Source organism: Prochlorococcus sp. MIT 1318, from assembly GCF_047304505.1.
In the GTDB taxonomy this organism is placed as follows: Bacteria; Cyanobacteriota; Cyanobacteriia; order PCC-6307; family Cyanobiaceae; genus Prochlorococcus; species Prochlorococcus marinus_D.
Genome location: NZ_CP138958.1, coordinates 2,223,350 through 2,279,903, shown reverse-complemented (window position 1 = coordinate 2,279,903; position 56,554 = coordinate 2,223,350). Strand labels below are relative to the sequence as shown.

Here is a 56,554-nt window from a genome sequence, read left to right as displayed (position 1 = left end):
GGGCAACTATCCAGCGGCCACTGGCGTGCAGATTGGGCTCATGCCAAGGTCCATTGATCCGGGCTTGGAAGGTATGCCCTTGTTGCCGCTGGTTGACCTTGAGGTCGAGGTTGTAGGAGTGATTGAGACGAGCACCTCCCTTGAGAGAAGCGGTCCAAGGGCCGTAACGCCACTGGCTGAGAGGTAACTGAAGACGATCTTGACGACAGTTGATCTTGGCTTCACGAGATGAGAGTGACTTTTTGAGGGGACCACCCGCTAATTGGAATCGAACCAATGACAGGGCTCCCTTGCAGCCCATACGTCCCTGATTAAGACTCACTTGGAGATCACCGCCAAGCTGACCTTGCATTTGCATCGACAGTGTTCCCGGCCAAAGCCCCTGCAATGGTTCAAGGCTGATTTGGTCCAAACGAGCATGGGCCTGAAGCTCTAAACGATCCCAGCGCCCACGGCCCTTTAGGAAGAATCTTCCACGATCTGGCAATGCAAATTGGACAGATCCATTGGCCCATCCCTCCGCCAACTGAAGGTCTGCCCGTGTGGTGGCGGTGAACTCCAAGTTTGCCGGTTCGATGCGGACCCTGGCGGGCTGAGTCAACCGCAGCTGAAGATCAACCTTTGGGGGAGGCTCGCCTTTGGATGGACCAGGGACCCAGTAGAAACCCTTGTGATTACGACGCAGCGTTAACCGAGATCCTTCAAGGGTAAGTACGGCAACGGGTCGCAAACGCAACAGGCTGGCCATTGGAGCAAGGCTGATGGTTAGACCAGAGAGCGATGCTGTGGAATCGTCATGACTTCCAGACAGCACTTCAGTGCGACCAATGGCCATACCCCAGGGCCGCAGGCCCTGATAGGCACCAATTTTTAAAGGATGGCCTAGAGGTTTTGAAAGCTGTTGCTCCAGTTGCGGACGCAGACGTTCAAGAAGGGCAGCAACAACTCGATCGGCGCCAACCCAAACAACCAAGCTGCTGGTTAGCAGTAGAACAGCAGGGCGTTTCCATCGCCCTTTAGCCAAAGATTGACTCTTTTCTCCCATCGATTTGAGTCAACCTTCCTGGGAGCGTGCGAAATATAAGTAGTTCTCTTGAGCTTCACCAGTCCATGTCCATTCCAGAGCTGATTGAAACCGCAACCGGATGGCTTGCCTGGTCAGGCCTAGCCCTAAGCCTAATGACCCTGATTGCTTTCTTGGTTCGTTGGGGACAACGCTTCCGGCTGGTGGGAGTGACCAGCTTCAACCTTCTTCTTCTGGCAAGCTGTTGGGCTTTTGGCGTGAGCTATACCCCCCCCCTCAAGGTGGAAGGAGCTCTGGTGGTACCCGTGGTGTTTGACAACAGCACGGACCTTGTTGTCGCCCAGGTCCCCGATGACTTTCCTGATGAAGCGGTTGAAGCCACATTGCAGCAACTAGCGGGCAACATCCATCGCGGTGGATATAACGGCAGTGAAGTGCATGTTCGGCTGCGCAGGCTGGAATCGGTTGGAGAGGGTGTCAGTCAACCCGTCATCCTCGGCGAAGTCATACGCGACTTGCGTCAGAACATCACGCTGCCATTAGCCGAAAAAAGTGATGCAGGTTGATCAACCTTTGGGAGATTTACCTCAAAGCTTTCGTGACGAACAAGCCCTGCTCGTGGCCGCAGGGATCACAACATGGAGCGCATTGAAACGCCTCGAGGACCAGCAACTCAACCGACTTGCTAAGGGAGGGCTTGCGACGACCCGCAACCTGAAACGATTGCGAGGCATGGCCGCACTTATTTGTGATCTAGATCTAGAACTGGCGGATGCTGCCTTGCTGATCCACTCCGGGCTAGCCACTGCAGCCGCTTTGGCCGCTGCGACTCCACAGGATGTCGTGCATCAGACGGGACGGTTACAACGCCAACTCAATAACCATCGACAATCGAGCGTGGACCTTGCTATGGCGAATCGCTGGATCCAGCTTGCTCGTACTAGGCAACTGCAGAACTGACCTAGCGAAGCCCCACAATCCCGGCAAGAGTGCCTCAAATGATCACAGCGTGAATCTTTGGGACCAATGCGCTATTTGCCAGCGCTGATCGTCGTAGCCCTTGCCAGTGCTTCGGATGTCAAGGCGCAGTCCAGCCTTCTTGAAAGCGTCAAAAACAACCCAGACGAAGCGCGCGAATTGTGCAGTCAATTTAAGGCTCTCAATACCAAAGGGGTTTCGGCTTATTCATCTCAAGCGATCTCAGAAGTCGCCCGCCAACGCAATCTCAGCTCAAATAACGCTGAGATTCTGGCCACCTATGTGATTGGAATGAACTGTCCGGATGTGCGTTGAAGGTCGAACGAGCTCTGGATCCGTGAACTGGCACGATGCCTGGCTAACACTCTCTGACGGGGTCAAGCTCGTTGCCAGGTTATGGGTCCCGAAAGGTGAGGGACCCTGGCCTGCTCTAGTGATGCGTCAGCCCTACGGACGTGCGCTCGCCTCAACTGTGACTTACATCCATCCTGGTTGGTGGGCAAGTCACGGCTATCTGGTCGTGGTCCAGGACGTACGTGGTCAAGGGGATTCTGAAGGCCACTTCAATGGCTTCCTGCAAGAAGCTTCTGATACCAGTCAGACGCATGCATGGGTTCGGGAGTTACCAGAATGCAATGGCCGCCTTGGAACCTATGGGTTTTCCTATCAGGGCCTAACACAGCTGCTTGCCGAACCCGGGACGCCACCACCGGACTGTCTGGCACCAGCGATGGCAGGAGTTGATGAGCGCAACCATTGGAGTTGTGAGGGAGGTGCTCACTGGTGGCATCTTGGCTTGGCCTGGGGGCTGCAACTTGCAGCACTACAGGCTCGTCGCTGTGGCAACTGGGAAGCATGGAGAGAGCTTCGCCGCAGTTTGGAAGACGACAGCTACCTGTATGAGGGGCCGGCACTTCTGAAACGCCACGATCCCGATGGAATGAGCTTGAGATGGCTACATCAAGCGAGCCAAAACGATCAAGACTGGGTTGTACACAAGCCCTTGGATTCCTGGCTTCGTCAACCGATGCTGCTTCTGGGTGGCTGGTGGGACCCCCATTTGAATGGCCTGCTTGATCTCTATCAACGATCAAGCCAAGTAGGTGGTAGTCCAGAACTTCACATCGGTCCAGCGACTCACCTGCAGTGGTGGCCTGATGCACAGCAACTTCAGCTGGAGTTCTTTGATCGCCATCTGCAATCTTCGAAAGCCTTAACGAATTCAAGACCCCATGGGCGGATCTGGAATATCACGTCTTGTTCTTGGCAGACATTTGCAAGCCCCACCCAGACCACAACATCAGCCTATGCCGGCTGGAGTCTTGTCAGTGGAGGGATGGCCTGCTTGGACCCCACAGAAGGCACCCTGCATCAGAACAAGAAAGGTGGCGGCGTGGTTTATGTGGTCCATGACCCTTGGCGACCGGTTCAAGCAGTGGGAGGACATCTCAGCCCAAAACCAGGAGTTGCTGAGCGCAGCGCCGTGGACCAGCGCGCCGATGTGGCTTCCTTCACAAGTCCTGCTTTGCAGGAACCTCTCCAACTCAATGGGATCCCATTACTGCAGCTGACCGTGCAGTCAGATCAACCGGGATTTGACCTTTGCGTTGCCCTCTCCATTGTTAATCGCAGCCACAGCGAGGTGAAGCAGCTCTCAACAGGTTTTCTTCGTGTGCAAGGAGAGCAGGCCCTTCGCATGCTGCCGCGCAAGGTGAAACTTCAACCAATACTTGCAGACCTGCAGCGAGGAGAACATCTGCGCCTATCTCTCGCAGGTGCAGCCTGGCCGGCCATTGGTGTCAACCCAGGCCACGATCGTCATCCCTGTGGCCCTCCAGGACCCCATTGCCAAGTGGTGACCATGACACTGCAGCTCAATGGATCCAAGTTGAGGCTTTTGCCATGGAACTCCGGCAAAATAGATTTCGATTTGCCCCAAGAGTTTTGAAGCTGTCTGTTTGCCTGCTGAGCCTATCCCTTGGATTGCCCATGGGCCTGAGTTCACTAACCCTTCCGACTGTGGCAGCGCAGGAGACCATTCAAAAGACCACCTTGAGCCCTGCTGAGGCGACAAAAACAGCGCAAATCCTGCTCAAGGCATTAGTGGTGCAAGACGCCAAAACCATCTATGGCCAACTTTCAGAACCCCTGCGCAGCAGCACCACCACTGAACGGATCCAACAACGTTTGAAAAGGCGCCCTCAAGTCAAGTCAAGTCGTATTGTCGACGTCTCACCAGGCATAGACGACACCACTGTCGACGCCATGGTTGAGACCATCGATGGCGACGTCCCGTTGATCATGGTTCTCGATCAGAAAGGGAAATTGATCGCATGGAAATGGAGTGGTGAAGCATTGCCGATCGAGCAATCAGCCATTGATTTCGTTAACGATTTGGTCTCTGCTCGCTGGATCGCTGCGCGTTCCTTTCTTGAGCTGAGCTTTCAACAGGAGTTGAAACCACAAGACTTGCAACGCAAGTGGACAAAACTCAATCGCGTCACCGGAGGTTTCCAAAAGGTGAAAGATGCGATTGTTGCCAGCCAAGGCGGGGAACAGCAGCTGGTTCTAGTGACCATTGAGTTTGGCGATTTAACAGACAACCTTTTTGTCATTTTCAACAGTCAAGGGGAGATCATCAACGTGGATTTCTCAGCGGATCTGGTCTGATTGATCAGCGTTCGCTGATTCAACTGCTCACTCTGGTTCTCACTCTGCCCTTGCGGTCCATGAATCGACCTAAGCTCCCGGCCATTGATGTCCTTGCCCCATGACCACCAGTGTTGCCCTCGACTGGGTGGTTCAAGACGGCCAAAGACTTGCTGAATGTCGCCACGATCATCCTTTCTCGCTGCTGGGTCCTCAATCCCATGAGGGGCAATGGATCGTGCGCATCTGGATGCCGGAGGCAAGCCAAGTAGAGCTGCTTTGTGATGGCAGAACGACTGCCATGACAACGCCCAATCACTCCTGGATCTTCGAAGCAGCTCTCAACCAAGATCCCGGCCGCACATACCAGGTGCGGGTTAAACGCGCAGGAATCGTGCATGAGCAGCACGACCCCTGGGCCTTCCACGATGAATGGATGGGGGAGATGGACCGTCACCTCTTTGCGGAGGGCAACCATCACCACATTTGGCAACGCATGGGCGCCCATCTGATGGAGCGTGAGGGTGTTGAGGGAGTGATGTTCTGTCTCTGGGCACCCCATGCATGCAGTGTGGCTGTTCTCGGAGAATTAAACGGATGGGATGGCCGTCATCATCCGATGCAGCGTCGCCAGGGAGGCCTTTGGGAGCTCTTTATTCCTGGGTTTAAAGAAGGGACCCTTTATAAATACGAAATCCGAACCCAGGACGGCCATTGCTATCAGAAAGCTGATCCCTATGGTTTCCAGCACGAGGTGCGCCCAGCGACAAGCTCCGTAGTCGCGAGGCTTGATCGCTATCAATGGCAGGACGAGCAATGGGTGCGGCAACGGGATAGTCGTAATGCTCTCGATCAGCCAATTTCTGTCTATGAAATGCATTTAGGCAGCTGGATTCATGCAGCAACAGATGAACCGTATATCGAGTTGGATGGCACGCACCGGGCGCCGGTACTCGCTGCTGACATGAAGCCTGGAGCTCGTCTTCTGACCTATCCCGAACTAGCCGACCAGTTAATCCCCTACGTGAAAGATCGGGGATTCACCCACATCGAACTGATGCCAATCTCAGAGCATCCATTTGATGGCTCATGGGGATACCAGGTCACAGGGTGGTATGCACCCACCAGCCGATTTGGAAGTCCGGATGAATTCCGTGCATTTGTTGATCGCTGCCACGCCGAAGGTTTAGGTGTGATCATCGATTGGGTGCCAGGCCATTTCCCTAAGGATGGTCATGGCCTGGCCTTCTTTGATGGAACCCATCTCTACGAACATTCTGATCCACGCATTGGTGAACACAAGGAATGGGGCACGCTGATCTTCAACTACAGCCGCAACGAGGTTCGCAACTTCCTCGTTGCCAATCTTGTGTATTGGTTTGAGCAATTCCATATTGATGGTATTCGTGTTGATGCGGTGGCTTCGATGCTTTATCGCGACTATCTTCGACCTGATGGAGAATGGATTGCCAATGAAGATGGAGGGCGAGAAAATACAGAAGCAGTTCGATTCCTCCAACAGGCCAATCACGTTCTTTTCCAGCACTTCCCTGGAGCGCTTTCAATTGCGGAGGAGTCAACAACTTGGCCCATGGTTACTCAGCCCACTGATATGGGCGGCCTGGGATTCAATCTTAAATGGAATATGGGTTGGATGCATGACATGCTCGATTATTTCGAGTTAGATCCTTGGTTTAGGCAGTTTCACCAGAACAACATCACTTTTTCGATTTGGTATGCCTACACCGAAAACTTCATGCTGGCACTTAGTCATGATGAGGTTGTGCATGGTAAAAGCAATCTTCTCCATAAGATGCCCGGAGATGACTGGCAGAAATGTGCAAGTGTTCGTGCATTGCTTGCCTATATGTGGACCCATCCTGGCAAGAAAACTATCTTCATGGGAATGGAATTTGGTCAACGATCGGAATGGAATGTATGGGGAGATCTGCAATGGGAGCTGTTGAAACATGATCCTCATAAGGGTCTGCAGAGATTGGTTGATGACCTCAACACTTTCTATAAAGCCGAGCCTGCTCTATGGAAAGATGACTTTGATCAATATGGATTCCAATGGATTGATTGCAATGATAATCGTCATTCTGTAATCAGCTTTATGCGTCGTGAAAGTAGTGGCGGAACTTGGCTTGTCGTCGTCGCCAACTTCACACCACAAAGTCATTCAAATTACAGAGTTGGCGTGCCTATTAGTGGCTATTATCAGGAAGTTCTCAATACAGACAGCTCTTGTTACGGCGGTAGAAACCTGGGCAATATGGGCGGTAAAAACACTGATGAATTCAATATCCATGGATATGAGCAGTCTCTTGAACTCTGCCTACCAGCGCTGAGCGTGCTTGTCTTCCGTCATGACCCGAAGCGAAGTCTTTGAGTGCAGCCAAAGCCAATGAACATGTGACGAAGCTGCCTTCTCAACATCACTGATGGCCTGAACAACAACGGCCTTCAGGTAGGTTTTCTGACTGATCCTGACCCTTGTAATGAGCGACTCCCAGCCCTTATTGCTCCGCGCTGCGCGTGGTGAGTCGGTCGAGCGGACCCCTGTGTGGATGATGCGCCAGGCGGGACGCTACATGAAGGTTTACCGGGATCTCCGGGACCGTTACCCCAGTTTTCGAGAGCGTTCTGAAAATCCTGATCTCTCTTACCAGATCTCGATGCAGCCCTTTGAAGCATTCCAGCCTGATGGGGTGATTTTGTTCTCAGACATCCTCACTCCCTTGCCCGGCATGGGCATCGATTTCGACATCGTTGAAAGCAAGGGCCCCCTTATCCAAAAGCCGATTCGCAGCCTCAGCCAAATTGAGGCTCTTCAGCCATTGGAGCCAAACGCAACCATGCCTTTTGTTGGCGAGGTGCTCGGACGCCTGCGCGAGAGCGTTGGTAATAAAGCTGCTGTGTTGGGTTTTGTGGGTGCTCCCTGGACCCTTGCGGCCTATGTTGTTGAGGGCAAAAGCAGCAAGAATTACGCCGTGATCAAGGCGATGGCTTTCCAGCAGCCAGATATTCTGCATCGTTTGCTCAACCATTTCGCTGAATCGATTGCCACTTATTTGCGTTATCAAATCGATTCCGGCGCCCAGGTCGTGCAGATGTTTGATTCCTGGGCCGGTCAGCTAAGCCCGGCCGACTACGACACCTTTGCAGCGCCTTATCAAAAAAGAGTCGTAGACCTGGTGAAATCCACTCATCCCGACACTCCAATGATTCTCTACATCTCCGGCAGCGCTGGAGTGTTGGAACGAATGGGGCGCACAGGTGTCGACATCATTTCTCTTGACTGGACTGTTGATATGGCCGATGGCTGCGCTCGACTTCCCGATCACTTAGGTGTGCAAGGCAATGTTGACCCTGGCCTGTTGTTTGGAACACCAGAAGCGATTCGAGAGCGAATTGTCGATGCGGTTCGCAAGGCTCGAGGTCGCCGGCACATCCTCAACCTCGGCCATGGCATTCTGCCTGGAACACCTGAGGACAATGCCAAGGTGTTTTTTGAAGCTGGCAAGACTGTTGACAATCTGATCGGATCTGCCGCTTGACTCCTGCCCGGATCCTGATCACAGGAGCCAGCGGCTGTGTTGGGCAGTACACAGCCGCCTGGCTACTTGAAAACTCCGATGCCGAGTTACTGCTCTGGCTCAGAGACCCGGCCAAACTCACGGCCATCTCAGCGCAACACCCACGTGTTCAACTGCTGGTTGGAGATCTACGTGCCCCCCATTGTTTTGCTAATCAGCTAGCCACGGTCAGCCGTGTGATTCATACGGCAACGGCCTGGGGGGATCCAGAGCGAGCCCATCAAGTGAATGTTGTGGCTGTTAAAACTCTGCTCGGGCTTCTCAATCCAGAGGTTCTTGAGCAGATCACTTATTTCTCCACGGCAAGCATCCTCAATCGGGATCTTCAGCCATTGCCAGAAGCTCTTTCGTATGGCACTGAATACATTCAAACCAAGGCTCAGTGCCTCCAGGACCTTGAGCACCATCCGTTGTCTGATCGGATCGTGGCTGTTTTTCCTACGCTCGTTTTCGGGGGAAGGGTCGATGGCACGAGCCCATTTCCTACCAGCTATCTCACTGAAGGGTTAGAAGAAGCAAGCCGCTGGCTTTGGCTGGCACGCTGGCTACGGGCTGATGCCAGCTTTCATTTCATTCACGCAGCTGATATTGCTTGCATATGTGGCCACTTGGCAACGACCTCCAAACTCCCTAATCGAGAGGCTGGGCAGGGAGCTATTCGGCGTTTGGTTATGGGTCAACCCGCAATCTCTGTTAATCAAGCTATAGCGACGCTTTGTCGCTGGCGTGGGCTCAGGCAGACGCCTGGTTTACCCCTGTGGGGTTGGCTGATTGAGGCTCTGATCAAGGTGCTACCGATCGAAATCAATGCCTGGGATCGCTTCAGTATCAAACAACGGCACTTTGTGCATGATCCAATTACGACACCAGAACGTGTCGGAGGTCACAGCCATGGAGCCACACTTGAAGCCGTGTTAGCAGATTCAGGGCTGCCGCAGCGAGGAAAAGTTCACAATAAGGGTTAAAGTGTTCATAGAAATGATGCAAGCCCTCATGGCCTCAATGCTTCGCTCTATCGCAGCAGCTGCCTGCGCCCTGCTCTTGGTGATTGGGCTTGGAGTTTCTTCCGTTCAGGCCGCCACTACTGAAGTGAAGCTAGGCACCGATTCAGGCATGCTTGCTTTCGAGCCCAGCTCTTTAACGATTCAGGCTGGAGATACGATCAAGTTCGTCAACAACAATCTGGCCCCACATAACGCTGTATTTGAAGGCCACGATGAGTTAAGCCATCCAGATTTAGCCTTTGCACCTGGTGAATCTTGGGAACAAACCTTCTCAACTGCTGGTACTTATGATTTCTACTGTGAGCCCCATCGTGGCGCTGGCATGGTTGGAACGGTTACTGTTAACTGAGTTAAACTGACTGACCAATAAGTAGATTTTAAATACCCTAAAAATATCAAGCCTGAGGTAACTATTCTTTTTTGTTTCTACATTTTTATTATTAGATGATATAGGTTTTATCACTCAAGCAAGTCTGCATAGGTTTCTCACTGGTTTGCAGGCGTCAAAGCTTGGATATATTATTAAACTAAGAATGTATATGATGCAATGACACGTGAGGGCCTGTCTGATCTTCTCCATGCCGCTGAGCACAGTTTAACGCTACGAGGCCAGTTGAAGAATTGCTCTAATGATCAGGAGTTAATAGATCTAGCTAAAGATTATGGTTTTCCTGTCAAGCTTTGCGATCTTCAAAATGAGGCTGAGTCCCAGCAGATAGAGGATTGGTTTAGAAAAAGTAGAATCTCTCCAATTCGCAAATGATTGGCTTGAATGCAAGTGGCTGCAAATCTTCAAATATTTGCTGTTGAAATGGTTGAAGGTCACGACGCTTATGTTGAATTAAGGTATAAGCATGATTGGTGTCAGTAGCAATACATTTTGCTTAGAGTAAAAGATAATCTAAATTTTGGGTAGGCTGTTGTATTTGGATCAAGAGAATACTAAAAGTTTAAGCCATGAAGAGATGATCTAATCGTGCATAGATGGTTGATCTATAGGCTTCTTTAAACCAATAATTAAATACCTTAATGCATAGATGACAGTTGTTGATGACGAATTCAGCAATGAGGTTTGATTTGTCTCTTGGTGGTGCTTACCACACTCTGCCGAAAGAGCCGTACCAATCAGAACGGTTTACCGCTTGGCGCTAATGGTTAGTCGACATACGGTTGAATCAACGTAAAAGACCACATGCAACCTACGGCGGATCAATTTACCGAAAAAGGCTGGGCAGCAATCGTTTTGGCCCAACAACTTGCCCAACAACGCAAGCACCAGCAACTGGAAACAGAGCATTTGTTGTTGTCACTGCTCCAGCAAAACGCTTTGGCAGGAAGAATCCTAGAAAAAGCAGGTGTGTCGATCGGCAACTTGCAAACAGCCGTGGAGGCACACCTGCAAGAACAGCCCACTCTGCAGGCTGCGCCAGACTCTGTCTATCTGGGCAAGGGAGTCAATGATCTTCTCGATCAAGCTGAGAAACATAAGCAAGCTTTTGGCGATAGTTTCATCTCGATTGAACATCTGTTACTTGCATTGGCCGGGGACAATCGTTGCGGCCGCAAGTTGCTCAATCAAGCGGGCGTGGATGCCGGCAAACTAAAGGTTGCAATTGACGCGGTACGCGGAAACCAGAAGGTGACCGATCAGAACCCAGAAGGAACTTACGAATCTCTCGAAAAATATGGCAGAGACCTGACTGCTGCTGCTCGCGAAGGCAAACTCGACCCTGTCATCGGAAGGGACGATGAGATTCGACGCACGATTCAGATTCTTAGTAGGCGCACCAAAAACAACCCTGTCCTCATTGGGGAGCCAGGGGTGGGAAAAACCGCAATTGTTGAAGGCCTCGCACAGCGGATTGTTAATGGCGATGTACCTGCAGCCCTTCAGAACAGACAGTTAATCGCCCTTGATATGGGTGCTTTGATTGCAGGGGCGAAATATCGAGGTGAATTCGAAGAGCGACTCAAGGCGGTGCTCAAAGAAGTTACCGCCTCTGAAGGACAAATCGTACTTTTTATTGATGAAATCCATACTGTTGTAGGAGCTGGAGCGACCGGTGGGGCAATGGATGCCAGCAATCTGCTTAAGCCAATGCTGGCTCGAGGGGAACTGCGCTGCATTGGTGCAACGACCCTCGATGAGCACCGACAGCACATCGAAAAAGACCCCGCTTTAGAAAGAAGATTCCAACAAGTGCTTGTGGATCAACCCACAGTGCAAGACACGATCTCCATCCTGCGTGGTCTCAAAGAACGCTACGAAGTGCATCATGGTGTGCGCATTGCTGATAACGCCCTAGTTGCTGCAGCTGTGCTCAGTAGCCGATATATTGCCGATCGTTTTTTGCCAGATAAAGCCATCGATTTGATGGATGAATCTGCTGCACGGCTGAAAATGGAAATCACTTCCAAGCCTGAGGAAATTGATGAAATTGATCGCAAGATTGTGCAGCTCGAGATGGAGAAGCTTTCCCTAGGACGTGAGTCCGACTCCGTTAGCAAGGAAAGGTTGGAAAAACTAGAACGCGAACTTGCTGAATTATCAGAGCAACAAAGTGCCCTCAATGCACAGTGGCAACAAGAAAAAGGTGCGATTGACGACCTTTCTTCGCTCAAAGAAGAAATCGAACGGGTGCAATTGCAAGTTGAGCAAGCCAAGCGCAGCTACGACCTCAACAAGGCAGCTGAACTGGAGTATGGAACTCTGGCGGGATTGCAGAAACAACTCAGCGAGAAAGAAATTGCACTGGCCCAAGATGGAGATGCAGGCGATAAATCACTGCTGCGAGAGGAGGTTACGGAAGACGATATTGCTGATGTCATCGCTAAATGGACCGGGATTCCCGTCGCCAAGCTTGTGCAGTCGGAAATGGAAAAGCTGCTTGGACTTGAAGCAGAACTCCACCAACGTGTGATTGGCCAAGAACAGGCTGTGCAAGCTGTTGCAGATGCGATTCAGCGTTCTAGGGCAGGTTTAAGTGATCCCAACCGCCCGATCGCAAGTTTTTTATTTCTAGGCCCCACTGGTGTCGGTAAAACGGAGCTATCCAAGGCATTGGCCTCTCAACTGTTTGACAGCGAGGCGGCTTTGGTGCGAATCGATATGTCTGAGTATATGGAGAAGCACAGTGTCAGCAGACTGATTGGGGCACCTCCGGGTTATGTCGGCTATGAGGCCGGTGGACAGCTCACCGAAGCCGTACGCAGACGCCCTTATGCGGTAATCCTGTTCGATGAAGTGGAGAAGGCACACCAAGATGTGTTCAATGTGATGTTACAGATCCTTGATGATGGACGTGTCACCGATGGTCAGGGTCGCACAGTTGATTTTACAAATACGGTGCTAATTCTTACCAGTAATATTGGCAGCCAGTCGATTCTCGACTTGGGAGGCGATTATAGTCAATACGGGGAAATGGAGCGGCGAGTTCATGATGCTTTGCACGCTCATTTTAGGCCTGAGTTTCTCAATCGCCTGGATGAAACAATCATCTTTCATAGCCTCAGGCGCGAGGAACTGCGTCAGATCGTTGCCCTTCAGGTCAATCGGCTGCGTGAGCGTCTTTGCGATCGCAAGCTTGGCCTAGAGATCAGTGATACAGCAGCTGATTGGCTCGCCAATGCTGGCTATGACCCTGTTTATGGGGCTCGACCCCTCAAGCGAGCGATACAACGCGAGCTTGAAACTCCAATAGCCAAAAGTATCCTGGCGGGCCTTTATGGAGATAGTCAGATTGTGCATGTGGATGTGGATCAGGAGCGTCTGAGTTTTCGCTAATGCTTATCCCCTTCGCGCTCCCATTAGGGGAGTCGATCGAGCAAATTGATCAGAGCAGAGTCTTCGTCTCAAACCACGTAGGTGTTGCTTCATAGCAAGCTGCATTGGCTTCATTCTCACGCGCTTCTACCCGCCAGCAACAGCTGCGCCCACCATCTCGATCAAGCAGAAGGGCATTGGCCCATTGCCAAACCAGCTCTGCGCTGGACTCCATGCCTACGTTGTCCATCACCCTTAGATCAATAGCGCCTTGATCATTCAGGCTCTGCCATTGAGGCAGGAGCGGATCATCAGCATTGGCGAGGAAGGTGTGATCGAATTGCTTGTTGAGTTGTTGTTCCAGATCCCGAAGACTGGAAAAGTCGACGACAAATCCGTAGGGGTCAAGCTCTTGAGCTGCAAACCAAAAGGTAAAACTGCGGCTATAGCCATGCACAAATCGACAGTGTCCTGGATGACGCCATTGACGATGACAGCAAGGATATCCAGAGAAATTCTTGCTACAAGTGTAAGCATTCTTCAGTGTCTTAGTCACGGTCGTTCATCCAGAGAGTTACTGCAGTTGGCGTGTGTTTTGAGATTATGTGTAGAGAGTGACTTTGATGTCGTGATTCGATCTATGTGACTATACGGATCAGCTTAAGCGACGAACAAAATCATGTTCAAATAGAAGCCAATCTTCAAGGCAATGCATTGTAAATGCTTTCCATTGAAGGGAGTTGCCTAGGGGAATGTACTCTAGAAGCAAGATCTAAAGACTCATCTAAATTCTATGATTTAGATTAATAGCTCTTTAGTTTGATCATTAACTCATTTGCGAAAGTATATCTAATTGAATAAAAATTCTTCAGGCAACATTTCGGCATGACTGCGGTTATCCATTGATTTCTGATCAAGGCTTTCAGTTTGGTGCCTCCAATCCGATTGCAAGAAGAAACATGATATTTGATGTTTTCCGCAATTGGCAAGTTCTTTTCAGCGGAAACCCAGATCAGGCTCCTTTTGACAAGATTAGATCTGTGATTGGTGGCAATATCTTGGATGGCGTTGCCTGGTGATAAAGGAGACATGAGAACTGGCAGGTACTAAATCTGGAGAATTGAATTGCTCAGATCTAAGAAGAGAGCAAGAATTGATTGAATTTATTTGCTTGGATCTGCTGCTAGTTAAAGATCGATGTGGCTTGTTTCCATACACCAGTAGAGATAAAATCGGAAAGGTGTCTGTTCAGAGCTTTATCGATGATATAGCCATTGAAATTCAACTTATCAGTATTTGGAAGCTTCCCCTTCTAGCTGAGCCTGAGACAAGCCATCTGCTGGATAATGAGACTGAATGCTTTGAGTAGCTCTTATCAGTCCGTAAGCCCACCCATCACCCCTTGATGTCTCTGGTGTCTGTTGATCCTGACCCCTAGCCATGGCTAGGGGTGAAATTTCTATCAGCACCCATAGCATTCGAGATGCTGATGCACTGCTCCATCCGCTTCCAGGTTAAAAGGCCTTAGGAGGGGCGGATCATGCGAGAGCGAAGCAGTTGATGACTAGTTTGGTGCTGAGGGATGATTGCACGGCCGCTCCTGCGCTCCTTGAGGACGAATGCAACCCCTCAGCCCCGCCTTTATCGACCAACTATGTTTTGACGATATTGGTTTGATTCCAGCGATCTCCCAAGACTGGCTTGATGGAGCCGTTCTGATGATGGCCTGGATGAATCGCACTGCCTTGGAGCAGACATTAAAGAGTGGCCAAGTTCATTACTGGAGCCGCTCGCGTCAGGAGCTTTGGCATAAAGGTGCCACGAGCGGTCATACGCAGATCCTTAAGGGAATTCGTTATGACTGCGATGCTGATGTGCTTTTACTCAGTATCGAACAAACCGGTTTGGTCAGTTGTCATACCGGAGCCCGAAGCTGTTTCTTCGCAGAGGTAAACCAGCATTCGCAGGGAGACTCACTCACTCTTCCACCTCCGATGGATGCATGCAGTGAACTTTTTCGGGTGATTGATCAACGCCACACCACACCTGAAGCCAACAGTTATACAAACAAGCTTTTAGAAGGTGGAGACAATCGCATCCTCAAAAAAATTGGTGAGGAGAGTGCGGAATTTGTGATGGCTTGCAAAGACGACGATGCGAAGGCAATTGCTAATGAAGCGGCTGATCTTCTCTTTCATCTGCAAGTCGCTCTTGCCCACCATGGTGTGAACTGGAGAGATGTGCTTGAGGTGCTCGCTAATAGACGTGGAGCACCGCGTCGAAACTGAATGCTGAACTGTGGCTGACTGAGTGATTCTTTTTAGTGAAATTCCTATCAACGTGGTTGCCCAAAGTTGGTGGATTGTGAACGGATCCACTCAAGTGTGAGCCGATCTCTTTTGGAAACAGTCAAGACAGGCAATGCCCCCTGGGATACGGCCATGACATCGCCAGCATGATCACTGTGCCCCCATAGGCCAAAAGCATGACCTAGCTCATGCAAGGCTGTCGCTTGAAGGACAGGCGCTCTTAGTTCTGGTGAAACCATGACCTTCACTTTTGGCTCAAGTTGGGTTGCTTTTTTGCGTCGAGCCTCAATGATCGTCAGCAGACTGCGGCCATTGCTGGCACGCCAACCCGAGGGGAGCTGTCGCAGCGGAGGGCGTTTTCTAAACACCATCACATGAGCACGTTCAATCTCAGCGACCCTCGTTAGTGGAATCACTTCAGACCAGCTATTGAATGCAGCATCCACAGCATTGGCCCATCGCTTTAACCAGCGATGGCCCGCAACAGAGCCTTTGGGGTTTGGTTCAATCCATACACACCAATGAGGCAAGCTTGGATAACCAAAACTGGTGGTAGCTAATTTGTCGACATACCCGAGCCCATTTCTGGACTCGGGTAATTGGAGACCACCATTTAAAACACGCACGTCTTGCGCTGGTGGACAGGGATCTGGAACCATTTGGATTATTGAGAAGGAAGGCCGACGCCGCGGGCCATCAGGGTTGCCAAAAGGGGAATGAATGCAAATCCAACGATTTCGATGTTGATGAACCAACCGAGGCGAGTCACTAAGGAGGAACTCACTTCAGGCAGTTCTCCCTTACGCAGTGGAATAGCCCAGAGGATATAGGTGACAGTTGGATAAAGAGAAAGAGTCCCCGCAACAATAAAGACTCCTACCTTCCACCAGAACAAAGGGTTTTGAGTATAAAAGTCACTTCCTTGGCCGAAATACAACACCCGCAGAATGCCGCTGATCAAAAGCGCCAAGCCTGCTACGCCATAAACGATGTCCGTGATGACCATCGCCGTGGCTTCTCCACGGTTTGGGGAAGCCTTCAACAGCTTTCGCTCAAGCACCAAGGCAGCAAAGCAAACCATGAAGCTCAGGTAGTGGACGTAGGCAATTCCAGCATTGTTGACAATCTCAGGCATGAGGAGGACTCCCAAGTGGATGGGATGAATGAAATTCGTTTTGACGCTAGCGACATCAAGCTCAATGAACGGCTATCTCAATAGAAGAAGAGGGTGAGGGGGGTCTGCATCAATCAAAGCAACACGACATCCTGAAGAAACTGTTTAATAACGCATAAAAAGTTAATTCCGTACTCTTCCTTACGCAGTCAGGATGGAAACACTTTGGCTCTAGGTTCAATTAAGAGTTGAGTTCCAGATGGTGAGTTCTTTAAGTGCCTATCTTGGGGAGATCGGGCGACATCAACTTCTGACACCTGAACAGGAACTGACAATGGGTCGGAAGGTTCAGGCCATGGTTGCGCTTACTGACCGCTGCCATCTTGCTGGTGGAGCAGGGCCCGAATGCGAATACTCAGATGATCAGCGCCTCACCATTCGTCGTGGTGAAAAAGCCAAGAATCAGATGATCACTGCCAATTTAAGACTTGTAGTGAATCTTGCCAAGCGCTACCAGGGCAAGGGGCTCGATCTTCTCGATCTGATTCAAGAAGGCACGCTTGGACTTACCAGAGCAGTGGAGAAATATGACCCAACCCGTGGCCATAGATTTTCGACTTATGCCTATTGGTGGATTCGCCAGGGGCTTAACCGGGCACTATCGACTCAGAGCAGGACGATACGAATTCCCGTCAATGTGAATGAGAAGCTAACCAAATTAAGGGCAGCAAAGTCAAGACTGATGCAGAACAACGGCTTGCCTCCCACTGCTGAGCAATTGGCAAAAACCATGCGACTGCCGATGGCTGAAGTGGAAGATCTGCTCGCTTGTGAATTACGCAGTGTGACAGTGAGCCTTCAAGGAGTTGTGAAGTCAAAATCCGATCCTTCAGAACTTGCGGATGTCCTTCCCAGCGAAGAGATCCCTCCTATGGAGCGTGCCGAAATGTCGGAAAGAACTGCATCGGTATGGACTTTGCTCAATCGTGCGAACCTCACTCCTAAAGAACGGATGGTGGTCACACTTCGTTTTGGCCTCGACGGATCTCATGAATGGCGCACTCTCGCGGAAGTTGCACGACATATGAGTTGCAGTCGCGAATACTGCAGGCAGGTAGTACAAAGGGCACTGCGAAAACTGCGCAAAGCAGGAATTCAGAGTGGTTTGGTAGAAAGCACCCTCTAAGCGATAAACCTCACTAAAAAGTGGGAAATCCGCCCCAAGAAGGGGCGGAGCTCATCTTATGAATCCCCATAAATCAGGTAAAAATGGAATGACATCGGCGCCGACAAACCATGGTTGATGAGGCCACCGCAACTCACACCACCGTCGATGCAACGGTGCTGGAAAGTTCCGTTATTGATCAGAGTCTGTTTCAAAAGGTGTTGCGTCAGGCTGGGCGAAGCCTTGCAAGGCCAGCTTTAGAAGCTTTGGAAATGCTCCTGGATGCATCAACACCTGCACAGGCCAGACTCACCATGCTCGCTGCACTGACCTATCTCATCATGCCCATTGATTTGGTGCCAGATTTGATCCCTGTAGCAGGATTTAGTGATGACCTTGTTGCACTTACCGCAGTCGTAGGCCTCTGGAGCAATCACATGACCCCCCAGATTCGTGATCGTGCCCGACGCAAACTAGATCGGTGGTTTCCAGTTGGCGGCTGATGTCAGGGTGGTCTGGTCAAGTTGAAGATGAGCTGACCCTCCTGTTGAAGGATTGGTTGAAGCAGCAGGGACGTACCCAGGCAGACCTGCGTCGAAGCCTTCAGGCTGTATCGACTCGCATGCCTGCCTTGCTTGAGGTCTTGGAACGTGAACATCGCCTGGGAGGAATACCACGGGTGGCGGCACGTCTATGTGAAATTGAAGCGGAATGGGTTGGAACGAATGCATTATCTCAATCTGACAACCAAAAAGATGCCGATCCTTTCAGCCAACTAGACCTACTTCTGCAAGAAATCCGCGATGACTGCGGCAGCTGAACCAGATGACAGGCAAAGTGGATCTGAATGATTGTTTCATCATGCGTTTGCCCTTACTTGTGACTTGCCTAGGAATGACTGCCAGTCTGCAATTAGCTGCTCCTTTAAGCCTGCAGGCACAGTCGGAGGGTTGGCTACTTGGACCGAACAGCCGTACAGGTGAAAACAGCAAAGTCGTGCCCAGCAACTGCATTGAAGAGGCCGATGGATCCATTACCTGCGATACCAAACTTGAGAATCCCAGCGGCGATACCCCGGCTCGGCCTTCCTACAATCCGTTCAATAACTGAGATCCGCCTTGCGCCCTCTCAAGCGGGCAATGCCTTCATTCCTCAATCTAGTGGATTGGGGAGAAAGAGTAATTGTCAAGGTTCTCACAATGATCACCGTTGTTGTGATCATTGCGGCATTGATACAGCTCATCGTGAATGTTGGCAATGAATTGTTCGTTGATTCACAGCAGAGCTGGCTTGGGGATGACTTAATCAAGGTTCTTGGTGATCTGTTAACTGTGCTGATTGCTCTTGAAGTGCTTCAGAACGTCACCAGTTATCTCCGCCGCCACGTGGTACAGATTGAGCTGGTGCTTGTTACAGCGCTGACTGCCGTGGCGCGCAAAGTGATCGTGTTGCCACCAGGATCTGATGATAAACCTCAGTTACTGGCTGGACTGGGGATTGCCTCGATTGCTTTGGCCGGGGCTTATTGGCTGGTTAAGAGAGCGACAATTGATCCGGCCCTTTCTGCTCGTTCCAGAACAAAGCTAACCAAATTGTCCCAGGGTGAGGATCAGTTCGTTCCACACGATGCAGGCGGTGAGGGGCCAAATGCAGCTGATCTCCCACGCTGAGATCAACCCACACATCGGGATCTTTCAGTTGCATACGTGCACTTCCCTTCATTAGCACAATCCATTCGTGATCAGCCTGGTCATACCAGAACCCCTCTGGACTAGATGCAGCACAAGAGAGAATTAGCTCTAGGCGCCAATTTGAACCAGCGTGGAGAAGATGCTGTTGTTCCTGTCCTTGTGGAGGTAATGGCCGCGTTAGTAGATTGGCATCGGAAGAAAGCTGCTCGACAGGCTCAAGTTCACCCCAACGGCGTCCAATCTCAAAGCCCCAAGATCGAGCTAACTTCACCACTTGATTGTGATCTCCACAAGCGGCTAGCAGCTCTCGTCGGCCAGGGACAGTTTCTAGCGACTGAATCATTTTTTGAAGCTGTTGCACCTTGTCGAGGAATCGGTAGAGATCCTGTTCTGCCATCCACTTCTCCAGAATTCATTTCCAACTAATGATGCTGATAACAAATTGTTCAAGGCATCAGCGAAATTTTTTTGGTTGCCTCATCCGCTTTGATCATCACAACACGCATAGAAATACTCAAGCATGAAAACCTTTGACCAGGATTCACAACCTATTTCCATGCCTTACATCAGCGAGCCTATGAGAGCAGTGAACAGCAGTTGATTCGGCTCAGGATCTGCTCGAGGCCTTTGTGATAGCCCAGTCCTCTCTTTCACGGGGGTGCCAAGCCCATGCGCAACTGTTAAAGCGGTATCAGCAGATCACAACAGATCACTACGGCAGACTTAGGCGTTACTGCTGATGATTGCATGAACCTACAGATTCGTCTGAGGCGACTTGTACTTGAACTTGGGGGCCAAACTGCAGGATTATTAATCCTGATCTCTACACTCTTGATCCATCCTATTGGCACCATTGCATTGGATACCGATGCTGGAGGATCGTTATTCAAGCAACACTGTTCAGGGTGTCATGTAAATGGTGGCAATATCATCCGACGTAACAAAACCCTTAGGCTCAAAGCACTAGAGCGCAATGGTCTAGATAATCCTCAAGCAATCGCCAGAGTGGCTCGAGAAGGAATCGGGCAAATGTCTGGCTACGAGGATGTTCTCGGCGATAGTGGAGATCAGCTCGTGGCGGCCTGGATATGGGCTCAAGCTCAGAATGCTTGGACCCAAGGGTAAACCTCAAGAGAGGTCCATATTCCTTCCTTCCAGTAAACGTCTTGCTCTAGAAGCTTCCTAACAACATCAAGACTTGCGGCTTCGAAAATCCCAAAAACATGAGTGCTCCCTTCTGTTGGACCAAGAGTGATCAGAATGCCCTGTTTCTTAAGAGTGGTAAGCCTATTGAGGTGTTCTTCACGAAAAGGGCTTCGCTTTTCAAGTGCGTTCTCGCAGTAAGTACCCCAAAGAACAAATCGTGCCATGTCTGCTGCGTAAAACTCATCGCCAAAATTTGTCTCTTAAAGGATGGCACAAATGGGTAACTAAACGCTATGTTGTTGAAGTAGATTTCCGTTTTACAAATCATGCTCACCGGCAGCGACCTCCTCACGAAAGTCAAAGACCTGGGTGATGTCAGCAAATCCGATCTTGTTCGCGCCTGTGGCTATGTCTCCACGAAGAAGGATGGTGGAGAACGCCTTAATTTCACTGCTTTCTACGAAGCTCTACTAGAAGCTAAAGGTGTAAGCCTTGGGATAACTGGTGTTGCAGGTATCGGTAAGGGTGGACGCAAGCTTAGTTATGTAGCTACTGTTCAGGGCAATGGCAATCTATTGATTGGCAAGGCCTATACAGCCTTACTTGATCTCAAGCCTGGCGATGAGTTTGAAATCAAGCTTGGACGCAAGCAGATTCGCCTAGTTCCCGCTGGAGGAAGCGACGAAGACGACGATTGATTTATATTTTGAGCTAAGGGAGATTCGGAGAAGATCGTTCCAACCTCATTTGAATCAAGCAAGCCCTGGAAATCTTCCAGGGCTTTTTTTGTTGTGTCTTAAGGCAGGATGATAGATATGAGCAAGTTAAAACTCATCCAGCAGCGTTGCGCAGCTCCTTGCAGAAAAGACCCGCTTCTTGAGCAACTAATCCAGGGGCCGCAGCAGCCATTCGTTTCACTAGAGCACTGCCAACAATGGCTCCATCAGCACCCCAACTTCGCACCTGCCGTACTTGCTGAGGCCCAGAAATTCCAAATCCGACTGCTACAGGATTGGAGCCGGACAACTTGAGTTGCTGCACCAAGGATTGAACACGATCCTCCATTACAGAACGTTCGCCAGTAACTCCCGTCACGCTTACTAAATAGGTAAAACCCCTGCTGCTTTCTGCAATCCTTGCCATACGCTCCGCAGGTGTAGTAGGAGCCACCAGAAGAACCAGATCAAGTCCACGAGCAGAAGCCAAGGGAGAAAGGCGCTCAGCTTCCTCGAGTGGAAGATCTGGGACCACAAGACCGGCAACTCCAGCCTCAGCAGCTTCATCACAGAAACGCTCCATACCCCGGTTGAACAATGGATTGGTGTAGGTGAACAGGATCACAGGAATGGAAAGTTTGCCCCGCAAGTCAATCAACATCTGCAAGACCCGAGCTGGTGTCGTACCAGAAGCCAGTGCTCGAGAAGCAGCTGCCTGAATTACCGGACCATCGGCGAGAGGATCGCTATAGGGAATGCCCAGCTCGATCATGTCCGCGCCTGATTGCTCCAGGCTGAGCAATACCTCAGCAGTGGTTTCCAGATCAGGATCACCAGCCATGAGGAATGGCATGAGTGCAAGGCGTCCCTCAGCTTGTACTCGTTGGAAGCGACTGCTGATTGTGGCGTGTGTATTGGATTTAGGTGCCAAGAAATCTGCCATAGCAATCAATTAGAAGAAGGCGTGAGGGGGGCAAACGCCCTAGAACCTATGGGTCAGAGGGGGCTTGTTGCTTAGGATTCTCATCCTCAATATCCTTCAGTAAGGAAACTTTCTCAGCATCAGGTAATGCATCGAAGCGAGCCTGAAGTTCAGCAGCTGATAGATTTTCATAGGCCTGTTGATAACGTCGCCGTTGTTGCATGAAGGTCATATTCCCTGAAACCACTCGAAGTAGATATGATCCCGTCCAGGCGACAACAACAACAACAAGAAGTGATTGAGCAGCGATACCGGCAGAAATACTATCCAGGCCCGTAAATCTCAATACACTGTAAGCGATACCCCCGAGTATCAAAACAAGAAAGCCCAGCTGAATGACCTTGGCACGCGTCATATGTTTAAACCTCTCCTTGCCCATTAAGGCGAAGATTCAAAAAAGGCGCGAATAGAATTAAACCGGGAAAGAACAGGAACACCAATCCGTAGGCGCTTAGACGCTCGAATTTGCCCATACAGTGCCACCGTCTGTTCATCCAGGAATAGAGGAGCAAAGGGACAACAATCAAATAGAGGCCGCCTAACAAGGCATAGGCAGCGAGCACCAGCAGCGAGTTGATCGAGATTGGACTGGTGACGGCCTGTAGAAACACTGTCAGCAAACTGCTTGGTATAAATCTAGGATGCCATTGCGGGCCTTGGCCCAGCCATTGCCGGGGGCATGGCGGAATTGGTAGACGCAAGCGACTTAAAATCGCTTGTCCTGAAAAGGACGTGGGGGTTCAAGTCCCCCTGCCCCCACTGGTGATCATCGCAACGAGCCAAATATTTCCCTATTTGCGTAGAGATTCAAGTTGCTAGCCAGACCCCAATCGGATCCTTGATTGCCAGCTCGAGCAATGTTGCAATTAATGCGCTCCGATGCGTGCTTTATCAATCAACCGAAACAGACCAGCCCAACAGTTCGCCAGCATGAAATGGAACTAAGTGTTCAGAAGAATCTGCGTTCGTTTGTCCGCTAAAAGTAGCTGGTACAACATGAGCTCTTCGTATCAGTTTGATTGAGGTGTTATTGAGGGGCAAGCCATAGAAAGCTGGACCGTATTCACTGGAGAAGGCCTCAAGACGATCAAGTGCTCCTTCCTGCTCAAAGACTTCGGCATAACTTTCCATCGCATAATGAGCATTGAAAATGCCACCACAACTACAAGCACTCTCCTTTGCAGAGCGAGGGTGTGGTGCCGAATCAGTGCCAAGGAAAAAGCATGGTTTGCCACTTGTCGCTGCTCGACGCAGGGCGAGTCGATGGCGTTCACGCTTGGCTACTGGTAAGCAGTAGAAATCACTACGAAAACCACCGAGAAACATTGCATTACGGTTGATATGTAAATGATGAGGAGTGATAGTGGCTGCCAGATTCGGACCACCTGTTTCCACGAACTGAACTGCCTCTTGCGTCGTGATGTGCTCCATCACGACACGAAGATTTGGATAACGCCCTATTAGTGGTGCCAGGTGGTGCTCAATAAAAAAGGCTTCTCTATCAAAAATGTCGATATCGACATCGCTCACCTCACCATGAACGAGCAATGGCATCCCAATTTTCTCCATCGTCTCTAGAAGTGAGTTAATCGCTCTTAGATCACTGACCCCCTGCTCGGAATTAGTTGTGGCATGGGCTGGATAAAGCTTGGCGGCGATGAAAACATGCTGTTGATGCCCTTGTTCTAAAACATCTGCAGCCAAACTCTCGTTGAGGTAGGCCGTCATCAATGGCGTAAACGGAACACCATCAGGAAGGGCTGCCAAAATCTGGTCGCGATAGGTTATTGCTGCTTCTACACTCGTGATTGGTGGCCTGAGATTGGGCATCACGATTGCTCGTCGAAACACCCGAGCTGTGCTGCCTAGCACCGCATGCAGCATGGCACCATCCCTTAGATGGACATGCCAGTCATCCGGTTGACGTAAAATGAGTTGGTCGGGCAAAGAATCCAAAGTCATCAACCCAGAATGAGGTGTAGAGATTTCAGCACCGAAGCAAGACCCAAAAATAAATTTGCTGTGATACACCCTTTCTGGAAGTGCTCCCAAAGATGATGTTTTCGACGCTATGGCTCAGTCATTCCTGAGAACAGACAATGACATTGTGTTCTCAGGAGAGAGCCTTGGCCAGCGCAGAAGAGCAAGAAGCGAAAATCAAGATCATTGATAGAAGCATTTTTGCAGCGATACGCTTTCTAAGTAGAGCGACATCTGAGAATCAGCGTTGGTCCGATTGAGCAACAGCGAATCTTGCAACTATGAAGACCAAAACCTTAAGATCGTCTTGCGCAAGCAACCATGATTTTTGAGAGAGAGGGTCATGGTTTGCGTTCAGATGCAGAATCCCTTTAGTCCGTTCGGATCACATGCCGCAATTCCTTGAACCGGCTTTACAAGTGCTGGCAGGAATCGGCCTGTTGTTTGGGGGGGGAGAACTGTTTGTGCAGGGTTCCGTCGCCCTTGCACTGATCTTAGGTATACCCGAGCTTGTGATCGGTCTCACTGTGGTGGCCTTGGGCACATGTGCCCCCGAGCTGTTTGTCAGTGTGAGTTCAGTGCTGAAGGGCTCCGATGCCCTGGCCGTGAGCAATGTGGTTGGTAGCAATATTTTTAATGTGATGGTGGTGCTTGGCAGCAGTGCCCTTGTGCTGCCACTCAGGGTGGAGAGTCGTTTAGTGCGACGTGATGTTCCTCTGCTACTAGCGGTGTCTGCAGCTGTTTGGGGAATGGCTTCAGCAGGTCGTGTGACATGGCAGGCCGGAGTAGCCCTCTTGATAGCTCTCGTGATCAATTCTGTATGGGAAATCCGTACGGCCCGGGAGGAACCGGATGGAATGGTGGAGGCTGAGCCGGAGATCAATAGCGAAACTGCCAATGGCGGTTGGATCAAAGCTTGTATCCGCCTTTTTCTTGGCATCCTGTTGTTGACCGTCGGGTCGAATCAGCTGGTTAAAGGGGCAAGCGATGCTGCTTCACTCTTAGGAGTGAGTGAGACCGTCATCGGGCTCACGATCGTCTCTGCTGGCACCTCAATGCCGGAATTGTTTACATCTTTGGTGGCTGCTCTACGAGGCCGCACAGATCTTGCGATCGGCAATGTGGTGGGCAGCAGCTTGCTCAATCAACTTCTGGTCCTAAGCAGTTGTGCCTTGGTCTCTGGTGGGGCTGGGCTGCAAGTCGATCGCTTGATCATTGAGCGAGATCTACCTGTGATGGTGCTTACCACGCTTGCCTGCATGCCAATTTTTTGGACCAGGGGACGTATTAACCGGCTTGAAGGAGGGATCCTCGTAGGGCTCTACGTTTTTTATGTGATCGATCAAGTTCTCCCCCGCACCCTACCCACTTGGCAGGATGGATTTCGATTGACAATGCTCTGCATTGTTCTGCCGATTATTCTCGTTATGATCGTGCTTCAAGCCTTGTTGTATTGGCGTCAACTTCGCAAAGAACGAATAACTCAAAGTGTTGATTGATCTATCAAGCATCCTGCTGAAGATGGAGATTAATCGAGTCAACTGATTCGAAGATACCGATATCATTTGACACGAACATTAGAGCATATACATCGCAAAGATCATTGTTTGCCGAGCCGTAACAGATCCCCTAAGGCCTTGCCTGGATGACTCAAATGGCGCAAGTGATCGACTAAAAGGATGGATGGAATTTGTCTTCAGCAATACTCCCTAAGTCATGGTGACAAACTCCTCAGAAACGGTGGGATGTAATGCCATGGTGCGATCAAAGTCTGCCTTTGTAGCCCCCATTCCAAGTGCAATCGCTGCCATCTGAATAATTTCGGCAGCATGTTCCCCCACCATGTGACAACCAAGGATTCGATCAGTGTTGCGTTCCACAATTAACTTGAGAAGACAACGGGGCCCTCGCTTCGGCAAGGCCTGAGCCATGGATCGGAAGCGGGCGCGGTAGACCTTGACTTGATCTTTGCCATAGCGATCAATCGACTGCTCTTCAGTGAGCCCAACTGTGGCTAGCTCTGGTTGGCTGAAGACAGCACTGGCAACGAGGTCATGATTGACCTGGCGGGGTTTCTGTCCAAAAACACTGTCGGCGAATGCCCTGCCCTCATCGATTGCCACAGGGGTGAGGTTGATGCGGTCTGTTACATCACCAACAGCAAAGATGTGAGGGATATTTGTGGATTGGTTGGCATCCACTGAAATACGTCGACCTTCTAAAACAACCCCAGCAGCGTCAAGGTTGAGTCCTTGCAAAAAGGGTCGTCGTCCTGTAGCAAGAAGAACGCCCCCACAAGAGAAGCGTTCCCCACTCTGGGTTGACAAGACGAGATCGCCAGGTTGGCCTTTTAGAGCGGCTGGGTTTTCCCCAAAACGCAGATCAATGCCTTTCTCCTGCATTCCATCCTGTACTGCAGTGGAGAGTTCCCGATCAAAGCCACGCAGCAAGTGATCCCCTCGCACCAGTTGGATGACCTCGACGCCAAGGCCATGGAGGATGCAGGCAAATTCACAGGCAATAAATCCAGCCCCCACCACCACCACTCGGTCGGGGAAGCTGCTTTGCATGAACATGTCATCGCTAACCCAGCCCAACTCCGCACCTGGGATATCAGGACGATGGGGACGCCCACCGACCGCGATCAGAATGTGATCGCCGTAAAGTTCCTGTGAAGCATCGATGGCTCCGTTCCTTGAGACAGCCACGCTGTTTGGGCTCGTAAAACTCCCCCATCCCGTCACAAGCTCAACACCGTTTTTGGCTAGCAGGTCAATGTGAAGAGTATTGAGACGATCCACTTCCTGACGCACATTGGCTAGCAACACCCCCGCATTGATCTGTGCATCACTCAACTCAACTCCAAAACTGGGGGCAACTTCAAGCTGTTCCCGATAAAGAGATCCGTACACCAACAGCTTCTTAGGTACACAGCCGCGAATGACGCAGGTCCCTCCAACACGGTCACCTTCAACGATGGCGACCTTGGCACCATGGCTTGCGGCTCGCTTAGCAGCGGCTAGTCCACCAGAGCCAGCACCAAGCACGATCAGATCAAAAGGATGCTCCAAGAGACGAGGATCACTGCATCCATTGTCAACTCCTTAAGAAAGCAACGCCAGGATTACTCAGGGATCGTGACGACAATGATCAGTAAACCTGTCATGACTCATTCAGAACAAGGAGTTGTGGATTCTCTGCAATCGAGCATTGGCCGAAACTCGTGGCTTATCCAACATCAATGGTTGATCATTTGATTTGAATTGAGAACCTCTTGTCCAAGCACCTAAAGGCACTCGAAACAGGCATGATGATGCGGCTTCAAACCAAGGATTTATGCCTGCTGCAGCGTCGACAAAAGCTCTTGAATGGCAGGCCTTAGCAGAGCTAACAGTCCCGGAGGCTGATCGAATCAATGGCCCCACCAATGCCCAAGCCACCTTGCGCCTGTTTGGGCAATCTGAAAAAGCTTTAAGGGTGACTCTTTATCGGGACCATCACGCCTGGTGCCCCTACTGCCAGAAGGTGTGGCTTTGGCTCGAATGGAAGCAGATCCCCTACAGGATTCGCAAAGTCACCATGCGCTGCTATGGGCAAAAGGAAGCCTGGTTCAAGAAAAAAGTGCCTTCAGGAATGCTTCCTGCCCTTGAGCTTGATGGTCGCTTGATTACGGAAAGTGATCAGATCTTGTTAGCTCTAGAGCATGCCTTTGGTCCTCTAGGTCATCGGTTGGAGGATCCGCGCACCCTTAAGTTGCGGAATCTGGAACGGCAACTGTTTGGAGCCTGGTGTCGGTGGCTTTGCACAGCTCGATTGAATCAGAGGCAGGAACAGGCTGGCCGAGAACAATTTCAGATCAAAGCCCGGATGATGGAACACCAGCTGTCAGCAGAACAAGGACCTTGGCTGGATCCAGCTAGCAATACACCAACCAGCCCATGCCCAGGAAGCGCTGATGTGGTGTTTATCCCCTATGTAGAAAGGATGAATGCCTCATTGGCTTATTACAAAGGTTTCAGCCTGCGGGAAGAACATCCCGCCATCCATAAGTGGTTTAAGGCTCTCGAAGAATTGGAGGTGTATCGAGGTACGCAGGGTGACTTCCATACCCATGCCCACGACTTGCCACCTCAGATGGGTGGATGCTGGGTTGCACCTAATCCAAAACAACAAGAACTGGCAGAAGCTATTGATTGTGGTGCAGGCCTTGCGGAATTGGAAACCTGTTGGGCTGATCCCGATAACTCAAAGACCCGGCCCGAGGGTCTTGCTCTGTCAAGGGTGTTGAAGCATCGTAAACGACTTTTGGAGCTCAACCCTCTTGGAGCTATTCGCTTTGATCAACCCTTAAGGGCCACGCTCACACGAATGGCTTTAGGGGCCTCTTGCTCACCAGATCCAGGAAGTGCTAGAGGATTGCGCTACCTCAGGGATCGCATCTCAGTCCCGCGAGACATGCCACTGATATCAGCTCGAAGGCTGCGTCAAGCCCTTGAACAAACAGCCCAGCTCGATAGCCCTGAGATGGGTGCTCCAATTCCGATTCACGATCGCTTTGATCAGAATCCCACGCCTTTCCTGACGAGCTGATGCAACTGATCCCTTCAGCATTGGCTGCGGCGTTTTTGCTGTTCCCAATCCATTCGCCAGCGCTTGAGATTAATGGTCAGACATCTTTTATGGCAGTGCCGACTAAGGCAAAACTAATTAACTACAGCAGCTATGCATTTGAAGGTGGAGCAAAGTTCTATTTCGTGATCGAGTTACCACAAGGAGCAGACGCTGGTCTCGGCGGAATCAGCTTAAAACAGATCCGCGGTGTCCAGCCTGCTTTCTATTATGGTCCTATTCAACCAAAGGCATTTTTAGGAATGCCACGTCAGCGTGAATCCTCCGTGCCGGTATCTGCCAATTTCGAGGATGGCAATCGATCGATAGCTATCAACTTTCAGGAAGCTGTTCCGCCCGGATCCAAGGTCACTGTGGCTTTCAATGTGATGACTAATCCACCCGCAGGCCTGTACGTTTATTCAGTTTCTGCTATCCCTTGGGGCCCTAATCCCATCCCCCAGGATGTAGGAGTTGTACAGATGAGTGTTTTCTCACAAAGGCAATTCTGAAACTCCACAGGATATTTAGACAGCACGTAGATCTTCTTAATAGAGGCATTCCAGAAATAGAAACCTATTATTTCAAAAAAAAATTCCTTTAATTTCTAGTGACAAGTTGATTTTTTATGTCGCAAAATAAGCTTTATTGATCATCAGCAAAGAGATAAGACCCTATTAGATGCAATTTAAGCTCTTAACCTCATCCTCACTACACTCGGCAAGGCTCAGCACACCTACAGCAGTAAAAGCTAAGGCTCCCAATAAGGTTGCTCGGATCGCAACCTGAGGATCAAGTACAGCGGGTATGGATAAATCTACAGGGATAGCAGCGATGGCTGCTTGCATAAACCACAGACATCCGAGTGCATTCACAACAGCCACCCACCAACCAAGATGGTGCGGCTGTATGACGAAGAGACGGCCATGACCCACCTCAAGAAGCCCGAAGATCGCCGAAATAACAAACAGCACGGACCCGAGAATGTTGGGAGCAACCTCCAGCATTAGCCATGGTGCTCCATTCAGCGTAGGCAACCCCCAGGTTGAAAATGTCTCAATGTTGAAAAGAACGGTGCCAATGCTTTGCGTTAGCGCACACCAAATTCCACACCAGCCCCAGCGCTGCTTCCGATTGAGCAAACCACGGGTCACCAACAATGCCTGTTCCAACTGAAACCAACCTCCTGCCGTAAAAAAAACGGAGCCAATTGCCAAGAGCGCTGCACCCGAGCCAAGTTTGCTCATCAGCAAAACACTGCCAATAACGAACAACAGCGGACCAATGATGAACGCCACGGCCGTTCGAACTTCAAGACGATGGACGTCTTTCCCACGCAGTAATGCTTGAACCATATGCTTCGGAGCCAAGGTTCGATACTTTCCTTGCTCCAGCGGTCCATGGCCTTTTCGCAGACGACGACTTGTCCACAGCCCCCAAGGTGAATGAGCTTCTAAATCATGCGGTCTGTCTCTAACAGGAACATCTTCCCGCCAAGCTGTCGTGCCCCATGGACTTGAATAATGCGACTGAAGGTTTGGAGGATGCTCCCGCTTTAAATTCAAAGCCCCCAATAGTGGGGCATCATCCATGCGCATCACGGCATTCAACCATTGAACGGCCGAGATGATTAGTAGACGCTGCTTCATTAGCGTTAAGACTGATCTTGACAGGATGACTCTCGAAATGAGTTATGGCGTTGCGGATGTCGGTAAGTAGGAGATCAGCCATTTCACGTGAGAAATCGCGTTTTACCAAGATCCGCTGAAAGGCTTGATGAGCAAGCTCACCTGTGAATGGATAAGCTGGCACTTGCCAACCACGTAATCTCAGTCGATCAGAGAGGTCGTAAAGGTTAAAACCAAGCTCTTGGTCGGCTCGCAATGTCCATACCACCGTGGGGATGCCACCTGCTGGGTTGCCATCGTTTATCAACTCAAATGGGCCTAGCCTTTTGAGTTCTTGAGCAACATATTGAGCATTGGCATAGCTCGCTCCATGGATGGCTTGATAACCATCGCGACCTAGACGGACAAAGTCGTAGTACTGGGAGATCACCTGCCCCGCTGGCCGCGAGAAGTTGATCTGAAACGTTGGCATATCGCCTCCTAGGTAACTCACATGGAAAACCAATCCTTCCGGTAGATCACGGGACTCACGCCAAAGAACCCAACCCACACCCAGAGGAGCTAAACCGAACTTATGGCCAGAGGAGTTGATTGACTTCACGCGCGGCAAGCGGAAATCCCAGGGAGCTAGATCAGGGGCACAGAAAGGAGCAAGAAAGCCACCGCTGGCTGCATCCACATGGATAGGAATGTCGAGTCCTTTTCGCTGTTGCAGCTCATCGAGGGCCTGACTGATGGCTTGTACGTCTTCATATAGGCCGTGATAAGTGACGCCCAGGGTAGGTACCACAACGATGGTGTTCTCATCCACTTGCTCCAGCATTCGTTCTGGAGACATGCAGAGCTCGCCGGAGGTCATCTCCACCTCCCGCAACTCAACGTCCCAGTAGCGGGCAAATTTCGTCCAGCAGATTTGTACACTGCCGCAAACCATGTTGGGGCGATCGATCGACTGACCTGCCGCTTTGCGATGTTCACGCCAACGCCATTTCGCAGCCAAGCCACCCAGCATGGCGGCCTCACTGCTACCGATGGTGGAGCAGCCCACAGCTTCACCGGGGGCATGCCATAAATCAGCCATCATCGAAACACAACGGCGTTCAATCTCTGCGGTTTGGGGATATTCGTCCTTGTCGATCAGGTTCTTGTCAACCGCGAGGGCCATTAGCTCAGCTACCTGCTGGGTTTCATAGGTCTGACAGAAGGTGGCCAGATTTTGTTTGCTGTTGCCATCAAGCAATAATTCCTCCTTGAGCAAATTAAATGTTGTTAATGCAGGACGGCACTCTTGCGGGAAAGTCGTGCGTGGTAATGGTGAGACCAATGCATCAATGGTTTCCCCAATGGCATGTTCTTCCAGATCGTTGGAGCGGGGATTGGAACGATGCAGGGCCATGCTTTTTTCTTGTTTCTATGTATGACCTTAACGACGTTGTTTGAGCAAGGAAGCCTTGCAAGATGGGAGGTGCAATAACAAACAACTGAGTTGGTTGATGATCCATGAACTCAACACCCCTTCGGAGTTGAACGAGGCCTATGGCCTGATCCGCCACCTTCATCCGAAACTCGGCAAGGCTGATTTCATCAGCCGTCTTGGGCTGCAACGCAATGACCATGGCTATGTGCTTTTGGGTCTCTTTCAAGACCTCAATCCAACTGATCAGAAGCAACTCTCTTCATTGGCAGTCCTGGCGGGATATCGCTTGGCTTCTTCCCTATCGCTTGGCAAATACTTCTATCTGGGAGATCTTGTGACGAACCCCACCTATCAGGGCCAGGGTCTGGCAGTTCAGATGTTGCGCTACTTGGAGGCGATCGCAAGGGATGCGGGTTGCAGACAGATCCATCTAGATGCAGGCGTGGAGCGATTTGGAGCCCATCGTTTTTATGCAAAACAAGGGTTCAACATTGTGTTTCACCATTTCGCCAAGGAGCTTGGCTGAAAAGAGTTCCATCAAACCGATTGCTATCAGATCAATCAAGCCATAGACGGTTGCAGTCTTGGTAAACGATCTTGAAATGCAAAGTTTGCTTCTTTGGGCTTATATCCCTCTAAAAGATTCTCACAACATGCTTTTTAAATGTCCTGAGGGAAATAATTTATCCGATGAATCACTTGGTCCGTTTGATCTTTGGCCAAATCGTTCTTTGGACCGCATTGATTTCTTTGCTATGCGGGGCCCTGCAGGTTCGCCGTAGTTGGAATGTCAGTCGCTGGTCGGAAGCAACCCTGCTCTGGATCGCTTTTTGGGTCATGGGTCTAGGGGGGACTGTATGGATTCGCAATGCATATAGCGTTTGGCCAGTTCATCGCTGAGCAGATCGGCTGGCCTAATCGCCCATTCCAGAATGAAGTGGCATTCGCCATCTCACCATTGGCAACCTTGGGTTGAGTAGCTTCTGGCAGCGAAGTCGTGACTATTTGGTTGCCTCGATCGTTGCCTATGCCAGCTGGTTCTTCGTCGATGGGCTCGGGCATGTTTATTTGCGCGTTGTCCAGTCCAATGATGCTCCCTCCAATGTTGGAACAATCTTGTTTACAGACCTTTTAATGCCAATCCTGGTGGTGATCTTGTTGTGGCTAAGTCGCGAAGAACGAACCCGACTAAAACCTAAGCCCAAAAAAACTTTCGATTCGTTGTTGCAAACTGCGCTCCCTTCAAGAACACTGCTGATATCCCGTTGCTAATCCTAGGAAAATGAGGATGTGGCAGAGCTTTCATAAGCTCTCAGTCTGCTGACGATGCAGCTTAAAATCATAACGAAAAAAAACCTTCTAAAACTCTTTTTACAGAAAATCATCTAAAAAGAGGTAGAGGCAAAAACCTAATAACAACCTCAGTTCAGTAGTAATGTCATCGACACCTGAAAGCCAGCCTGTTCAAAGCCAGAGCGTAATTCTCAAACCAAACATCCGCTTACCTGTATTGGTGTACGTTATTGGCCTAGCAATGCTACCGCTCCCTCTCCATCCTTGGGCGACGATTGTGGTGTGTGGATTCGCAGTATTTTTGCTTGTGCAAGCTTATCTGCTGCGTTTAGAATTAACCGACAAAGATCTCGTGATATGGCGAGTAGACGAGGAGATACGCCGCTTCCCATTTGCCAATTGGCTGGCCTGGCGAATGTTCTTGCCGGAAATACCAGGCATCTTGTTCTTCCGCGAAGTCAAGAGCCCTCATCTGCTGCCGATCCTTTTTGACCCTGTCATGCTTTTAGAACAGTTGAGGCTTCGAGTGGGAACTCTCGAAGTGCCTAAAGAATCGGACTAAAATAATCCAGGAGATTGATAAGATTCTGGGCAATGACCTTTCACCTCCTCAATCACGAACTTAAGATGAATGCATGAGACTGCAAACACCATTGCTTGAAAGCTACTCATCAATTCCGTTACTTATCTATGATGGCGGCTGTCCTTTTTGTCTCCACTTTGCAGAATTGAGCGAGTTACGTAGTGGTGTTCAGGGCTTGGAAATATGTGATGGACGAGCAGAAAAGCCTTTACGAGATAATTTAAAATCTCGAGGCTTAGATCTCAGAGATGGAGCGATATTAATCGTAGGCGATGAGGCCTTTCATGGAGCTGAGGCCATTCAGTGGCTATGTAAAAAAATGGAACCATCCGCTCCGCTATTATCTGTTCTTAAGACTTTGATGTCTTCACCATTTCGCTCGAGGCTAATATATCCTTTTCTAAGGCTGGCCCGGCGAACAGCACTGGCTTACAAGCAAATACCATTAGATCCTGATTAATTGAATACAGGTGTTTGACTTGATAAAATATAGACGCTCACTTAATATAATCATGCCAAGATATTAGCTGCTTTTACTTTCAGGCAGTAAACTTTATTGTCATTGTTTACAAGAAGCTATAGCCTGGGAATTCATTGGATATCTATGATTTTTTACCTACATCTATTCCTTTTGAAATGGTCACTAATATTTCCCTGATTGAGTTGCAAGGATTGAACCTTTAGGGAGTTTGATCTGAATATTTTTAGTACTTCACGATTATCCTATCTCCATCGGGTGATTGATACACTTTTTCAGTTACCTCTCCTTTGTCGATAATGATTGTGACCACTCTAGAGCCCTCTGGGATTTGAATAGTCTTTTCAGCTTCTACTTTTTCATCTGCCTCAGGCTCAATGACTGGATTGTCTGAAGGATTCTCAATTGGCTCTTCAGGCATGGGCGGAATTCACTGCCTTTAGATCATAGCTGTGAGAGTCAAAAGTGACAGATTAAACCAAGGAAAGCGTTAAAATACTTGTTAATGGCAAGTTCAAATCTCTAAAAGTTTTTCACTGATGCTCCAAAGCCTTTGACGGTCTTCCTCCCTAAGTGCCAATGGGGCAATGCGGCAAAGCTTCGGGTAACCCCTAAAGTTAAATCTAGGTCCGTATTGTTCGCCGCCTTGAGCAGTTGGCGCGGTTGCAGCATGTAATTGTGGTAGGGCCCCCATTGCAGCGCTCTGAAACATGGGATCCATTAACCGATAAGCAAGGCCTTCCTGCCAGGATTTGTTCGCAGCAACAGATTTAGGCTGCAAATTAGTGCGTGCCAGACCTGGATGTGCCAACAATGATGTGATCCCACTTGCTGTCTGGCGCATTCGCTTGTCGAGCTCTAAGGCGAACATCACATTCGCAAGTTTGCTTTGTGAGTAGGCAGCCCAGCGGTCATAGTGCTTGATTCCTTGAAGATCGTCCCATGCGATTCGACCCATGTACTGTGCGCCAGAAGTGACGGTAACAACCCTTGCTCCATGTTGCTTCGCGAGTAAGGGTAGGAGCTTTAGTGTTAATGCCATGTGGCCAAGATGATTAACGGCGAACTGAAGCTCCAGACCCTGTTTGCTGAGGGTCTTTGGAGTAGCCATCACTCCAGCATTGTTAATTAGAAGGTCCACTCGGCTGTATTGGCTTTCTACCTGCTCAGCTGCACGCCTAACGCTCGCTAAATCAGCGAGATCCAACTCAATCAGATCAAGCTTTGTGGAATCATTGCTCTCGAGAATAACTTGGCGTACATCTTTACCTTTGGGTAGTGAGCGACAAGCCATAATGACTCTGGCACCCTTGTTAAGCAATGCCTTGGATGTCTCAAGACCAAGGCCACTATTGGCACCTGTTACTAATGCAACCCTTCCTTTTTGATCAGGGATATCTGCAACTTTCCAACTCATCAGGTGGCTCCTTTATCAGTGGTGATCCATAAAGTAGAACATTGAAGCCTAAGCTGCTGCATAGCATCTTGATCAGGGCCTGTAATTTCTAAATGGTTACACTGCCCTTCTCAATTCGTTAATCGATCCCATAAGGATGGCAAGCAATGTCGTAAAGTCGATTGTAAATGCTTCTTTGCCAATGATGGAGAATTCCTTTTGCTTGATTTAGTCATAAGTTAAATATTCATGGAAGAGGGTAAGATAATATATTGCTGTAGTATATAATACCTCAATCTCTATATTGCCGGAAGCTTTGTCAGTTAACCACACAACTCATGCCTAGCTGCAAGGATATTAAAGACCAGAACATACAAGACCAGTGATTCTATTTCTCTTCTTGCAAATATCGATATTTTCGATGTAGACCATCTATCAATCTCACCTAAACTTGCACTCAGTTTTGGGTTGAAATGGTCTCAACTAACTTGCTAACGAAAAATGCTCTTTGTCGGATTGAAAAATTGTGAGTTATAATTAACCTTGCTGTGATCTCGGGTCGATTTCGTTCAAGCGCTTGGGCATATGAGTCATCCTAACTTTAGTTACTATTGGCAGTGAAATTTATATCAAAATCATTGCCAGGCTAGTTATCCAGTTCAATCAGCTCATATGTGTTGTCTTAGGCACTCATTTTTTTACTGATCTAGATGAAAACAAAGCTTCTTTCTAGCAACGCCATGGGATGGTCTTAGCTAATCAATGCCTTTGTTTTGATCAAGATTAGAATTTAGCCACGAGCTTTATCTTTTTGATTTAAAATTGTGCAGCAAAATGGAAAGAGCCAATGGATTTATGGAACAACTTCTTATTGGCAGATGCAGGGCTGATGCTTGTAGGGATACCCCTTCTATTCATTTGGAGAGCCAGAAAAAATAAAGTAAGCAATCAGGATCATACAAAATGATGTACCGTTTGTTGAATGAAACCAGAGTAGCTAACCGGCTGGTGAATTATGGCTCAGAATTTTCATCCTCCTGTATTTCGACTTCGTTAAACTTAGAAAGGATATGTGTTTCGATATCCAACACAAAAGACTGAAGTCTACGGTATGAATTACTAATAAATCTTTTGTGAAAATTATTGCCAGGATATGAGATTCGTTTGTAGGCAACTTTTCTAAATTGCCATGATTTATTATCGGAGTAGCGATGCAACCAGAATTGCTTTGATGGTTCTGTGGAGTCCCTAATAGCCTTAAGTATATTACGCTCCAGAATGTCTTTATTAAAAAGATTCTCAGTGCGAATTAGGGCGCATCCAGTAGATCTATCAATAGCGGCCATCCTGACATCATATAAATTTGGTGAGTCCTGAGCAGCAAGTACTAGAATTAAATCTTCAGTTGTTAGAAAAGTAGAGATAATAGCCTCATCTAGGATTATCTCAAGCAATTCACTCTTTGTATCCAAATCATCAAGCTTTGCACAATAGATGTCCTCCGTTTCAGGAGAGGTCATGAAAATAACTGACTTTGGGTCAAGCCAGAAATCAAGATCAGCCTTTTCAATATTTGGTTCGCCTTTATTCTGATTGGATATACAAGCAAGACATTGTTGGACTGTATTACTTAGTTCATTTAGGATGGGCTCAGGCATGTGATTGCAAATGTAATTGTTGACTGTTCTCGCTATCAGGAATAAGTATTTATACCGTAGGATGGCTTTGTCTGAAAAGTTGCGTTTCCGGTGTTTTTATTCGTAGGGATACAGTATCTTCAACAGTTTATTGCATAATTGCCGCCTGGGTTTAAGGTAAATTGTCTTATCGGCGCATGTGCCAATAACAAAGCTATCCTGATTCTACATATTAAACTAGCTTGCGACTATGGCTGAGTATCTAGCAGCAAGAGAAATTCTTTAAGCAGGATCATAGATAGTACCATGTCATTAGTACGGCTTTAGCGTTAACTTGAAAGAAGTATTTATGGGCTTTGCCCAGCTTCTTTTTTGTGATTCCACAGTTGGCAGAAGCGGGTACCTTAAAAACATTGTACCTTCACCCATTCTGCAGCATCTGCATCCCCTAGCGAGGCGGCCTCCCTCCAATCAGAACAAGCACCCTCTAGATTTCCCTCCAATTCTTTAGCAATACCACGATTTCTATAGGCAGCAACATTCTTAGGGTTAATGACTAGTACCCTCTCATAGGCTCCAATTGCACCTTGATAATCACTTAATGCAGACTTTGCAAGACCGCATCCAATGTAGGCATCTTCATATATCGAGTTAATTTCTATTGCCTTGCTGTAATCCTCAAGTGCGGCTTGATAGTCACAGAGGTTGTATTTAGCAAGGCCCCTGTAGTTGTATGCCTCGGCATAGTATGGATTGACTTCTATCGCCTTGGTATAATAGTCGATCGCTGATTGATTTTTGCTTCGCGTTTGTTCAGCATTGCCTTGGCTGTAATAATAAAATGCATCTTGATGATTTCTGTCTTCTTCATTGCTCAAATCATTTACAACCTTATTCTCAACTACGTTTTTATTTTCAGCACGCTCGTTCATCGCAGTGATAAGTTGTGGCTTTATTTCTAGCGCCTTCTCATGGTCAGTAACCGCTGCTTGCCTTCGGCCCAGCCTCTCCATTAAATTGCCGCGATTGTAATAGGCAGAGGCAAAAAGAGGCATTGCCTCAATTGCCTTTGTGTAGTCTGAAACTGCACCTTTTATATCATTAATATTGTTTTTGCTAATCGCTCTGTTGTAGTATGATTTTGCATGTTTTGGATTTAGGGCAAGAGCCTTAGTGTAATCATTGATAGCACCTTTGTTGTCGGATTGATTGAATTTAGCAACCCCCCTATTGTAATAGGCAGTTGCATGTTGTTGATCTAGTTCAATAGCTTTCGTGTAGTCATCGATTGCCCCTTTGATGTTATTCGAGTGCCTCTTGACAACACCTCTATTGATGTAAAAGCTGGCATCGAGTCCGTTGATTTTAATTGCTTTATTGTAATCATTCAGTGCGCTTTGATAATCGCCTAGTTCATCTTTTGCATTCCCTCGATTATTGTATGCAATGGCATTATTTGGATTGATCTCAATTGCTATGCTGTAACTATCAATTGCCCCTTGATAATCATTTAAACGATATTTTTTTTCACCATCTTTGTAGTAGTTATTTGCAGTTTGACCAGATACGGAATGATTGGACGACTCATTTGCCATAGCTTCAGTAGTCTCTTATGCCACTTCATTGGGATTCTACAAGCCAAAACCATACTTCTGGCAGTATTTTAACAGATGACTCTAGGGACTGCCTTGGCAATAGCAAACTCTGTGCTTGCACTAAAACCTACCTGACCTATTAAGAATTTCCCAAGCATTGCACTGAAGATGTCGAAGCATTTATGTCATTTACTCTGAACTTTAGACAGCATACTTTTCTATCGTCCAGCCAGAGCAGAGAGCAATTTCGATGTTACAGCAATGCTTTTTGTAGTTTTTTGTATCCATCCAACATAGGTCTAGTTTGGTTTCCTTTATTGGACTTCCCAGATTTGACTTTGTAACCACTGCAAATCATGCATGATTAAACTTTTGATGAGTTGTTTTCGAATATGCCTATGATAAACTATTTTAGTTCATTGGCTGCCTTCCTATCCATAGAGACTTTATCTCTGCAATAGGAGGATCATCGCATTGCTTGTGGTTAGGAAAAAGTTGGTGTAATCCGCGTTCAATGGTTTGAACAGTGTTCAGTGATAGTGCCCGCTCCTGGCCAGCTCAACGTATGTTTGCCAACCCTACGCTCTGTAGAGGGATCTTCTTGTTCTTGAATAGCTTTTCACCTTATCTTACCGCATAGTTATCTATTCTACCTGTCTTTATATCGGCTATCGTACTTCCTCGTCAGAACAGCCCCTCTAGTGCTGTATCACGAGATAGCGCGAAGTTTTGAAGGCGATGATGTTTAATCCAGCTAAATAGAGAATCCACAATTGATCATCTAAACCACTTATTATCGATCTCGAGGCAAAGAAGCTCACAACACTCGAGATTTTTGTGCTCACCTCTATCCCTATTTGGCGATCTTGGCAACAGGCCTAGCAACCTTCTCAACTATCTACTTCGCAATTCAGATTGAACCGATTGCCCAGCAGTCACGATTCTTTCATCGTTGTGCGCAAGCACTAAAGGCAGACACTGATGGTCAACTCGAGTCCAATTTGAAGCTAGTCCAGATCTGCAACGGCGGCAAATAAGTATCCCGCTGCATCATGGGAATAGGCCAAGACGAAAGTACGTTGTATAGGGGTCCTTCCACCGGACCTTTCAATCATGCGTTGATGAACCTGTGATAAGCATCAACCATTCTTCTCCAGGTTACGTTTGCTGAGCCGCTATAGCCATCCACGATCTTTTGAAAGGTCTGCCCCATCTGTAGGTAGGCCTAAAAGTTGTCTAATAAAAGACCCGCGCTAGGCGGGTTAAAAGCTTTGTTTTTAAATGTTTGACTTTAGAGTCCAATCGAAATGACACCACCAATTCCGGGCCTAGGACGCAAGTGTTAAGGGCGATAGACGGGCCTATAGACGTTTCGATAGGCAGGTCTATAGATCGAACTACGTTAAATGGGGGAATAATGGCGTGATATAGGAACCTAAACAGGTCTCCGCTGGTGATTCACGACACATCCGCCGTAACTGTTGGAATAGCGTCAACCGCGACCACAACCAACAGTTGCTTGTGCTGGAGTGCTGATGGCCCGTGCTGATGTTGTGCTAATCACTGCTAGTCCGGTAGCAGCAAGGGCGGATTTGAAGTTCATTAGATGGTGTGGGTTCAGGAGGCTGAGTCTCCCCGATTAACACACCATCTACGCGATCAATGATTAAGGTGATGAACTCACTTACTCATTGCTGTGGGCTTGCACACTGAGGGCTTTGAGTGAAAAGCAAACCTATTGCTATGACCTGATTTGGCTGCATAGAATCGATGCTTTTCAGTCTGGCAAAAAGGGTTGCTATTGCTTTAGAGAGCCCCTGCATGAACCAGTTCTGCAAGCTGCATCTCCTAAATGCAGCTCATAGTCTGAACAAGTGTTTTTACTCATTCCGCCATGTTCCCCTCCTGGCTAATCATCAAATACGAGTCCAAGGACGCAGATACCCTGGAAATGAGTCCTGGACTTGAGGGCATCCGACGCGGGTGCCCTTTTTAATCCAATGGATTTGACGAACCTGAATAGAGAATGAATGCTCTCTAGAAGATTTTGAGCAAGCTCTGCGCTAGTTTGGAGGCACGTTAAGGGGCGACTTTTTTGGCGTTGCTACCCCACTGAGAGATCGACGAACTGCCCCGTAAAGTATCAATGTGTCATTATTCGCGGACAATTTTTGAATCTCCGGCTAATAATTGATTAGTTGGCGAAGTGCTGAGTGGGATTTCCACATTGCCCTTTATGTGTTGGAATAGCATTTCTATCCCTTCTTCTGGTTGTGACGCGTGGTCTGATGGTTTGGCAACTTAGGGACACTATTTTGGTAGCTGTCTAGCTAAAAAGTTGTCCGCGAATTCAAATCCTGGGTATTTAAGTAGGCATGGATGTAGATTCAATTGGAGGGGAAAGAGGTTGGTAAGCTTACTCCAAAGAACTGTAAAGCAAGGCGTAAGTTATTAAGACCCATTGGCGAATCTTTGCCAGATATCTTCAGAGAGCTTCTGTCTCTTCAAACTTCATAAGTAAATCTTTTGGGCAGATTGCAGCGATCGGAACCCTACTGATAGATCATGATTGCTGCCCCTCCAGTTAAAAAAGCTCCACTGCTTGTAGGAGAAGATGACTTAGACTTGCACAGTAATCAAAAGAAAGCAGAGCCTTTCATTGAGGTCATTCAATATTTTCATTAGTTCCAATGAATTGAAGCCAATCGTCTTATTGCTAAGAAGATATGCATTCACTAAGGCTAGTGATAAACATAAGGGTTTTTAAGTCGTTCGTTGGCTAGGTGGAGGTCTCAATCTTCAGCTAGTGCTAAACACTCCATATAGCTTCAAGACTTCGAGGTAGAGTATGGCACTAAGTGAGGTCATTACAACGATTACCGAGCCGCCAACTTTGACGAGTTTTTTGTCTGTGTTGACTTGACAAGCCTTGATCGAAGCTTCGGTTGCTCCGAACGGTAAAATGATAACACCCAGGATTACAATTGCGATGATTCCAATCACGATTTGACTGCTAACTGTGCTGTTGCTAAAAGTATTGACTGGGACATCTAATAACTCTCTGACTGATTCCATCAGCTTTTTAAAGTATCCTTCTTGGCTAAGCTCGAATAGAGTTTTGAATTCAGCCAACATTTTAGATTTCCGATACTACACTCAGTTTAATCTGGCATAAGCATGATGGTTTTAAAGGTTAATCAGCGGTTAGATAAAGCAATGATTAATAGGTCTTTCTACCCATGATCTATTGCCGATGCGAGCAAATGTGTTGATCAATGTATCTCTAGCAGCTGCATCAACGCTTCTAATCCAAATGACTGGCACTAGCTGGCTTTGGTTGAGCCTATATCTTTCAGTTGTGATTGAAGAAGTAAAAAAAGAAAGGCAGCAAGAATAGATTTGCCAGGGTTAAATTGCTTTATTGCCTAGCGGCAACATGATCGACTGTCGTAATTTAGCTAATTCGCCGTTCAATTTTTTAGATCAACATCGATGCTATTTTCTCTGATGACATAGGCAACACTCTTGGAGTCTATGCACGCTCTCGCTGTTGGAGTAGCTCAGGAATTAAAGTCGCTACTTTTGCAGGTGTTCTGAACAAATAAACTACAAATGAGAACAGGTTAATCAGGTTTTGATAGGACCACCATTTTTATCTGCGCAAGCTGATGCTTAAATAGTGGAATGAGCAGCAATACCTAAGTTTGTTGCAATCGCATTCAAAGTGAAAGAAAAGATTTGCTTAGCCCTCTGCATTAAATGAATAATCGCTTCATCTTCTCCTGTCAGGCGGTTGTTTGGCCCACAGTTCGGTATCTTTTAGTTAGTAAAGTTTTAAAGAGGTCATGAACCAGATTCGTAATTTGTCTAGTTATTTCTTGTCCATCTTTGTTGCTGCAATACTTCTGCTCGCTTCTTTTCTCAGTTCCACTCCAGCCTTCGCAGACGACTTTGAGCTGTCCCCTGCGGTATCGGAGGTGGGCCAAACTTTCTCCGATAAGTACTGTGTTGCGATCGTAGACGGAAGCCCTCCAGATCAAGCTGCCTTAGTTGCTGGGCGTCAAATGATAAGTAGCTTAATGCGCTCAGGGGCTTTAAAAGAAGTCATGGCAGTTCCTAAAGAAGATATTGCTTCATTCATCGCCTCGAATATTTTCGAGACATGCGGAGATAATATTGGAATTTCTGAGTTAGAGCTTAATGCTTCTATCCTTGACCTGGCAAATCAAGGCCCTAGACAATCTCAAGCCAAGCCTTTTAACCCTTCTTCATTAATCAATAAAAACTTAAATACATAGTCCCTATAGAAGGTACTCATTCAACCCAATTCCAGAGATCTTCCATCATCTACGGCTATTAGGCTGTATTCATACAGATGAAGCAATAGGCAGATTTGATTAAAATAAGGGAAAGTATCTATAGAATACAGGCTCACAATCTTTACTTTATAACTTTTAGACTTATAAGAGCTGAACAAAGCAATTGTATTTACTTGTCGTAAGGCAAATCTTTGCCAGAAGTCTAAAATTCATCTTAGTCTGACAAATAGGCTGCTATTATAAAATTAGCAAACCATCTATCATCTATTGGCCCCATGATGTGTATGTTTGATTATAGAATCGCTGAAGGAGCCTAAAATGTCTAACGATAAAGAGTTCGTATTTAGCAAGGACAGTCTGCGTGCTTCATGGGGAAATGTTCCTATTTCTGCAAAAATTTATCAGCAGATACAAGCCTATCTCCTCCAACGTCAATCGATGGGCTTATCAACTGATGTCGATGAATTGCTTAGTACTGCTACAGATGAATTTCGTGATTTTCAGCAGCGTCCAGAGGTCAAGGTTGCTCTCGAATTGGTCTTTGCGGATCTTGAATCCGATCTAGCTTTTTTAGGATTAAGTAATGACGAAAGGAGGCAAGCAATCTTGATTAACTTTGCCATCGCAAACTACCTCAATAATTTCACTGGTAAATGATATCTTTCTCTCTATGTGATAGGTAGATAGCCTTATAGGAGATTCTCATGCCTTCATAAACTACTTTTCAGGTGCTTGTCAATAATTTTAAGCCACACTCTCGCTCCAAGCCATCAGCCCTATCTTGGTTCTTGCCACTTAGCTGTAATTAGTTGCCAATGATTAATTTTCTGCATCCTGTGCAGTTTCTAATTCAATGCCTATCATAAGTTCCAGTAACCATTTGGAATCTTTAACGCAGCATGTTCGGCTAGCCTCTTTCTGCTATTGATTAACTTCCCTCAATAGAGTTCAGCCTTCCCATTGAAAACTTTGATTATCGTCAAGCGTCTTTAATGCATGACTGGCATTTATCATGATTAAAATATTAGTTTCTTTCGCCGTAAACTAAACACAGTATCTTGAAAGTAAATTGCCAAATCTTTTTCGCTGCCAGTGTTACCCAAATAAAAAAAATTCTGCTTAAACCTGTTCTTTTCTGCTTGACTCTCAGTAACAGCTAATCGACCCACAACTTGATCCATTCTTTGATTGCAAGCACGGCCCATAGGCTTAACCGCGAACTTCTGATGTGCTTCTCTTAGCATCGCTATCAACACTTCTAGCTTTTGCGACGGCACAATCGAGATCAGCTTGCCATTGCATAAGGTGGATATGTGAAAACTTCTACCCTTTTGCTGCAAGCGCTTTGCGTACTCTAATGCCGGTGGATTGCAGGTGGGTGTTGATCTTGCTGCGCCCTCTTAAACGATGGGAACAGAGTCGATGCTGTCTTTTTGGAATGGAAAGAGCTGATTTGCTTCAGAACTCCGAAGCGCACTGGTGATTTTGCATGGATCGGCTTTGAATTCGTCAAGGTAGACACATGGATGCTTTACCCAGCCACCATCAACGCTCTAGGCAGTGGACTTTCAGTCGTTCACTTCTATGTGATCCACTACGATCTCGGCTGCGTCAGTGGCAGCAGGTACGAACTTGGGCGCGTTTGATCCGTGAGGCTGAGGCCCTTTGGCATGTGGATGTGAGGGAACTCAGGCGTTTGGGTGCCTTGGAGTTGTCCCAGTTGCTTGAGGAGGTTCCACCTAGCCAGCGGGGACGGGTTAATCGTTGGTTGCATTGCTATTCAGTTGCAACCAGGTTCCAATCAACTTGCTTGGAGCCCAATTGCTCTGAACGGTCATGAATCGTTAATGTCTCGCTAGGAACAATCTTTCTAGCAAAGCTTTTTATTTTTTATTGTGTAATACTAGTTGATAAATCGTTCAAAGATTGATATCATCTTAGACCTTAGGTTAGACGCTCCCATTAAATCAATGGATAGTAATACTTTTTAGGTCTTTAGATATACGTGCTTTCAGAAATATATTGTTGTTTTTACTTAGCACTTAGTTGATTTGCAATCATGCCTTTGAGTAGCTTTTTGCTAGGAGATCAATTGTTTAAGCTTAGATCAATCCTTTTAATTTGTTGATGACAGCACTCGTCAACGGTCGAATCATGGGTTGTTTGGCTCGCCATTGCGGTTCGCTATTGCAGATTGAGTAACTAATAGGCGAGTAACGGTCTTGATAGCAGAAGTAGCATCGCTTGCAATGTTTTTTATTGTGCGCCCACTCTATGGTTATTTTGCTTGGATTCTTCATTGACTCTTGAATAATTCCATTGACAAAATCTATATAGATGTTGATGAATCAAAAAAGCCACCTCTCTCATGAGAAGTGGCCTGAAGACTGAGATCTCAGTCATGCACGGAATCGGAGCGGCGGGATTTGAACCCACGACCCCTACTACCCCAAAGTAGTGCGCTACCAAGCTGCGCCACGCCCCGGCTTAGTCAAGCTATCACAGGGTATTGCGTTGCCTACTGGCCGATCTGATCCGTTTTGAAGGCAATTTTCTGCTCAATCGCCTTAAGAGTCGCCTTGACAGCTGATCACGGCTTTCGCTCGCGTAGCCCCATAGCTTGAGCTGATGCGCCAGCTGTCTCAATTCAGAAAGGTTCATTGCTGCCAATTGCAGCTCAGGCAACGTTCTCCATGCGCGCGCCCTCATCGGAAGCTGAGCTTCGCTGGTGCTGTTTTCGATGTTTAAGCTGACTTCAGCAAGCCACTCGGGAATGACCACCATCAGAACTGCGATTAGCCCATAGAGCTCAACCAAGCCCTTAGGGAGCGGAAGAAACCTGCGTGGCTGCTGTGGGTCTGATGGTGAGGGCAAGATCAGCAACCTGATGCTGAATCCTGACCACTTTGCCACTTCTACAAGGGCTCAGATGGGCAGGGGTGGTTAGATCTGTAAGGATCCTGAGGTTGGCTCTGGGGCCTCCCGCCACTGTAGAGCTGGTTCTTTCCCCTGTTGACCGGCAGGCCTCAAGGAGAAGATCAGGCAGAAGACAATCATTAGAGTGGCCGCTAAGGCAAGCATTACCAATCGATCTGGTAAGGGTGGCTTCATTGCTCCATGTTGGTGATCTGCTTGCTTGAGTTGTAGGTTATATCAAATTTGAATGGGAAAAGTTATTTGAAAGCGTCTACTTCTCTTTATGAGTATTTCTAGTCACACTTTTCAAAAAAAACGATTAATGATCAATGAGAAGATTTTTTTGCTTAGAGCAACTTTGGCTCTGCCTTGCCTGTTAACTTCATTGTTTTTCCAGGCGAAGGTCATGGGATTGCAGTCCTGAGAAAGTCACTAGCCCTTTATGCAGTTATTGAGAAGTTTCTTGCTAAACAACTTGGTGGAAGGGTTGAACCAATTGGCGAGGAAATTCAAGATTCATCTATGCAATAGCGAAGCAAGTCCGGTGCTGGAGGTATGATCAATAAGTAAATAGAGTTACTGCCGAAATTCTTAGAATGCCATGGATGCAGAAATGCTAGGAAGTCGCTTATGACCTGTCAATTGCTATGATCTAAGCATTTGAGTGTGCTTTGACTAACTTTTCCGCTATTTGACTGACTTCGACATTTATCTAGCCATAAGACTTTATTGCTCGGAGAAAAGTTGACAATGATTGCATTATCTATGGGGTTGATGATTCTTTAATTGCAAGAAAAGTTTGCCCAACTCGACGCCTCCTTTCGTGTATGGTTGAAGCTTTGGTTGCATGTCTTGAGTTAACTTGGTTTGAGATTCTACCTTTTAAGTGTGCTATTTCTAGAGCTTTATTTTTTCATTTCCAGATCTTAGAACGCAATGACTAATTGACCAATCATATTCTTGCCAGACACTTACTGGTAATTTAAAGTTTGCACCTGGGAAATCATTTAGAGCAACCTGAGTAGGCATTGCAGAGCAGTATGGTCTGCTTCCGGGTTTTGCTAGGTATTGCTGGTGATAGGACTCGGCATAATGGAATTGTTGATCGGCTTTGATTTCAGTTGTAATTGCTCCAAAACCACCCTTGCTTAAGAGTTGCTGAAAGCTGTCTCGACTGGTCTGCGCAAGCTCCATCTGCTGAATCGTTGTGGTGTAAATCGCCGATCGATATTGACTCCCTCGATCATTACCCTGGCGATTTCCTTGCGTGGGGTCATGGCATTCCCAGAACAATTTGAGGAGGTCGCTGAAGTCAATGACGGATTTATTCCACACTACCCGTACGATTTCAGTGTGTCCACTACGTCCTGAGCAGACCGCTTGATAGGTCGGTTGCTCTTGATGACCACCGGCGTAACCCACTGCCGTGGTGATGATCCCAGGCAATTTCCAGAAACCCTTTTCGGCTCCCCAAAAGCAGCCACAAGCAAACAGAGCTTCTTCCTGATCTGTGGTTAGCGGGTCATGCAGCCCTGTACCTAGAACGGCGTGCTGTTCAGTTTCTGAGGGTATTGCAGCCTCTTTTGAAGCCTTTGGGGTTAACCAGGATGGGAACATCAAATTCAGGCAAGATTACTAACCATAGGCAACTCCTTTTGGTTTTAGATGCAGGGGGTTATGGAGCCCTGTCACGAAGCACAAAAAGAGGGGGGTAAGCCTAAAATAAGGATCATCTTCAACAGTTTAGAGCCAATCTTGTTTTGATCAGATGGATTCAGAATACCCATCGCTATCTCAATTATGGGAACATACAATATCTTGTTTGATAATTTCTTGCCCTTAGACTCAGTTCAGATTGACTTTCATGATTAGCTAAAGTTTAAGGATTTTTACATCTGGTCAATAAACTCTGCTAACAGTTGTTTGGCTGCCATTCGGTTCGGGCTATCTTTTTGTTGGCTAGCGACAAACCCTCTAATTTGAGCTGAGATACCTATGCAATGCATTTCATTGTTGCTTCAATGCGTGAAATAGATATTTAAGTTTCCACCTTCAGAGCAATCTGTATGCACATTATTGCAATCAAGTGTTAAGTGGCTAGCGGCTTCATTTCTTTGATTTTCTGATTTAATTTGATTTAAATCAAATCATTGTTCCCTCTGCTTCCAGGTTGATTTATATAACAGGTTGGCTTGTTTGATTGATCTTTTTGATTTCCTATTCCAGTCTTATCTGAACAGAGTCTCTGGATCGCTTCATCTCTGTCAATTGGCTTGGCTATAGTTTTATGATTCTTTGTGATTAGAGATTGCGAGACTGACGAATTCGCGTTTTTTTTGAAGCTGGTAATAAAATTAAAAGGAGTCTTGCTAGTGATGATTTGAAACATTGATTTGAAATAGTTAAGGCAGAAGTTTTTCTGTCATCGGCTTTCCAATGTTGTTCGTCCAAATGGCCCCTGATTTGATAGCAGAGGTGGTTCACTTTTGATGACGCCAGTAGTGGATTTACTTTATACTATACGAGCAATCTTGGTTTTTTTAGTGAGATCCAAGCAGAGCCCTTGATAGTTGCATTGATGTGGGCTCAAGGCATAATACTTAGATATATTTTCGTCTTCGGATCTTAATTAATAGGCTTACCTTTATAAACCTCTAGGTTGATCAGTTGGAAACACACATTCCCCAATTATCGTTAACTTTGGGATGCTTCTTTGGGCTCCAGAGAGATGTGGTTGAGCAGGGTTGTCACGAAGGCGAATAGGAGGAAGGGCAGGCTTAATACCAAGATCAAGCCAACGCCAACTAGAGCGAACAGAGGCCTGCTCGAGCCCATAAGACCCAGGCCTGCCGCAAGGCTTACGAAGATCACGGCCATCCAGGCCAAGACTTGACCATAGATGTCTCCGAAGGTGAGAGTACAACGCAAGGAGTATGGGGTGTTGGTTGTCATGTCATTGCCTTGATCCTCTTCCTTATAGCTAAGCCCCTTAGCCAGCACTTGTCTTGCGATTGACACATATCATATTGAGAGGCAAGAACCTTTTGATAGCAATGGCTCTAGACAATCAGGATGTGGGTTAAAGACACCATCTTTGTTCCCACTATTTAATAGATTTAGAGATAGATCTGCTTTTAAGTTATTGCACAATGCTTATTATCGTTATTTAACGACCCAGAACGCTTCTGTTATAAGTTCCAAATTTACGATGTCCATAGAATCTATGGATGCCTGATTAAGCTAATAGGAAAATCTCAGAAATGAAACCAAGCCTTTCTGCTTCATGTAATTAGAAGTATGTTCCTAGAATGCACAAGAAGTAGTACGCTGATTGAGGCGCAAACTAATCTCACAATCCTAACGACGTGTGCAAAGTAAAAGCACCCCTTCCATTGCTTCAAAGACTGAGTCAGGTGCCAGGCATGGAAAAAGGGAAATATCGACTTATTATTTTGCTTCCCCAGTTAGGTGACTTTGACAGCCTCGAATATGCTCAAGCTCTAGTAGCTGATATGCCAAGGCTAAGGGAAGCTGAGATCTCCATTTTGGCCATAGGCATAGGCAATGCTGAGAGCGCTGAACGATTCTGCAACTTTACTGGCTTTCCTAAACAAAGTATTTTGGTAGATGAGGAACCGACACTCCACAGAGCGCTGGGTCTCTATGGCGGACTAAAAACACCTGGTGGTCCTTGGCTTGCATTGTTTTTAATGTGCGCAGGCATTGGTTCTCCAGGCACCCTGTCTGAAGTACTACGTGGCTACATAGGAGATCGTAGTGCACCCCAGCGAATCGCCAACAACGAAACCATCAACATCTCCCCATTCCCATCCGTAACAGGATCCTTTTTCTCGCGAGCTGGTGGTGAGGGTTTTCAAAGGCCATTTGAGCTCGCGACTATTCGACTGCGAAACATGATAGAAGTGCTAAGTAACTTGCGTACTTACTTACCCCGTGACAAATTCATTACACAAAGAGGCGGTACTTATTTATTAGATAGTGACGACACACTTTTATATAGCCACAAAGACAAGGGGATCCTCGGTTTCTCGGAAACAATGGCCAAACCCCTTTCTTTCCTTGGCAAATATCTAGATAAGAATTAATATAAATTAAACATCAAATTCAACACTCTCGTTATTCACACTTGCTTTCTGGCTTTTGATTTCGGCACTAACATAGAGAAAATAACAATAATAATATACATGATTCCTTCAGCTAGTGCTGCAACATTTCTAGTAAGTATTTAGGGCAAGTCAGACCAATAGATGCTATTGGCAGCCATATATTAATCAATGCCTTATTACCAAATTGCAATCAACTATATGTATGATCCCCATTAAGTCCAAGCATCTATAGGTTAATCACGCCCCTTCCCATCTTATAAAAAGGCAATATCAGAATATTTATCAAATAACTTAATTCTTCATGCTCTGCAAAAATTCCAATCATTACAAACCATGATTGAAAGTTAGCTGAAATCTTTATAATCTTATATGAACGACAGTATGTATATTATACATTAACTACACAAGTGTCCTGCATCCCAGCACTTCTCTATTAGCATGAATATGCACTCTCCTTTAAACAAGTACATTTCACCAATGATGGCCTTAAACGTTAAACCTGAGCATGAATGATCTAACCAAGGCGATCAACCTTCATTTGGCCTGTGAGTTTCAGGCAAGTCATACCTACCTAGCGATGTCAATTTGGCTTCGCGAGAAGGATTTAGCCGGATTTTCCTCATACATGCAAATTAAGAGCCAAGAGGAACGTGGTCATGCAGATCGACTTATTGCCTACCTTGTTGATTGCGATGAGCAGGTCGAGCTTCCCGCTGTTGAAGCTCCACAACGCAATTGGGGGTCCACCCAGGATCTCTTTGATCAGGTTTACGAGCTAGAAAAAGATGTAACAGCATCAATTAACCGTATTTATTCCATAGCTGAACAAGCTGGTGAGCGTAGTGCGACCGCCATGCTCGATTGGTTCATCGCAGAACAGTTACAAGAGGAAGCGGAAGCTCGTTTCGTGCGTAAGCGCCTTCGCCTGGCTGGTGATAACACTGCTGCACTACTTCTTTTGGATCAACAGTTTCTTGATGGAACTGCCTTGACAACTGTCAAGGGTGGCCTTACTGGGTTAAAACAATCTCAGAATTAATTCCAAGTTTTTATGATCACCATTTAATAATACTAGACAATATTTTCAGCCAATCTTTGTTGTAGTTTCATTCGCAATCAATTTCATTGCAATTATCTTGTATTAATAAAAGTTGTGCAAGGCCTTCTTCTGAAATGGAATGTTATTGCATTGCTTCAAGTAATATCTTCTAGTCATAAAATGTTTGCAAAGATAATCATCCTGTTAGATAAGCTCTTAAAAGTCAAGTCCCGACAATGATTTCTTTGGCAAACCTTGCTTCACATTAGAAAGATTTTCAAATCTCAACCATGCTTTAAGTTAAATCAATGAGTGACAAGTCCTCTACTTTTACTTGCAATTAAAACCAATACTAAAAAAGGCAGAGTGAGAACTCTGCCCTTCCTTACAAACGATGCCAACTCAGAGTTCACGTCATGTTGGTTCCTTGTCCATCATTATCGGCTTTACCTCCGATGATAAAAATAGCAATGCAGGCCGAGCCAATGATTCCACACACCACTGCTGAGAGGGTTCCAAAATCCATTGATGAATCCAGATAAAGTCCATATATCACTAGCCCAAGTAATCCCAATCACAGGATGCCATTGTGCAATTCGAAATGACACTTAATCCTAGGTGGGCCAATCCATCGTGCCAATACATACATACAACAAAGCGCCAGCGATGGCTTGCTTCGGTTCTATGGGGATTCCTCAGAAGCCTGTGATATCAAGAAGAATTCGCCTTTCAGGATCATTACTGCGCATCACTATTTGATTGGCTGTATGAAATATTACCTGATGTTGTGTCGTCAAAATCTCGCTTATGTGATCAACCCCTTATCCCTGCAGTATCATCTGACAGGTCTTTGATGTATCCAATGATCGTTCTTAATCATACATATACTACGGCACATTATCATGTCTAAATCACACTCTATCCCTTCAAGTATGTAGAGTTCTGTGTACACCTAATGTCGAACTATCGCTATACAAATAGATTTTATTTGCCCTAAACAAGTTCATTCTCGTGCAAACCTACGGGAAAACAGACGTTACCTACGCCTGGTACGCGGGTAACAGTGGTGTGACCAACCGATCAGGCCGATTCATTGCCTCGCATATTGGACACACAGGATTAATTTGCTTCGGCGCTGGTGCCAACACCCTATTTGAGCTAGCTCGTTACGATTCCGCATTGCCAATAGGTGACCAAGGATTTGTAGTTCTTCCTCACCTAGCAGGTCTTGGTATTGGTGGCATAGAAAACGGTGTGATTACAGATTCCTATGGGATGCTTGTAGTCGCAGTCTTCCATCTAATCTTCTCGGCCGTTTATGCCGGTGGAGCGATGCTTCACTCCTTTCGATACAAGGAGGACTTGGGAGAATACCCGCAAGGATCCAGACCCAACAAATTTGATTTTAAATGGGATGATCCAGACAGGCTCACCTTCATACTTGGACATCACCTGCTATTCCTAGGTCTTGGCTGCGTTCAATTTGTTGAATGGGCTAAATACCATGGAATTTATGACCCAGCAATGGGTGTTGTACGTAAGGTCGAATACAACCTTGACTTGTCAATGGTTTGGAATCACCAGATTGATTTCCTTACGATTAGCAGTTTGGAAGACGTGATGGGCGGTCATGCATTCTTGGCCTTCTTCTTGAGTGCTGGTGCTGTTTGGCATATTTTCAGCAAGCCATTTGGGGAATACACTGAATTCAAAGGAAAAGGACTGTTGTCTGCTGAATTTGTGCTTTCTACCTCATTAGCAGGTGCAGCCTTTATTGCTTTTGTGGCAGCCTTCTGGGCTTCTATGAACACCACAATTTATCCAACTGATCTCTATGGTGGTCCACTCAATATCGAATTGAACTTCGCTCCATATTTTTCAGATACGGATCCATTGTTTGGTGGAGACGTACACTCAGCCCGTTCATGGCTTTCAAACTTCCATTTCTACCTTGGATTCTTCTATCTTCAGGGTCATTTCTGGCATGGATTGAGAGCGATGGGCTTTGACTTCAAACGTGTTGAAAAATTGTTCGATCAGCTAGAAAGCAACGAAATTAGCCTTAACCCAGGTAAAAGTACGACCGTGCCATCAACATCGAGCGATAACGCCACATAAACTAGCTTCAAATTAACACTGCGATTTATCTCAAAATAGGAGCCCTGCCTAAGCAGGGCTTTTTTATTGAGCCTATGGTTGTCAATTTGAACATATATTGCTCAGCAAACTTCAACTTCTGATTGTTCTAATTTTCGACTTGCCTCCCATTATTTATACTGCTTCAAATACGTAAACCCTAATCTTCAATTTTGCGATTTTGGCCAGCCAACGCAAATGGAATTTGTCAAAGCATAGGGTGTCTTTGATTCAATAATGATCTAAAACAAACATCTATAACAAGCCATTGATATGGTCTAATCGCTATCGAAACTAAGCTTTTCTTGTTTTGGATCTAGGTTGAGTGCTGCTATTCCTTTTCACGAACTCTGCTTAAACGACTGTTTCACTGACTTAATGTGATCGATTTACAATAGACCCTTGGCCATAAGGGTTTAGCACCGATTGTCTCTGCCACTTATTGATCTCTAGCTTCTTGATTTGGAGCCATTTTACGTAGGCGGCTTTGTTGTTGCTGTCTTATTAATAAATGAATATCGGCGGCCAATACCAAAACACCAAGCAAGACAATTCCGCCAATGGTTATTGGTGTCAGCTCTACTGCCGCTGCAAAGGGAGCTGTATACATCGTTGATTTAAAATGCTGTCTAATTCTAGCTAGAATAACTCGTTTGAGGCACTGCAAACTTAAACATCAAACCAAGCCAAATATCTAGATAGGCCCTCTTGCATGTGTGGTTTTACAGTCGCTATGTTTTCGCTTCTCTGTCTCCTAATCACTCCATTGATAGAGCTTCCCTTGTCTCCAAAAAAAACGATATCAATTTGCTTTTGCTACATTCTATTCATTAACTGTAATCAAGCAGGCTTGCGATCTCAGTGTCAATCATATTTGAAATCACTCTGCCAGATCATCGCCATAAACAGGCAAAGTTTATGGCATGCACGCCTGGAATGATAAGCAGCTTGATAACTGACGCACGATTTAAGTCATTGCATACACCAGTCACATCAATGCCTTCACGAGATTCTATTTATATTTCCTTTTGATATGTTCTTCTTCCATCCAAGCTACGCCCAGGATTGGCAACTCTTTCAATGGCCAGGATTTACATCCTCTATACATTTGCAGTGCATGCCGTTATTGCGTCTTGGCGACTGATTCCTTCTGCTTCTGCCACAAATTCCAACATGTGCAAGTGAGCAAGTGATAACTTGACGGCGCCAGTGGGCTAAGGAGCACCCCGGATGGTGTCGAAATTTACACAACTATCAATCAGCAATACAGATTCCTCGCAACAGCACTATTGCTATTGAGAATCGCTTGCAAAAGGCACCGTTAAGCGTATAGGTTGCGAAGAGTTCTCAAAAAGCACTTGAGAGGCTTCATATGAGCTTCCGATTCCTGCCAGATGATCCAGTCCCAGCAGTGCGGATGCCAACAGGGCAATCCATCCTGATCGATCCCGCCGCTCGTTCAGGCGGCGCTTGTATCGAAGTCGTTGAGGGTATCGCCCGCGTTTACTGCCCATGCGAAGAAACTGAAGGAATGACTCTCGCTTTTCTTCAGGAAGGCGACCAACTACGTACCGACCGCTTGTGCAGTGAAGGTGTCTGTGTTGAAGCACTTACACCATTATGTTTTCGCAGCGATGCTGAAATCCGTGATGGGCATGACTTTGATGCGGTGAACGAATGGACCCTGCAGCTGCTTCGCATTCGACATTTAGGTAATGCAGAACAGCGTCTCCAGGCATTGCTCGCCCTGCTTGTTAACCGCTTAGGGCGACGCTGTGGCGACTGGTGTGATCTCCCCTTCCGACTCACCCATGAGCGAATTGGTGAACTCATCGGATCTACGCGTGTGACCTCCACGCGACTGATCTCCAGGCTAAGGACCGCTGATCTTTTAAACGTTCCCAGCGGAGAACCCATCTTGCGCTTGGCCCCAGCCTTAATTGAATCAGCACCTCTTGCCGCCTCATAGCTCTGAGTGAATGAAAGACCTAGTTACGACATCAGACAGCGTTATCGCCAGTCTCTGTAGAGAGGTTGATGGGATCCGTCATCGCTGTAGCTCATTGCTAGAGGCTATGGCTAAATGTAATGATGACAACCTATTTTGCCGCCTGAAAAAAGAATTTCAGCAGCTCAGCAATCGACGCAGTCGATTACTCGAAACAGCCAAATCAATGCAATTTAAAGGTGTCGACGATAAACTCTCTATTGCATTTCTAATTGAGATCAGTAGCAGACCACTTGACATGAGAACTTGTTGGCCTCAAGAAAAAAAGTCTGATTTTATTAGCCATAACTCATAGGGACCGTTTGTCATTATTTTAAAAACACAGTTATCTATTGATATTGATTATTGATTATTGATTGTGATCACTAGGCCAGCTTTGCAGGCGAGTGCTTTCCATCGCTCAATTCGCCGTCAATAATTAACATTGCAGAGGGCTGATTCTGGGCAAAACGTACCCGACCCAAGAGGTGAGCAAGCTCATTTTCAGAGTCGACTTGATTATCGACTAGTGGATCAAGGAACACTGTCGTGCGCATATCAGAAGCTCGCTCAGCCATTGCATAAAGCTGATGCAGTGAGGTTGTTACGTCTGCCTCCATCTGGAATGAGGCAGCCATGATTTCATCTGTAGAGATCCATTCCTGACGGGGAGAAGGTACATCCTGCAGAACAACAGCTTGTCCACGAGCAATCAGGTAATCTGCAAAATGGGCGGCATGTTCCTGTTCTTGAATAGCTTCTTGCTTGAAGTAATGGGAAAAGCCGCGCAATTCGCGCTCAGCAAACCAAATCGCAATAGCAAAGTAAGCAGCGCTAGCATTTCTCTCCATGGTTAGATGCTGATGGAGAGCCTCAACCAGAGAAGCTTCCATTGACTGAGCGATTGCACGTCCTGCAGGACCAGTGGTAAGGGCTACAGCTTTAGTACTGATAGGCAATGCCATGGTTTGTCTTGTCGAGATTGCACAGAGTGGCGAGGATGGATTAGCAACCAGGCAAATGTGCATAGTTTATGTGACGAATGCTACAACCCCTTTTACATCTTGAAAAGGTCTCTTCAGGTGCGATTTGGACCCCATATCATGAGAATCAGTCGCAGTTGCGGAGTTACCGCAGGTCTTTATGGCCAAGGCTTTGGGGAATGACATGGCGGACAGTCGTCTGCGACGTCTTGAGCCCGTTCAAAACAAGAAAAAAAACTGCAAAAAGCGGAAGTGCTCGAAGTGGAAAGGTGGCAAATGTGTATGCAGCCGT

57 protein-coding genes, 2 tRNA genes and 2 pseudogenes (1 of these 61 only partly in view) are annotated in these 56,554 nt (G+C 47.3%); 37 read left to right on the top strand and 24 right to left on the bottom strand.

The genetic code is table 11. From position 1 onward, the window contains the following. Nucleotides 1-1,045, bottom strand: the beginning of a protein-coding gene (locus SIB66_RS11495; RefSeq protein WP_063406622.1) for a translocation/assembly module TamB domain-containing protein. 3,392 nt of this gene lie to the left of the window's left edge; the window shows 1,045 of its 4,437 coding nt (coding positions 1-1,045); it begins with the start codon at nt 1,043-1,045; its stop codon lies beyond the left edge, outside the window. Between the two features lie 65 nt (nt 1,046-1,110). On the opposite strand from SIB66_RS11495, the gene SIB66_RS11490 reads away from it, so the two are divergent. The 11 genes from SIB66_RS11490 to clpB all read left to right on the top strand — a co-directional run bounded on the left by SIB66_RS11490 (nt 1,111) and on the right by clpB (nt 13,038). After that, nucleotides 1,111-1,590: a Ycf51 family protein gene (locus SIB66_RS11490; protein WP_011129818.1), complete on the top strand. Its 480-nt coding sequence runs from the start codon at nt 1,111-1,113 to the stop codon at nt 1,588-1,590. Then, nucleotides 1,580-1,984 (top strand): DUF4332 domain-containing protein, encoded by a 405-nt coding sequence (locus SIB66_RS11485; protein ID WP_063406623.1) that lies wholly within the window; start codon nt 1,580-1,582, stop codon nt 1,982-1,984. The genes SIB66_RS11490 and SIB66_RS11485 overlap by 11 nt, the downstream gene beginning before the upstream one ends. Before the next feature lie 66 nt (nt 1,985-2,050). Continuing rightward, a complete protein-coding gene (locus SIB66_RS11480; RefSeq protein ID WP_063406624.1) occupies nt 2,051-2,317 on the top strand; it encodes a hypothetical protein in 267 nt (88 codons plus the stop codon). Then, complete coding sequence (locus SIB66_RS11475) at nt 2,307-3,950, top strand: CocE/NonD family hydrolase (RefSeq protein WP_063406625.1); 1,644 nt, start codon at nt 2,307-2,309, stop codon at nt 3,948-3,950. Before SIB66_RS11480 ends, SIB66_RS11475 begins: the two co-directional genes overlap by 11 nt. Beyond that, the gene (locus SIB66_RS11470; protein WP_063406626.1) at nt 3,905-4,672 is read left to right on the top strand and encodes a DUF3887 domain-containing protein; all 768 of its coding nucleotides are present in this window, start codon (nt 3,905-3,907) and stop codon (nt 4,670-4,672) included. The genes SIB66_RS11475 and SIB66_RS11470 overlap by 46 nt, the downstream gene beginning before the upstream one ends. Before the next feature lie 100 nt (nt 4,673-4,772). Continuing rightward, nucleotides 4,773-7,043 (top strand): 1,4-alpha-glucan branching protein GlgB, encoded by a 2,271-nt coding sequence (glgB, locus tag SIB66_RS11465; RefSeq protein ID WP_063406627.1) that lies wholly within the window; start codon nt 4,773-4,775, stop codon nt 7,041-7,043. A gap of 109 nt (nt 7,044-7,152) precedes the next feature. Further along, nucleotides 7,153-8,211 (top strand): uroporphyrinogen decarboxylase, encoded by a 1,059-nt coding sequence (gene hemE, locus SIB66_RS11460; RefSeq protein WP_063406628.1) that lies wholly within the window; start codon nt 7,153-7,155, stop codon nt 8,209-8,211. Continuing rightward, on the top strand, nt 8,208-9,215 hold the full coding sequence (locus SIB66_RS11455) for an NAD-dependent epimerase/dehydratase family protein (RefSeq protein ID WP_063406629.1): 1,008 nt from the start codon (nt 8,208-8,210) through the stop codon (nt 9,213-9,215). Before hemE ends, SIB66_RS11455 begins: the two co-directional genes overlap by 4 nt. 28 nt (nt 9,216-9,243) lie before the next feature. Beyond that, nucleotides 9,244-9,603 (top strand): plastocyanin, encoded by a 360-nt coding sequence (gene petE / locus SIB66_RS11450; protein WP_063395688.1) that lies wholly within the window; start codon nt 9,244-9,246, stop codon nt 9,601-9,603. Nucleotides 9,604-9,801: 198 nt separating this feature from the next. Further along, a complete protein-coding gene (locus SIB66_RS11445) occupies nt 9,802-10,017 on the top strand; it encodes a Nif11-like leader peptide family natural product precursor (protein WP_063397712.1) in 216 nt (71 codons plus the stop codon). A 429-nt stretch (nt 10,018-10,446) separates the two neighbouring features. After that, nucleotides 10,447-13,038, top strand: coding sequence for an ATP-dependent chaperone ClpB (clpB, locus tag SIB66_RS11440; RefSeq protein ID WP_063406630.1), 2,592 nt, complete (start codon nt 10,447-10,449; stop codon nt 13,036-13,038). 49 nt (nt 13,039-13,087) lie between these two features. Here clpB and SIB66_RS11435 read toward each other — a convergent pair whose 3' ends face one another. After that, nucleotides 13,088-13,573, bottom strand: coding sequence for a 6-carboxytetrahydropterin synthase (locus SIB66_RS11435; RefSeq protein WP_074160852.1), 486 nt, complete (start codon nt 13,571-13,573; stop codon nt 13,088-13,090). 346 nt (nt 13,574-13,919) lie between these two features. Between SIB66_RS11435 and SIB66_RS11430 the strand changes: the two genes are divergently transcribed. Then, nucleotides 13,920-14,096: a hypothetical protein gene (locus SIB66_RS11430; protein ID WP_236070292.1), complete on the top strand. Its 177-nt coding sequence runs from the start codon at nt 13,920-13,922 to the stop codon at nt 14,094-14,096. A gap of 540 nt (nt 14,097-14,636) precedes the next feature. Then, nucleotides 14,637-15,305, top strand: a complete 669-nt coding sequence (gene hisIE / locus SIB66_RS11425) for a bifunctional phosphoribosyl-AMP cyclohydrolase/phosphoribosyl-ATP diphosphatase HisIE (protein ID WP_063406632.1) — start codon at nt 14,637-14,639, stop codon at nt 15,303-15,305. A gap of 47 nt (nt 15,306-15,352) precedes the next feature. On the opposite strand, the gene SIB66_RS11420 is transcribed toward hisIE, so the two are convergent. Next, nucleotides 15,353-15,985 (bottom strand): peptidase, encoded by a 633-nt coding sequence (locus SIB66_RS11420; RefSeq protein WP_011129833.1) that lies wholly within the window; start codon nt 15,983-15,985, stop codon nt 15,353-15,355. A 5-nt stretch (nt 15,986-15,990) separates the two neighbouring features. After that, entirely contained in the window at nt 15,991-16,461 is a 471-nt protein-coding gene (locus SIB66_RS11415) for a DUF2214 family protein (RefSeq protein ID WP_011129834.1), read from the bottom strand. Nucleotides 16,462-16,699: 238 nt separating this feature from the next. Here SIB66_RS11415 and SIB66_RS11410 point away from each other — a divergent pair, with 238 nt between their 5' ends. From SIB66_RS11410 to SIB66_RS11390, 5 genes are all read left to right on the top strand, one after another. Next, nucleotides 16,700-17,626, top strand: a complete 927-nt coding sequence (locus tag SIB66_RS11410) for an RNA polymerase sigma factor RpoD/SigA (protein WP_063406633.1) — start codon at nt 16,700-16,702, stop codon at nt 17,624-17,626. 110 nt (nt 17,627-17,736) lie between these two features. Further along, nucleotides 17,737-18,108, top strand: a complete 372-nt coding sequence (locus SIB66_RS11405; protein WP_011129836.1) for a YkvA family protein — start codon at nt 17,737-17,739, stop codon at nt 18,106-18,108. Next, nucleotides 18,108-18,425: a hypothetical protein gene (locus tag SIB66_RS11400; RefSeq protein WP_011129837.1), complete on the top strand. Its 318-nt coding sequence runs from the start codon at nt 18,108-18,110 to the stop codon at nt 18,423-18,425. The genes SIB66_RS11405 and SIB66_RS11400 overlap by 1 nt, the downstream gene beginning before the upstream one ends. Before the next feature lie 5 nt (nt 18,426-18,430). Further along, a complete protein-coding gene (locus tag SIB66_RS11395; RefSeq protein ID WP_063399368.1) occupies nt 18,431-18,715 on the top strand; it encodes a hypothetical protein in 285 nt (94 codons plus the stop codon). Between the two features lie 29 nt (nt 18,716-18,744). Further along, a complete protein-coding gene (locus SIB66_RS11390) occupies nt 18,745-19,275 on the top strand; it encodes a phosphate-starvation-inducible PsiE family protein (RefSeq protein ID WP_063407011.1) in 531 nt (176 codons plus the stop codon). Here SIB66_RS11390 and SIB66_RS11385 read toward each other — a convergent pair. After that, nucleotides 19,238-19,639: pseudogene (locus tag SIB66_RS11385) on the bottom strand (Nif11 domain/cupin domain-containing protein); the annotation flags it as partial. The gene SIB66_RS11390 and the pseudogene SIB66_RS11385 sit on opposite strands and share 38 nt — an antisense overlap. A gap of 404 nt (nt 19,640-20,043) precedes the next feature. Between SIB66_RS11385 and SIB66_RS11380 the strand changes: the two are divergent. Then, entirely contained in the window at nt 20,044-20,421 is a 378-nt protein-coding gene (locus SIB66_RS11380; RefSeq protein ID WP_063406635.1) for a c-type cytochrome, read from the top strand. Here the strand turns inward: SIB66_RS11380 and SIB66_RS11375 are convergent. Further along, nucleotides 20,397-20,666, bottom strand: a complete 270-nt coding sequence (locus SIB66_RS11375) for a YciI family protein (RefSeq protein ID WP_011129842.1) — start codon at nt 20,664-20,666, stop codon at nt 20,397-20,399. The genes SIB66_RS11380 and SIB66_RS11375 overlap by 25 nt on opposite strands. 102 nt (nt 20,667-20,768) lie before the next feature. On the opposite strand from SIB66_RS11375, the gene SIB66_RS11370 reads away from it, so the two are divergent. After that, on the top strand, nt 20,769-21,140 hold the full coding sequence (locus SIB66_RS11370) for an AbrB family transcriptional regulator (protein WP_011129843.1): 372 nt from the start codon (nt 20,769-20,771) through the stop codon (nt 21,138-21,140). A gap of 133 nt (nt 21,141-21,273) precedes the next feature. Here the strand turns inward: SIB66_RS11370 and trpA are convergent, their stop codons facing one another. From trpA to SIB66_RS11355, 3 genes are read right to left on the bottom strand one after another with little or no spacing between them, the layout of a single operon-like run. Beyond that, the gene (trpA, locus tag SIB66_RS11365) at nt 21,274-22,101 is read right to left on the bottom strand and encodes a tryptophan synthase subunit alpha (protein ID WP_011129844.1); all 828 of its coding nucleotides are present in this window, start codon (nt 22,099-22,101) and stop codon (nt 21,274-21,276) included. 46 nt (nt 22,102-22,147) lie between these two features. Beyond that, on the bottom strand, nt 22,148-22,519 hold the full coding sequence (locus SIB66_RS11360; protein WP_011129845.1) for a DUF3007 family protein: 372 nt from the start codon (nt 22,517-22,519) through the stop codon (nt 22,148-22,150). Further along, nucleotides 22,500-22,751 (bottom strand): NAD(P)H-quinone oxidoreductase subunit L, encoded by a 252-nt coding sequence (locus tag SIB66_RS11355; RefSeq protein WP_063407013.1) that lies wholly within the window; start codon nt 22,749-22,751, stop codon nt 22,500-22,502. Before SIB66_RS11355 ends, SIB66_RS11360 begins: the two co-directional genes overlap by 20 nt. Nucleotides 22,752-22,813: 62 nt before the next feature. On the opposite strand from SIB66_RS11355, the gene SIB66_RS11350 reads away from it, so the two are divergent. After that, a tRNA-Leu gene (locus SIB66_RS11350) sits at nt 22,814-22,899 on the top strand. Between the two features lie 132 nt (nt 22,900-23,031). On the opposite strand, the gene pyrC is transcribed toward SIB66_RS11350, so the two are convergent. Beyond that, nucleotides 23,032-24,096: a dihydroorotase gene (pyrC, locus tag SIB66_RS11345; RefSeq protein WP_063403308.1), complete on the bottom strand. Its 1,065-nt coding sequence runs from the start codon at nt 24,094-24,096 to the stop codon at nt 23,032-23,034. 413 nt (nt 24,097-24,509) lie between these two features. Here pyrC and SIB66_RS11340 point away from each other — a divergent pair, with 413 nt between their 5' ends. Continuing rightward, nucleotides 24,510-25,619 (top strand): calcium/sodium antiporter, encoded by a 1,110-nt coding sequence (locus SIB66_RS11340; RefSeq protein ID WP_063406636.1) that lies wholly within the window; start codon nt 24,510-24,512, stop codon nt 25,617-25,619. A gap of 210 nt (nt 25,620-25,829) precedes the next feature. Here the strand turns inward: SIB66_RS11340 and gorA are convergent, their stop codons facing one another. Then, nucleotides 25,830-27,191 (bottom strand): glutathione-disulfide reductase, encoded by a 1,362-nt coding sequence (gene gorA / locus SIB66_RS11335; RefSeq protein WP_063406637.1) that lies wholly within the window; start codon nt 27,189-27,191, stop codon nt 25,830-25,832. Between the two features lie 265 nt (nt 27,192-27,456). Between gorA and SIB66_RS11330 the strand changes: the two genes are divergently transcribed. Together SIB66_RS11330 and SIB66_RS11325 are read left to right on the top strand one after the other, a co-directional pair. Next, nucleotides 27,457-28,710, top strand: a complete 1,254-nt coding sequence (locus SIB66_RS11330) for a glutathione S-transferase family protein (protein WP_063406638.1) — start codon at nt 27,457-27,459, stop codon at nt 28,708-28,710. Then, nucleotides 28,710-29,240 carry a DUF2808 domain-containing protein gene (locus SIB66_RS11325; RefSeq protein ID WP_063406639.1) on the top strand — a complete coding sequence of 177 codons (531 nt, stop codon included), beginning with the start codon at nt 28,710-28,712 and terminating at the stop codon, nt 29,238-29,240. Before SIB66_RS11330 ends, SIB66_RS11325 begins: the two co-directional genes overlap by 1 nt. A gap of 165 nt (nt 29,241-29,405) precedes the next feature. On the opposite strand, the gene SIB66_RS11320 is transcribed toward SIB66_RS11325, so the two are convergent. Both SIB66_RS11320 and SIB66_RS11315 read right to left on the bottom strand, forming a co-directional pair. After that, complete coding sequence (locus SIB66_RS11320) at nt 29,406-30,377, bottom strand: hypothetical protein (RefSeq protein ID WP_063406640.1); 972 nt, start codon at nt 30,375-30,377, stop codon at nt 29,406-29,408. Then, entirely contained in the window at nt 30,313-31,752 is a 1,440-nt protein-coding gene (locus SIB66_RS11315) for a glutamate decarboxylase (RefSeq protein ID WP_063406641.1), read from the bottom strand. The genes SIB66_RS11320 and SIB66_RS11315 overlap by 65 nt, the downstream gene beginning before the upstream one ends. Before the next feature lie 97 nt (nt 31,753-31,849). Here SIB66_RS11315 and SIB66_RS11310 point away from each other — a divergent pair, with 97 nt between their 5' ends. From SIB66_RS11310 to SIB66_RS11290, 5 genes and pseudogenes are all read left to right on the top strand, one after another. Beyond that, on the top strand, nt 31,850-32,299 hold the full coding sequence (locus SIB66_RS11310; RefSeq protein ID WP_413681301.1) for a GNAT family N-acetyltransferase: 450 nt from the start codon (nt 31,850-31,852) through the stop codon (nt 32,297-32,299). 164 nt (nt 32,300-32,463) lie between these two features. Beyond that, nucleotides 32,464-32,673, top strand: a complete 210-nt coding sequence (locus tag SIB66_RS11305; RefSeq protein ID WP_063421731.1) for a hypothetical protein — start codon at nt 32,464-32,466, stop codon at nt 32,671-32,673. After that, nucleotides 32,642-33,045: pseudogene (locus SIB66_RS11300) on the top strand (DUF6790 family protein). The gene SIB66_RS11305 and the pseudogene SIB66_RS11300 overlap by 32 nt, the downstream one beginning before the upstream one ends. Nucleotides 33,046-33,208: 163 nt before the next feature. Continuing rightward, nucleotides 33,209-33,628 (top strand): DUF3119 family protein, encoded by a 420-nt coding sequence (locus SIB66_RS11295; RefSeq protein WP_063406644.1) that lies wholly within the window; start codon nt 33,209-33,211, stop codon nt 33,626-33,628. Between the two features lie 73 nt (nt 33,629-33,701). Then, entirely contained in the window at nt 33,702-34,109 is a 408-nt protein-coding gene (locus SIB66_RS11290) for a DCC1-like thiol-disulfide oxidoreductase family protein (protein ID WP_074160855.1), read from the top strand. A gap of 244 nt (nt 34,110-34,353) precedes the next feature. Here SIB66_RS11290 and SIB66_RS11285 read toward each other — a convergent pair whose 3' ends face one another. From SIB66_RS11285 to SIB66_RS11270, 4 genes are all read right to left on the bottom strand, one after another. Then, nucleotides 34,354-34,548 (bottom strand): hypothetical protein, encoded by a 195-nt coding sequence (locus SIB66_RS11285; RefSeq protein ID WP_063406645.1) that lies wholly within the window; start codon nt 34,546-34,548, stop codon nt 34,354-34,356. Nucleotides 34,549-34,641: 93 nt separating this feature from the next. Then, nucleotides 34,642-35,544: an oxidoreductase gene (locus tag SIB66_RS11280; protein ID WP_063406646.1), complete on the bottom strand. Its 903-nt coding sequence runs from the start codon at nt 35,542-35,544 to the stop codon at nt 34,642-34,644. Nucleotides 35,545-36,536: 992 nt separating this feature from the next. Next, a complete protein-coding gene (locus SIB66_RS11275) occupies nt 36,537-37,181 on the bottom strand; it encodes a hypothetical protein (protein WP_063406647.1) in 645 nt (214 codons plus the stop codon). Nucleotides 37,182-37,564: 383 nt separating this feature from the next. Then, entirely contained in the window at nt 37,565-38,755 is a 1,191-nt protein-coding gene (locus tag SIB66_RS11270) for a tetratricopeptide repeat protein (RefSeq protein WP_236073787.1), read from the bottom strand. Between the two features lie 3,845 nt (nt 38,756-42,600). On the opposite strand from SIB66_RS11270, the gene SIB66_RS11265 reads away from it, so the two are divergent. The 3 genes from SIB66_RS11265 to SIB66_RS11255 all read left to right on the top strand — a co-directional run bounded on the left by SIB66_RS11265 (nt 42,601) and on the right by SIB66_RS11255 (nt 44,914). After that, nucleotides 42,601-43,053 (top strand): hypothetical protein, encoded by a 453-nt coding sequence (locus SIB66_RS11265; RefSeq protein WP_063406650.1) that lies wholly within the window; start codon nt 42,601-42,603, stop codon nt 43,051-43,053. Nucleotides 43,054-43,392: 339 nt separating this feature from the next. Next, complete coding sequence (locus SIB66_RS11260; RefSeq protein WP_063406651.1) at nt 43,393-43,731, top strand: hypothetical protein; 339 nt, start codon at nt 43,393-43,395, stop codon at nt 43,729-43,731. Between the two features lie 865 nt (nt 43,732-44,596). Further along, nucleotides 44,597-44,914 (top strand): hypothetical protein, encoded by a 318-nt coding sequence (locus tag SIB66_RS11255; protein ID WP_236070295.1) that lies wholly within the window; start codon nt 44,597-44,599, stop codon nt 44,912-44,914. 571 nt (nt 44,915-45,485) lie between these two features. On the opposite strand, the gene SIB66_RS11250 is transcribed toward SIB66_RS11255, so the two are convergent. From SIB66_RS11250 to SIB66_RS11240, 3 genes are all read right to left on the bottom strand, one after another. Next, nucleotides 45,486-45,559, bottom strand: a tRNA-Pro gene (locus tag SIB66_RS11250). A 14-nt stretch (nt 45,560-45,573) separates the two neighbouring features. Then, the gene (locus SIB66_RS11245) at nt 45,574-45,948 is read right to left on the bottom strand and encodes a hypothetical protein (protein ID WP_413410170.1); all 375 of its coding nucleotides are present in this window, start codon (nt 45,946-45,948) and stop codon (nt 45,574-45,576) included. 69 nt (nt 45,949-46,017) lie between these two features. Further along, nucleotides 46,018-46,185, bottom strand: coding sequence for a hypothetical protein (locus tag SIB66_RS11240; protein WP_236070297.1), 168 nt, complete (start codon nt 46,183-46,185; stop codon nt 46,018-46,020). Between the two features lie 174 nt (nt 46,186-46,359). Between SIB66_RS11240 and SIB66_RS11235 the strand changes: the two genes are divergently transcribed. After that, a complete protein-coding gene (locus SIB66_RS11235) occupies nt 46,360-46,521 on the top strand; it encodes a hypothetical protein (protein ID WP_413681299.1) in 162 nt (53 codons plus the stop codon). Between the two features lie 366 nt (nt 46,522-46,887). Here SIB66_RS11235 and msrA read toward each other — a convergent pair whose 3' ends face one another. Both msrA and SIB66_RS11225 read right to left on the bottom strand, forming a co-directional pair. After that, on the bottom strand, nt 46,888-47,607 hold the full coding sequence (msrA, locus tag SIB66_RS11230) for a peptide-methionine (S)-S-oxide reductase MsrA (RefSeq protein ID WP_063406653.1): 720 nt from the start codon (nt 47,605-47,607) through the stop codon (nt 46,888-46,890). A 1,077-nt stretch (nt 47,608-48,684) separates the two neighbouring features. Continuing rightward, the gene (locus tag SIB66_RS11225; RefSeq protein ID WP_063407018.1) at nt 48,685-48,942 is read right to left on the bottom strand and encodes a hypothetical protein; all 258 of its coding nucleotides are present in this window, start codon (nt 48,940-48,942) and stop codon (nt 48,685-48,687) included. A 470-nt stretch (nt 48,943-49,412) separates the two neighbouring features. Here SIB66_RS11225 and SIB66_RS11220 point away from each other — a divergent pair, with 470 nt between their 5' ends. The 3 genes from SIB66_RS11220 (at nt 49,413) to SIB66_RS11210 (ending at nt 53,274) form a co-directional block, all read left to right on the top strand. Further along, on the top strand, nt 49,413-50,096 hold the full coding sequence (locus SIB66_RS11220) for a peroxiredoxin-like family protein (protein ID WP_063406655.1): 684 nt from the start codon (nt 49,413-49,415) through the stop codon (nt 50,094-50,096). Nucleotides 50,097-50,622: 526 nt separating this feature from the next. After that, nucleotides 50,623-51,156 carry a ferritin gene (locus SIB66_RS11215; protein ID WP_063406656.1) on the top strand — a complete coding sequence of 178 codons (534 nt, stop codon included), beginning with the start codon at nt 50,623-50,625 and terminating at the stop codon, nt 51,154-51,156. 1,011 nt (nt 51,157-52,167) lie between these two features. After that, nucleotides 52,168-53,274: a chlorophyll a/b binding light-harvesting protein gene (locus SIB66_RS11210; RefSeq protein ID WP_063406657.1), complete on the top strand. Its 1,107-nt coding sequence runs from the start codon at nt 52,168-52,170 to the stop codon at nt 53,272-53,274. 457 nt (nt 53,275-53,731) lie between these two features. Here SIB66_RS11210 and SIB66_RS11205 read toward each other — a convergent pair whose 3' ends face one another. Next, nucleotides 53,732-53,902, bottom strand: a complete 171-nt coding sequence (locus SIB66_RS11205; protein WP_169189915.1) for a hypothetical protein — start codon at nt 53,900-53,902, stop codon at nt 53,732-53,734. A 762-nt stretch (nt 53,903-54,664) separates the two neighbouring features. Between SIB66_RS11205 and SIB66_RS11200 the strand changes: the two genes are divergently transcribed. Next, nucleotides 54,665-55,261, top strand: coding sequence for a helix-turn-helix domain-containing protein (locus tag SIB66_RS11200; protein WP_063397747.1), 597 nt, complete (start codon nt 54,665-54,667; stop codon nt 55,259-55,261). Between the two features lie 404 nt (nt 55,262-55,665). On the opposite strand, the gene SIB66_RS11195 is transcribed toward SIB66_RS11200, so the two are convergent. Further along, the gene (locus SIB66_RS11195) at nt 55,666-56,244 is read right to left on the bottom strand and encodes a ferritin (protein ID WP_063406659.1); all 579 of its coding nucleotides are present in this window, start codon (nt 56,242-56,244) and stop codon (nt 55,666-55,668) included. Between the last annotated feature and the right edge of the window lie 310 nt (nt 56,245-56,554).

What these genes read in the sequence shown, in the direction of transcription:
- SIB66_RS11490 (WP_011129818.1), top strand. Translation starts at nt 1,111, where the DNA reads ATGTCCATTCCAGAGCTGATTGAAACCGCAACCGGATGGCTTGCCTGG.
- SIB66_RS11485 (WP_063406623.1), top strand. Translation starts at nt 1,580, where the DNA reads ATGCAGGTTGATCAACCTTTGGGAGATTTACCTCAAAGCTTTCGTGAC.
- SIB66_RS11480 (WP_063406624.1), top strand. Translation starts at nt 2,051, where the DNA reads ATGCGCTATTTGCCAGCGCTGATCGTCGTAGCCCTTGCCAGTGCTTCG.
- SIB66_RS11475 (WP_063406625.1), top strand. Translation starts at nt 2,307, where the DNA reads ATGTGCGTTGAAGGTCGAACGAGCTCTGGATCCGTGAACTGGCACGAT.
- SIB66_RS11470 (WP_063406626.1), top strand. Translation starts at nt 3,905, where the DNA reads ATGGAACTCCGGCAAAATAGATTTCGATTTGCCCCAAGAGTTTTGAAG.
- glgB (WP_063406627.1), top strand. Translation starts at nt 4,773, where the DNA reads ATGACCACCAGTGTTGCCCTCGACTGGGTGGTTCAAGACGGCCAAAGA.
- hemE (WP_063406628.1), top strand. Translation starts at nt 7,153, where the DNA reads ATGAGCGACTCCCAGCCCTTATTGCTCCGCGCTGCGCGTGGTGAGTCG.
- petE (WP_063395688.1), top strand. Translation starts at nt 9,244, where the DNA reads ATGGCCTCAATGCTTCGCTCTATCGCAGCAGCTGCCTGCGCCCTGCTC.
- SIB66_RS11445 (WP_063397712.1), top strand. Translation starts at nt 9,802, where the DNA reads ATGACACGTGAGGGCCTGTCTGATCTTCTCCATGCCGCTGAGCACAGT.
- clpB (WP_063406630.1), top strand. Translation starts at nt 10,447, where the DNA reads ATGCAACCTACGGCGGATCAATTTACCGAAAAAGGCTGGGCAGCAATC.
- hisIE (WP_063406632.1), top strand. Translation starts at nt 14,637, where the DNA reads ATGCAACCCCTCAGCCCCGCCTTTATCGACCAACTATGTTTTGACGAT.
- SIB66_RS11420 (WP_011129833.1), bottom strand. Translation starts at nt 15,985, where the DNA reads ATGGTTCCAGATCCCTGTCCACCAGCGCAAGACGTGCGTGTTTTAAAT.
- SIB66_RS11415 (WP_011129834.1), bottom strand. Translation starts at nt 16,461, where the DNA reads ATGCCTGAGATTGTCAACAATGCTGGAATTGCCTACGTCCACTACCTG.
- SIB66_RS11410 (WP_063406633.1), top strand. Translation starts at nt 16,700, where the DNA reads ATGGTGAGTTCTTTAAGTGCCTATCTTGGGGAGATCGGGCGACATCAA.
- SIB66_RS11405 (WP_011129836.1), top strand. Translation starts at nt 17,737, where the DNA reads ATGGTTGATGAGGCCACCGCAACTCACACCACCGTCGATGCAACGGTG.
- SIB66_RS11400 (WP_011129837.1), top strand. Translation starts at nt 18,108, where the DNA reads ATGTCAGGGTGGTCTGGTCAAGTTGAAGATGAGCTGACCCTCCTGTTG.
- SIB66_RS11395 (WP_063399368.1), top strand. Translation starts at nt 18,431, where the DNA reads ATGACAGGCAAAGTGGATCTGAATGATTGTTTCATCATGCGTTTGCCC.
- SIB66_RS11390 (WP_063407011.1), top strand. Translation starts at nt 18,745, where the DNA reads ATGCCTTCATTCCTCAATCTAGTGGATTGGGGAGAAAGAGTAATTGTC.
- SIB66_RS11380 (WP_063406635.1), top strand. Translation starts at nt 20,044, where the DNA reads ATGAACCTACAGATTCGTCTGAGGCGACTTGTACTTGAACTTGGGGGC.
- SIB66_RS11375 (WP_011129842.1), bottom strand. Translation starts at nt 20,666, where the DNA reads ATGGCACGATTTGTTCTTTGGGGTACTTACTGCGAGAACGCACTTGAA.
- SIB66_RS11370 (WP_011129843.1), top strand. Translation starts at nt 20,769, where the DNA reads ATGCTCACCGGCAGCGACCTCCTCACGAAAGTCAAAGACCTGGGTGAT.
- trpA (WP_011129844.1), bottom strand. Translation starts at nt 22,101, where the DNA reads ATGGCAGATTTCTTGGCACCTAAATCCAATACACACGCCACAATCAGC.
- SIB66_RS11360 (WP_011129845.1), bottom strand. Translation starts at nt 22,519, where the DNA reads ATGGGCAAGGAGAGGTTTAAACATATGACGCGTGCCAAGGTCATTCAG.
- SIB66_RS11340 (WP_063406636.1), top strand. Translation starts at nt 24,510, where the DNA reads ATGCCGCAATTCCTTGAACCGGCTTTACAAGTGCTGGCAGGAATCGGC.
- SIB66_RS11330 (WP_063406638.1), top strand. Translation starts at nt 27,457, where the DNA reads ATGCCTGCTGCAGCGTCGACAAAAGCTCTTGAATGGCAGGCCTTAGCA.
- SIB66_RS11325 (WP_063406639.1), top strand. Translation starts at nt 28,710, where the DNA reads ATGCAACTGATCCCTTCAGCATTGGCTGCGGCGTTTTTGCTGTTCCCA.
- SIB66_RS11320 (WP_063406640.1), bottom strand. Translation starts at nt 30,377, where the DNA reads ATGAAGCAGCGTCTACTAATCATCTCGGCCGTTCAATGGTTGAATGCC.
- SIB66_RS11315 (WP_063406641.1), bottom strand. Translation starts at nt 31,752, where the DNA reads ATGGCCCTGCATCGTTCCAATCCCCGCTCCAACGATCTGGAAGAACAT.
- SIB66_RS11310 (WP_413681301.1), top strand. Translation starts at nt 31,850, where the DNA reads ATGATCCATGAACTCAACACCCCTTCGGAGTTGAACGAGGCCTATGGC.
- SIB66_RS11305 (WP_063421731.1), top strand. Translation starts at nt 32,464, where the DNA reads ATGAATCACTTGGTCCGTTTGATCTTTGGCCAAATCGTTCTTTGGACC.
- SIB66_RS11295 (WP_063406644.1), top strand. Translation starts at nt 33,209, where the DNA reads ATGTCATCGACACCTGAAAGCCAGCCTGTTCAAAGCCAGAGCGTAATT.
- SIB66_RS11290 (WP_074160855.1), top strand. Translation starts at nt 33,702, where the DNA reads ATGAGACTGCAAACACCATTGCTTGAAAGCTACTCATCAATTCCGTTA.
- SIB66_RS11285 (WP_063406645.1), bottom strand. Translation starts at nt 34,548, where the DNA reads ATGCCTGAAGAGCCAATTGAGAATCCTTCAGACAATCCAGTCATTGAG.
- SIB66_RS11280 (WP_063406646.1), bottom strand. Translation starts at nt 35,544, where the DNA reads ATGAGTTGGAAAGTTGCAGATATCCCTGATCAAAAAGGAAGGGTTGCA.
- SIB66_RS11275 (WP_063406647.1), bottom strand. Translation starts at nt 37,181, where the DNA reads ATGCCTGAGCCCATCCTAAATGAACTAAGTAATACAGTCCAACAATGT.
- SIB66_RS11270 (WP_236073787.1), bottom strand. Translation starts at nt 38,755, where the DNA reads ATGGCAAATGAGTCGTCCAATCATTCCGTATCTGGTCAAACTGCAAAT.
- SIB66_RS11265 (WP_063406650.1), top strand. Translation starts at nt 42,601, where the DNA reads ATGAACCAGATTCGTAATTTGTCTAGTTATTTCTTGTCCATCTTTGTT.
- SIB66_RS11260 (WP_063406651.1), top strand. Translation starts at nt 43,393, where the DNA reads ATGTCTAACGATAAAGAGTTCGTATTTAGCAAGGACAGTCTGCGTGCT.
- SIB66_RS11255 (WP_236070295.1), top strand. Translation starts at nt 44,597, where the DNA reads ATGGATGCTTTACCCAGCCACCATCAACGCTCTAGGCAGTGGACTTTC.
- SIB66_RS11240 (WP_236070297.1), bottom strand. Translation starts at nt 46,185, where the DNA reads ATGAAGCCACCCTTACCAGATCGATTGGTAATGCTTGCCTTAGCGGCC.
- msrA (WP_063406653.1), bottom strand. Translation starts at nt 47,607, where the DNA reads ATGTTCCCATCCTGGTTAACCCCAAAGGCTTCAAAAGAGGCTGCAATA.
- SIB66_RS11225 (WP_063407018.1), bottom strand. Translation starts at nt 48,942, where the DNA reads ATGACAACCAACACCCCATACTCCTTGCGTTGTACTCTCACCTTCGGA.
- SIB66_RS11220 (WP_063406655.1), top strand. Translation starts at nt 49,413, where the DNA reads ATGGAAAAAGGGAAATATCGACTTATTATTTTGCTTCCCCAGTTAGGT.
- SIB66_RS11215 (WP_063406656.1), top strand. Translation starts at nt 50,623, where the DNA reads ATGAATGATCTAACCAAGGCGATCAACCTTCATTTGGCCTGTGAGTTT.
- SIB66_RS11205 (WP_169189915.1), bottom strand. Translation starts at nt 53,902, where the DNA reads ATGTATACAGCTCCCTTTGCAGCGGCAGTAGAGCTGACACCAATAACC.
- SIB66_RS11200 (WP_063397747.1), top strand. Translation starts at nt 54,665, where the DNA reads ATGAGCTTCCGATTCCTGCCAGATGATCCAGTCCCAGCAGTGCGGATG.
- SIB66_RS11195 (WP_063406659.1), bottom strand. Translation starts at nt 56,244, where the DNA reads ATGGCATTGCCTATCAGTACTAAAGCTGTAGCCCTTACCACTGGTCCT.